Source organism: Kribbella sp. VKM Ac-2566 (assembly GCF_004366005.1).
Taxonomy (GTDB): domain Bacteria; phylum Actinomycetota; class Actinomycetes; order Propionibacteriales; family Kribbellaceae; genus Kribbella; species Kribbella pratensis.
Genome location: NZ_SODT01000012.1, coordinates 509671 through 567341 on the forward strand (window position 1 = coordinate 509671; position 57671 = coordinate 567341).

At 68.8% G+C, this 57671-nt stretch carries 53 protein-coding genes and 1 pseudogene (2 of these 54 only partly in view); 37 read left to right on the plus strand and 17 right to left on the minus strand.

Annotated features, from left to right (window positions below; translation table 11 throughout):
* The 3 genes from EV647_RS29565 to EV647_RS29575 all read right to left on the minus strand — a co-directional run.
* On the minus strand, positions 1-619 hold the 5' portion of the coding sequence (locus EV647_RS29565) for an ABC transporter permease (RefSeq protein WP_133789372.1). The gene continues 371 nt to the left of window position 1, outside the view; only the first 619 of its 990 coding nucleotides appear in the window; its start codon is at positions 617-619; its stop codon lies off the left edge, out of view.
* Between the two features lie 13 nt (positions 620-632).
* Positions 633-2327, minus strand: coding sequence for an ABC transporter substrate-binding protein (locus EV647_RS29570; protein WP_134008644.1), 1695 nt, complete (start codon positions 2325-2327; stop codon positions 633-635).
* Between the two features lie 136 nt (positions 2328-2463).
* Positions 2464-3672, minus strand: coding sequence for an ROK family transcriptional regulator (locus EV647_RS29575; protein ID WP_134008647.1), 1209 nt, complete (start codon positions 3670-3672; stop codon positions 2464-2466).
* A 73-nt stretch (positions 3673-3745) separates the two neighbouring features.
* Between EV647_RS29575 and EV647_RS29580 the strand changes: the two genes are divergently transcribed.
* Entirely contained in the window at positions 3746-4615 is an 870-nt protein-coding gene (locus tag EV647_RS29580; protein WP_134008650.1) for a LacI family DNA-binding transcriptional regulator, read from the plus strand.
* A 226-nt stretch (positions 4616-4841) separates the two neighbouring features.
* Positions 4842-5675, plus strand: coding sequence for an HTH-type transcriptional activator IlvY (gene ilvY, locus EV647_RS29585; RefSeq protein WP_134008653.1), 834 nt, complete (start codon positions 4842-4844; stop codon positions 5673-5675).
* On the opposite strand, the gene EV647_RS29590 is transcribed toward ilvY, so the two are convergent.
* Entirely contained in the window at positions 5599-6663 is a 1065-nt protein-coding gene (locus EV647_RS29590; RefSeq protein ID WP_134008656.1) for a LacI family DNA-binding transcriptional regulator, read from the minus strand. The genes ilvY and EV647_RS29590 overlap by 77 nt on opposite strands.
* A 148-nt stretch (positions 6664-6811) precedes the next feature.
* Between EV647_RS29590 and EV647_RS29595 the strand changes: the two genes are divergently transcribed.
* The 7 genes from EV647_RS29595 (at position 6812) to EV647_RS29625 (ending at position 14372) form a co-directional block, all read left to right on the plus strand.
* Positions 6812-8041, plus strand: a complete 1230-nt coding sequence (locus EV647_RS29595; protein ID WP_134008658.1) for an ABC transporter substrate-binding protein — start codon at positions 6812-6814, stop codon at positions 8039-8041.
* A gap of 4 nt (positions 8042-8045) precedes the next feature.
* Positions 8046-8984, plus strand: coding sequence for a carbohydrate ABC transporter permease (locus tag EV647_RS29600; RefSeq protein ID WP_134008661.1), 939 nt, complete (start codon positions 8046-8048; stop codon positions 8982-8984).
* A 10-nt stretch (positions 8985-8994) separates the two neighbouring features.
* Positions 8995-9798 carry a carbohydrate ABC transporter permease gene (locus tag EV647_RS29605; RefSeq protein ID WP_134008664.1) on the plus strand — a complete coding sequence of 268 codons (804 nt, stop codon included), beginning with the start codon at positions 8995-8997 and terminating at the stop codon, positions 9796-9798.
* Positions 9799-9821: 23 nt separating this feature from the next.
* A complete protein-coding gene (locus tag EV647_RS29610) occupies positions 9822-10592 on the plus strand; it encodes a ThuA domain-containing protein (RefSeq protein ID WP_134008668.1) in 771 nt (256 codons plus the stop codon).
* Positions 10585-11676: a Gfo/Idh/MocA family protein gene (locus tag EV647_RS29615; protein ID WP_134008671.1), complete on the plus strand. Its 1092-nt coding sequence runs from the start codon at positions 10585-10587 to the stop codon at positions 11674-11676. Before EV647_RS29610 ends, EV647_RS29615 begins: the two co-directional genes overlap by 8 nt.
* 76 nt (positions 11677-11752) lie before the next feature.
* The gene (locus tag EV647_RS29620; RefSeq protein ID WP_134008674.1) at positions 11753-13198 is read left to right on the plus strand and encodes a ketol-acid reductoisomerase; all 1446 of its coding nucleotides are present in this window, start codon (positions 11753-11755) and stop codon (positions 13196-13198) included.
* Positions 13199-13208: 10 nt separating this feature from the next.
* A complete protein-coding gene (locus tag EV647_RS29625) occupies positions 13209-14372 on the plus strand; it encodes a low temperature requirement protein A (protein WP_202871191.1) in 1164 nt (387 codons plus the stop codon).
* Here EV647_RS29625 and murQ read toward each other — a convergent pair.
* The 6 genes from murQ to EV647_RS29655 all read right to left on the minus strand — a co-directional run bounded on the left by murQ (position 14364) and on the right by EV647_RS29655 (position 22470).
* A complete protein-coding gene (gene murQ / locus EV647_RS29630) occupies positions 14364-15248 on the minus strand; it encodes an N-acetylmuramic acid 6-phosphate etherase (RefSeq protein WP_134008677.1) in 885 nt (294 codons plus the stop codon). The genes EV647_RS29625 and murQ overlap by 9 nt on opposite strands.
* A 66-nt stretch (positions 15249-15314) precedes the next feature.
* Positions 15315-16202: a MurR/RpiR family transcriptional regulator gene (locus EV647_RS29635; RefSeq protein WP_131335130.1), complete on the minus strand. Its 888-nt coding sequence runs from the start codon at positions 16200-16202 to the stop codon at positions 15315-15317.
* Between the two features lie 36 nt (positions 16203-16238).
* Entirely contained in the window at positions 16239-17963 is a 1725-nt protein-coding gene (locus EV647_RS29640) for a serine hydrolase domain-containing protein (RefSeq protein WP_134008680.1), read from the minus strand.
* Entirely contained in the window at positions 17960-19243 is a 1284-nt protein-coding gene (locus EV647_RS29645; RefSeq protein ID WP_134008683.1) for an exo-beta-N-acetylmuramidase NamZ domain-containing protein, read from the minus strand. The genes EV647_RS29640 and EV647_RS29645 overlap by 4 nt, the downstream gene beginning before the upstream one ends.
* 11 nt (positions 19244-19254) lie before the next feature.
* On the minus strand, positions 19255-21828 hold the full coding sequence (locus EV647_RS29650) for a glycoside hydrolase family 3 N-terminal domain-containing protein (protein ID WP_134008686.1): 2574 nt from the start codon (positions 21826-21828) through the stop codon (positions 19255-19257).
* An 81-nt stretch (positions 21829-21909) separates the two neighbouring features.
* Positions 21910-22470, minus strand: a complete 561-nt coding sequence (locus EV647_RS29655; RefSeq protein WP_202876352.1) for a 4'-phosphopantetheinyl transferase superfamily protein — start codon at positions 22468-22470, stop codon at positions 21910-21912.
* A 186-nt stretch (positions 22471-22656) separates the two neighbouring features.
* On the opposite strand from EV647_RS29655, the gene EV647_RS29660 reads away from it, so the two are divergent.
* Entirely contained in the window at positions 22657-23760 is a 1104-nt protein-coding gene (locus EV647_RS29660; RefSeq protein WP_255517914.1) for an MFS transporter, read from the plus strand.
* Here EV647_RS29660 and coaA read toward each other — a convergent pair.
* On the minus strand, positions 23741-24694 hold the full coding sequence (coaA, locus tag EV647_RS29665) for a type I pantothenate kinase (RefSeq protein WP_166680041.1): 954 nt from the start codon (positions 24692-24694) through the stop codon (positions 23741-23743). The genes EV647_RS29660 and coaA overlap by 20 nt on opposite strands.
* A 172-nt stretch (positions 24695-24866) precedes the next feature.
* On the opposite strand from coaA, the gene EV647_RS29670 reads away from it, so the two are divergent.
* The 6 genes and pseudogenes from EV647_RS29670 (at position 24867) to EV647_RS43175 (ending at position 32635) form a co-directional block, all read left to right on the plus strand.
* Positions 24867-26705, plus strand: coding sequence for an alpha-glucuronidase (locus tag EV647_RS29670; protein ID WP_134008693.1), 1839 nt, complete (start codon positions 24867-24869; stop codon positions 26703-26705).
* Positions 26706-26736: 31 nt separating this feature from the next.
* Positions 26737-27741: a LacI family DNA-binding transcriptional regulator gene (locus EV647_RS29675; RefSeq protein WP_238177452.1), complete on the plus strand. Its 1005-nt coding sequence runs from the start codon at positions 26737-26739 to the stop codon at positions 27739-27741.
* An 87-nt stretch (positions 27742-27828) separates the two neighbouring features.
* Positions 27829-28179 carry a holo-ACP synthase gene (locus EV647_RS29680; protein ID WP_130384581.1) on the plus strand — a complete coding sequence of 117 codons (351 nt, stop codon included), beginning with the start codon at positions 27829-27831 and terminating at the stop codon, positions 28177-28179.
* A 2-nt stretch (positions 28180-28181) separates the two neighbouring features.
* Positions 28182-29612: an NAD(P)H-hydrate dehydratase gene (locus EV647_RS29685; RefSeq protein WP_134008699.1), complete on the plus strand. Its 1431-nt coding sequence runs from the start codon at positions 28182-28184 to the stop codon at positions 29610-29612.
* Positions 29613-29825: 213 nt separating this feature from the next.
* Positions 29826-30170, plus strand: a pseudogene (locus EV647_RS43170) (PIG-L family deacetylase); the annotation flags it as partial.
* A gap of 1283 nt (positions 30171-31453) precedes the next feature.
* Positions 31454-32635 (plus strand): sugar-binding protein, encoded by a 1182-nt coding sequence (locus tag EV647_RS43175; protein WP_238177474.1) that lies wholly within the window; start codon positions 31454-31456, stop codon positions 32633-32635.
* Between the two features lie 11 nt (positions 32636-32646).
* On the opposite strand, the gene EV647_RS29695 is transcribed toward EV647_RS43175, so the two are convergent.
* Positions 32647-33429 carry an META domain-containing protein gene (locus tag EV647_RS29695; protein ID WP_238177453.1) on the minus strand — a complete coding sequence of 261 codons (783 nt, stop codon included), beginning with the start codon at positions 33427-33429 and terminating at the stop codon, positions 32647-32649.
* 241 nt (positions 33430-33670) lie between these two features.
* Between EV647_RS29695 and EV647_RS29700 the strand changes: the two genes are divergently transcribed.
* The 10 genes from EV647_RS29700 (at position 33671) to EV647_RS29750 (ending at position 42307) form a co-directional block, all read left to right on the plus strand.
* Positions 33671-34915 (plus strand): hypothetical protein, encoded by a 1245-nt coding sequence (locus EV647_RS29700; protein ID WP_134008702.1) that lies wholly within the window; start codon positions 33671-33673, stop codon positions 34913-34915.
* A gap of 65 nt (positions 34916-34980) precedes the next feature.
* A complete protein-coding gene (locus EV647_RS29705) occupies positions 34981-35622 on the plus strand; it encodes an HAD family phosphatase (RefSeq protein WP_134008705.1) in 642 nt (213 codons plus the stop codon).
* Between the two features lie 15 nt (positions 35623-35637).
* Positions 35638-36783, plus strand: a complete 1146-nt coding sequence (gene alr / locus EV647_RS29710) for an alanine racemase (protein WP_134008708.1) — start codon at positions 35638-35640, stop codon at positions 36781-36783.
* 6 nt (positions 36784-36789) lie between these two features.
* Positions 36790-37908, plus strand: coding sequence for an alpha/beta fold hydrolase (locus EV647_RS29715; protein ID WP_134008711.1), 1119 nt, complete (start codon positions 36790-36792; stop codon positions 37906-37908).
* 166 nt (positions 37909-38074) lie between these two features.
* The gene (gene tsaE, locus EV647_RS29725; protein WP_134008714.1) at positions 38075-39001 is read left to right on the plus strand and encodes a tRNA (adenosine(37)-N6)-threonylcarbamoyltransferase complex ATPase subunit type 1 TsaE; all 927 of its coding nucleotides are present in this window, start codon (positions 38075-38077) and stop codon (positions 38999-39001) included.
* A gap of 1 nt (position 39002) precedes the next feature.
* A complete protein-coding gene (gene tsaB / locus EV647_RS29730; protein WP_134008717.1) occupies positions 39003-39662 on the plus strand; it encodes a tRNA (adenosine(37)-N6)-threonylcarbamoyltransferase complex dimerization subunit type 1 TsaB in 660 nt (219 codons plus the stop codon).
* A complete protein-coding gene (locus EV647_RS29735) occupies positions 39659-40108 on the plus strand; it encodes a GNAT family N-acetyltransferase (protein ID WP_134008720.1) in 450 nt (149 codons plus the stop codon). The genes tsaB and EV647_RS29735 overlap by 4 nt, the downstream gene beginning before the upstream one ends.
* Entirely contained in the window at positions 40105-41157 is a 1053-nt protein-coding gene (tsaD, locus tag EV647_RS29740) for a tRNA (adenosine(37)-N6)-threonylcarbamoyltransferase complex transferase subunit TsaD (RefSeq protein ID WP_134008723.1), read from the plus strand. Before EV647_RS29735 ends, tsaD begins: the two co-directional genes overlap by 4 nt.
* Complete coding sequence (locus tag EV647_RS29745) at positions 41154-41600, plus strand: GNAT family N-acetyltransferase (protein ID WP_134008726.1); 447 nt, start codon at positions 41154-41156, stop codon at positions 41598-41600. The genes tsaD and EV647_RS29745 overlap by 4 nt, the downstream gene beginning before the upstream one ends.
* Complete coding sequence (locus EV647_RS29750) at positions 41597-42307, plus strand: dienelactone hydrolase family protein (RefSeq protein WP_134008729.1); 711 nt, start codon at positions 41597-41599, stop codon at positions 42305-42307. Before EV647_RS29745 ends, EV647_RS29750 begins: the two co-directional genes overlap by 4 nt.
* Positions 42308-42390: 83 nt before the next feature.
* On the opposite strand, the gene EV647_RS29755 is transcribed toward EV647_RS29750, so the two are convergent.
* Positions 42391-43179: an AraC family transcriptional regulator gene (locus tag EV647_RS29755; protein WP_134008732.1), complete on the minus strand. Its 789-nt coding sequence runs from the start codon at positions 43177-43179 to the stop codon at positions 42391-42393.
* A 54-nt stretch (positions 43180-43233) separates the two neighbouring features.
* Here EV647_RS29755 and EV647_RS29760 point away from each other — a divergent pair, with 54 nt between their 5' ends.
* Positions 43234-44211, plus strand: a complete 978-nt coding sequence (locus EV647_RS29760; RefSeq protein WP_134008734.1) for a zinc-binding dehydrogenase — start codon at positions 43234-43236, stop codon at positions 44209-44211.
* Here EV647_RS29760 and EV647_RS29765 read toward each other — a convergent pair.
* Positions 44169-45338, minus strand: coding sequence for a methyltransferase domain-containing protein (locus tag EV647_RS29765; protein WP_134008737.1), 1170 nt, complete (start codon positions 45336-45338; stop codon positions 44169-44171). The genes EV647_RS29760 and EV647_RS29765 overlap by 43 nt on opposite strands.
* A 9-nt stretch (positions 45339-45347) precedes the next feature.
* Positions 45348-45962, minus strand: a complete 615-nt coding sequence (locus tag EV647_RS29770) for a peptidoglycan-binding protein (RefSeq protein WP_134008740.1) — start codon at positions 45960-45962, stop codon at positions 45348-45350.
* Positions 45963-46226: 264 nt separating this feature from the next.
* Between EV647_RS29770 and groES the strand changes: the two genes are divergently transcribed.
* The 9 genes from groES to EV647_RS29815 all read left to right on the plus strand — a co-directional run bounded on the left by groES (position 46227) and on the right by EV647_RS29815 (position 54724).
* On the plus strand, positions 46227-46523 hold the full coding sequence (gene groES / locus EV647_RS29775; protein ID WP_133782216.1) for a co-chaperone GroES: 297 nt from the start codon (positions 46227-46229) through the stop codon (positions 46521-46523).
* A 122-nt stretch (positions 46524-46645) separates the two neighbouring features.
* Positions 46646-48265, plus strand: coding sequence for a chaperonin GroEL (groL, locus tag EV647_RS29780; protein ID WP_134008743.1), 1620 nt, complete (start codon positions 46646-46648; stop codon positions 48263-48265).
* 83 nt (positions 48266-48348) lie between these two features.
* The gene (locus tag EV647_RS29785; protein WP_166680460.1) at positions 48349-48603 is read left to right on the plus strand and encodes a GNAT family N-acetyltransferase; all 255 of its coding nucleotides are present in this window, start codon (positions 48349-48351) and stop codon (positions 48601-48603) included.
* Positions 48604-48715: 112 nt separating this feature from the next.
* The gene (gene shbA / locus EV647_RS29790; protein ID WP_134008749.1) at positions 48716-49339 is read left to right on the plus strand and encodes an RNA polymerase sigma factor ShbA; all 624 of its coding nucleotides are present in this window, start codon (positions 48716-48718) and stop codon (positions 49337-49339) included.
* Positions 49332-50777: a hypothetical protein gene (locus tag EV647_RS29795; RefSeq protein WP_134008752.1), complete on the plus strand. Its 1446-nt coding sequence runs from the start codon at positions 49332-49334 to the stop codon at positions 50775-50777. The genes shbA and EV647_RS29795 overlap by 8 nt, the downstream gene beginning before the upstream one ends.
* 141 nt (positions 50778-50918) lie before the next feature.
* Positions 50919-52433, plus strand: a complete 1515-nt coding sequence (gene guaB / locus EV647_RS29800) for an IMP dehydrogenase (protein ID WP_133782225.1) — start codon at positions 50919-50921, stop codon at positions 52431-52433.
* Positions 52434-52459: 26 nt separating this feature from the next.
* Entirely contained in the window at positions 52460-53566 is a 1107-nt protein-coding gene (locus EV647_RS29805; RefSeq protein WP_130384561.1) for a GuaB3 family IMP dehydrogenase-related protein, read from the plus strand.
* The gene (locus tag EV647_RS29810) at positions 53563-54273 is read left to right on the plus strand and encodes an acyl-CoA thioester hydrolase/BAAT C-terminal domain-containing protein (protein ID WP_166680461.1); all 711 of its coding nucleotides are present in this window, start codon (positions 53563-53565) and stop codon (positions 54271-54273) included. Before EV647_RS29805 ends, EV647_RS29810 begins: the two co-directional genes overlap by 4 nt.
* A gap of 52 nt (positions 54274-54325) precedes the next feature.
* The gene (locus EV647_RS29815; RefSeq protein WP_134008758.1) at positions 54326-54724 is read left to right on the plus strand and encodes a hypothetical protein; all 399 of its coding nucleotides are present in this window, start codon (positions 54326-54328) and stop codon (positions 54722-54724) included.
* 1 nt (position 54725) lies between these two features.
* Here the strand turns inward: EV647_RS29815 and EV647_RS29820 are convergent, their stop codons facing one another.
* Positions 54726-55634, minus strand: coding sequence for a TIGR03086 family metal-binding protein (locus tag EV647_RS29820; protein WP_134008761.1), 909 nt, complete (start codon positions 55632-55634; stop codon positions 54726-54728).
* Positions 55635-55680: 46 nt separating this feature from the next.
* Positions 55681-57129 carry a hypothetical protein gene (locus tag EV647_RS29825; RefSeq protein ID WP_134008764.1) on the minus strand — a complete coding sequence of 483 codons (1449 nt, stop codon included), beginning with the start codon at positions 57127-57129 and terminating at the stop codon, positions 55681-55683.
* A gap of 91 nt (positions 57130-57220) precedes the next feature.
* Between EV647_RS29825 and EV647_RS29830 the strand changes: the two genes are divergently transcribed.
* Positions 57221-57671, plus strand: partial view of a succinic semialdehyde dehydrogenase gene (locus EV647_RS29830; RefSeq protein ID WP_134008767.1) — the start only. 1142 nt of this gene lie beyond the right edge of the window; the window shows 451 of its 1593 coding nt (coding positions 1-451); the start codon lies at positions 57221-57223; its stop codon lies beyond the right edge, outside the window.

Genomic DNA, 57671 nt, shown 5'->3' on the forward strand with positions numbered 1-57671 from the left:
CCGACGAGATGACGATCGTCAACGCCGGCAGGGCTCCGTGGTACAGCACGGACTGCGCGAACGGCAGGCTCCAGCCCGGCGTCACGGAGTACACGTCGTACCCGCCGCTCAGTGGGAAGACCGGCCAGGTGCTGCCGAGCAGGAAGAGCAGCAGCAGTGCGAGCCAGAAGTACGGCACCGACTGCAGCATCGTGGTGACCGGGATCAGGTTGTCGACCCAGGAACCGCGCCGCCAGCCGGCGGCGCGTCCCAGCAGGATTCCGATCGCGAACGAGATCACCGTCGCGAGACCGATCAGGCCTACGGTCCAGGGCAGTGTCTGGCCGATGACCTGGGACACCGGCGCCGGGAAGTACGCGATCGACGTACCGAGGTCGCCGGTGACCAGGTGGTGCAGGTAGGTCCAGTACTGGTTCCACAGCGACGAATGAGTGTCCGTGCCGAGCAGAGCCTCGATCGCGTTCCGGGTGGTCGGCGTGACCGGGCCCTTGGTCGCGAGCTTGGACAGCATCAGGTCGACCGGGTTCCCCGGCATCAGCCGGGGAACCAGGAAGTTCAGCGTCAGGGCCGCCCAGAGGGCGACCACGTAGAAGGCGAGTTTCCGCAGCAGATAGCGCACAGACGCCCCGCGCTCAGCTGGCGGGCTTGATCGTCTTGAGGACGATGCCGGCGTCCCACGCCTTCCAGGCCGCGGGCAGGACGTACATGTTGTCCTTGGTCGGCCAGCCGGTCGCGCGCGAGGTGTTGAACTCGGTGAGCATCGAGTTCACGTAGACCGGGATGTAGGGCAGCTGGTCGGCGATGATCGACTGGATCTTCGCGTACTCCGCCTTCTGCGCGGCCTGGTCCGTCGTACCGGCGGCCGTCTTGAGCGCGGCGTCCACGGCCGGGTTCGAGAACCGGGACTGGTTGCCGGCCGATGCGGACTTGCCGACCGGGGCGGTGTTCGTCGTGGCGAGCTTGCTGTCGTAGGTGAAGTACGGGTTCGTGGACGCGCCGAGGCCGACAGAGTCGAGCGACAGCTGGAACTTGCCGTTGGTCTGGGCGGCGTTCCACTCGTTCCAGGACACCTGGCTCGGCTTGAGCTCGATGCCGACCGCGGCCAGCTGCTGCTTGAGGGTGTCGTTGATCAGGATGTAGTCGCTCCACCCGGTGACGGTCTGGACGGTCAGCGACAGCCGCTTGCCGTCCTTGGCCCGTACGCCGTCACTGCCCTTCGTCCACCCGGCCGCGTCGAGGAGCTTGCCGGCCTCGTCCGCGTTCGCGCTCTGCGGCAGTTTCGCCGTACCGGCGTCCGCGATCCAGTTGTCGTCGCGGCCCGGGAGCAGCATGGTCGGCGAGCCGACACCCGCGACGCCACCGCCGGCCAGCTTCGCGAGCTGCTCGCGGTTCATCGCCAGGTAGATCGCCTTGCGCACGGCCGGATCGGTCTGCGGCCCGGTGCACCCGAGGGCCGCGTTGGAACACGTCACGACGACGGTCGTCATCACCGGCGTGTTCACGTAGGTGAGGTTCTTGCCGGACTTCATGATGTTGTCGATGCCGGGCAGGTAGGCACTGGCCCAGTCGACCTTGCCCGCGACGAGTGCGGCGCTGGCTGCGTCCGCGGACGTCACCGGGAGGTAGCGCACCTCCTTGATGGTGGGCTTGCCCGCCTCCCAGTACTGCTCGTTCTTCGTCAGCACGAAGCTCTGCGGCGTGTACGACTTCACCTTGAACGGACCGGTGCCGACCGGGTTCTTGTTGAGGTTCGTCGTCGGATCCTTGATGTCCTTCCAGATGTGCTCGGGAACGATCGCCTGGTTGGCGAGCACGGCCGGCTCCTGCATCAAGGACTTCGTCTTGAAGGTCAGTACGGCGGTGTCGTCCGACGTCGCCTTCGCGGTCGCGGCGAGGCCGGACGGGTTCAGCGCCGGTGTCTTCGCGACCAGGTTGAACGTGAAAGCGACATCCTTCGCCGTGAACGGCTGGCCGTCGTTCCACTTCACATCGTGCCGGAGCTTGATGGTGAGCTCGGTCCCGGCGGCGTTCCACGAGAAGCCGGTGGCGAGCACTGGCGTCGGGTCGGACTGCTTCGCGAAGTTGTACCAGTAGAGCGGCTCGTAGATGACGCCCAGCGTCGGCTGCAGCGCGGTGCTGCTGAACGGGTTGAAGTTCTCGGTGGTGATGTCGCCGGCCGCGACGGTGATCGAGGCGTCCTTGTTGGCGGTCTGGTTGCCGGCCGCGGCGCCCTCACAGGCGGCGAGCAGGAGCGCCGTGGCGGTCGCAGCGGCTGCGGCGCTCACCAGGCGCCGCACCCGTGGGCGGTTCGTCGGGTTCCGGAGCATTGATCGATTCCTTTCCAACGCGGTCGTCGAACGCGTGCCCCGGCACCCGCCAGGGAAGCTGGCCGTAACTTAGTTCGCCTAATAAACAAGGCGCAAGGGTTAGACCAGTAACGGTTCGACAGCGAAGGGTGTGGAATCAGGCCGAGATCGCGCGCTCGGACCGCAGCATCATCAGTGCCGCGCCGATCGCGGCGGCGTCGTGACCGCGCTCGTCGAGCACCACTTCGGTGTCCACGGCACGCCCGAACGCAGAGCTCAGGATCCGCTCCTGGATGATCGGCAGGTAGATCGTCCCGGCGACGGCGAACGCCGGCCCGGTCAGCACCAGCAGCTGGACGTCGTACATGTTGGTGATCGTCTGCGCGCCGAGCGCGAGCCAGGACGCGGAGTCCCGCAGGATCGCCTCGGCCCGGGAGTCGCCGGTCAGCGCCAGCCGGGCGATGGCGGCGAAGGCCGCGACCCCGGTACGCCGTGGTGATCCGAGATCGAGCCCCGCCGCGCGCGCCTTGGCGACGACCGTGGCCGGACCGGCGATCGCCTCCAGACAGCCGGTGCTCCCGCACCAGCACTGCGGACCGCCGATCTGGACGCAGATGTGCCCGACCTCGCCGGCGTTGCCGTGGGCACCCTGGTAGACGTTGCCGTTCAGCCGCAGGCCGGACCCGATGCCCTCGCTCATGAACAGCGCGGCCATCACCGAGACGTCGTGGCTGGTGGTGAGCCGGGTGCCCGCGGCGGCCGCGGTCGCGTCGTTCTCGAGCAGCGCGGGCAGGCCGAGCCGTTCCTCCAGCCGCCGATGGATCGGGAAGCCGACCCAGTGCGTCATCGACGGCGGCGCGGACGTGACGCCGCGGTTGCGGATCAGCGGCCCGGGACACACGAAGCCGAGTCCGAGGACGAGCGAGGGGTCGATGCCCGAGCGCTCGATCAGCTCGGTGGTCTCGGTCGCGATCCGCTCCACGACCTGCTCCGGATCGCTGTCCTCGCCCGGCCCGGCGCGCCGCCAGCGGGCCACGACCGCGCCGGCGTAGTCGACCAGCACGTACGTCAGGCTGTCGGCGCTCAGATGGACGCCGACGACGTACCGGGCTGCTGCCCTGATCCGCAGCATCGTGCGAGGCTTGCCACCGGTGGACGAGCCGCGACCGGCCTCGTCGACCAGCCCGTCGTCGATCAGGCGCCGCACCAGCGTGGTGACCGAGGGGGCGGTGAGGCCGGTGATCTGGGTGAGTTCCACCCGGCTGACCGTGCCCGCGGAGCGGATGCTGTCCACAATGAGGGCACGGCTGTTCGTCGGCGCCGGGTCGTAACCCGGTGACCGCGAAGCGTCGCTGACCTGCTGCATCGGGACATCCGCTCTCTGCCGAGTTTGTTAGGTCTGTGAATATAGTGGCTCAGATGGCCTTGGAGGGCAGTGTATGCAGCAGGTGACGCGGGAGCGGATCGCCGGGCTGGTGCTGGCGCGTCCCGGGCGGTTGCTCGGGATGGAGCCGTTCATGGCCGACGTCGTCCAGGGGATCGAGGAGGTCTTCGACGGGCGGCGGGTGAGTCTGCTGATCGAGTTCGCGGCCGATATCGCCGACGAGATCGCGACCTGGCAGCGCTGGGTGGCGAACGACCACGTGGACGGCATCGTCATGGTCGACCTCCGGGCGAACGACGCGCGGCTCGCCGAACTCGAGCGGCTGGGGGTGCCGGCGGTGCTGCTCGGCGGGCCGGAACTGCAGGCGCCGATCACGAACGTGCTCGTCGACAACGCCGAGGGCGCCCGGGCGGCCGTTCGCGCGCTCGCGGATCTCGGGCATCGCGACATCGCCCGGGTGAGCGGTCCGCGGGACATGCTGCACTGCCAGGCGCGTGACGACGCGTTCATGGAGACGTGCGCGGAGCAGGACGTGCAGGGCCGGGTCATCGAAGGCGACTACTCCGAGGACGCGGGCCGGGAGGCGACCAGACGGCTGCTGACCGGCAGCCAGGTCCCGACGGCCGTTGTGTACGACAACGACCTGATGGCGATCGGCGGTCTCGCCGCGGCCAAGGACCTGGGCGTCCGCATCCCCGATCAGTTGTCCGTGATCGCGTGGGACGACACGGCCGTCGCCCGGTTGGCGCATCCGCCGTTGAGCGTCGTCACCGTCGACGTCCACGGCCTCGGCACGATCGTCGGCGAGGCGATCCTCACGGTCATGGAGGGCGGCGAGGTCACGACGTACCAGGTCCCGAAACCGACGATCCGACTTGCTCAGTCAACCGCGGAGCCGGGGACACGACTCCCGGCAGATGCGTGACGGCTTGGTCGTGCTCGTCGCGGGTTGTGTGATGTGCACGGTCGACAGGTGATGCTCCGGTGAGACGGCCGGATAACCCCCGAGCCTTGATCGGCCTGATCACCACCCACACATCGGACAGGAGAGCCGGATCCCCTCGTGTTCGGTGCGATCTGGGTGGCTGCGACGATGCTGGTGCGCGTGTCGGCAGGACCGCGTGAAGGTCGAGGCCAGAGGTGACCCTGACGTGAGTGCAGAGCATCGTGAGTTGGAGTTGTTTCTGCATCTGGCTCGGACGCTCAACTACGGGCGGACCAGTCTGGAGTGTCATGTCAGTGCGGCGACGCTGACTCGGACGATCCAGCGGTTGGAGACCCGGGTCGGTGCGCAGTTGCTCGATCGCGGGCCGCGGGGTGTCGTGCTGACCGCGGAGGGGCGACGCTTCACGGCGTACGCCGAGCAAGCGCTGGAGCTGTGGGCGGACTACCGATCCGGCTCCGCCGAACCGACCGGTCTCAGCGGCGAGCTCCGGATCTTCGCCACTGTCACCGCCTGTCAGACCCTGTTGCCGGACCTGCTGGCGCCGCTGCGTGAAGAACATCCGCAGATTCGTCTCGACATCCGCACCGGTGATGCGGCCGCCGCCCTTGCCCGCCTGGACGAAGGTGAGGTGGATGCCGCGGTCGCGGGCATTCCCAAGCGCCTCCCGCAAACCCTGGTGAGCCGGCCCGTCGCAGTCACCGACCTCGTCCTGGTGAAAGCCCGGGAGAGCCCGTCCGACGGGCCGTACGTCGTACCTGCTCGAGGGCTGGTTCGCGAAGCTGCGTTCCGCTGGTTCCGGAAGACTGGCGTGAAGCCGGTGATCGCGGCTGAGCCGGACGGGCACGAGGCGCTGCTCGCGCTGGTGGCGTTGGGTTGCGGAACCGGGGTGGTTCCGAGGCTGGTGCTCGAGTCGTCCGCCGTACGCGATCAGCTGACCGAACTGCCGGCCGACCTGGAACCACTCACGATCGGGCTTTGCGCGCGCCGCGCCGACCTGCACCGCCCTTTGATCGCGGCGCTCTGGGACCTGCGACCGTAGCGCCGGGGCAGAGCTTGGCGGGGACGAGTTGCGGCGGGAGCAGGTCGTCGCCTTCGAGCTGGCGGAGGAGGGCCTGCGTGCCCAGCTGGCCGAGTTCGGGACCGGGGGTGCGCATCATGGTGAGTTCGGGATCGGCCATCGCGGCGGTTTCGGGGACCGTCAGCAGGGACAGGACGGAGAAATCGCGGGGGATGTCGTGACCGGTGTGCTTGAGGCCGGCGACGACCCCCAGGGCGGCGTACTCGTTGAGGACCAGGATCGCCGTGGCCTCCGGGTACTCGGTCAGCACTCGCGCGGCGGCGGCCTTGCCGGCCTGGGTGGTGTCGGAGCAGGGGATGATCCTGATCGGCAGGTCGTACGACGCGACCACGCGGCGGTACGCCTCCTCGGTGCGGACCCACGGGCCGTAGTCGTGGAACCGCGGATCGTCCAGATCGCCGGAGATCAGCACGAGCTCGTGATGCCCGTGCTCGCGCAGGTGCCTGACCGCGTCCTCGACCGTGGTGTCGAAGTCGATGTCCACGTGCGACAACCCTTCGAGCTCCGTCGTACGCCCGATCAGCGCGAACGGCGTGCCGGCCTGTTGCAGTACGTCGATCCGTGGGTCGTCCAACTGGACTTCCATCAGTACGACGCCGTCCACCAGGCCCTGCCCCAGCAGTTCGCGTAGCTCGACGCCGTCGTTGCCGACCGGCCACAGCACCAGGTGGTAGTCGTCCTTGCGCGCCGCCTCGGCCGCACTGGTGAAGAACTCCGAGGTCGACATCCCGAACCGGTGCTCGAGCGCCGGGTAGGCCATCGCGATGATGTGGGTCCGCCGGCTGGCCAGCGCGCGGGCGACCATGTTGCGGCGGTACCCGAGGTCGAGCATCGCCTGCTCGATCCGCGCCCGGGTCGCCGCCGTCACCGGTTTGGTGTCGTTGAGCAGGAACGAGACGGTCGCGATCGAGACCCCGGCCCGCTGAGCGACGTCTTTCATCGTGACCATCGATCGACCCCCTCCGAACTCTTGACAGCGGTGTGACGTACGGAACATAGTCCTTCAACGCCTCAGTTAAGCGGTTTACCGCACAATCCACAAGCTTCTCTGCAGTCCGCACGTTCCTCGGTCAAACGCTTTGAAGGAGTCCGATGTCATGATCAGCAAGCGGATCGCCGCCGCGCTGGCGGGTGCGACGACGGTGTCGCTCCTGCTGGTCGCCTGCGGTGACAACGGCGGCCAGTCGCCCGCCTCGTCCGGCGACAGCGTCAAGAGCCTCACGATCCTGGACTACTACAACAACGACCCGGACAAGTCCCTTGTGCAGAAGGGACTCGACTCCTGCGCGTCGAAGCTCGGCATCACGATCCAGCGGGAGACGGTGCCTGGTGACACCTTGATCCAGAAGGTGCTGCAGCAGGCGTCGTCCAAGACGCTTCCCGACGTGCTCATGCTCGACAATCCCGACGTACAGCAGATCGCCGCGACCGGTGCGCTCGCGCCCCTGAACGACATGGGTCTGAACGCCGACGGCGTCATTCAGGGCATGGTCGACGCGACGTCGTACCAGGGCAAGCTCTACGGACTCGCGCCGGTGACGAACACGATCGCGCTGTTCTACAACAAGGACATGCTCGCCGAGGCCGGCGTCCAGCCGCCGAAGACCTGGGACGAGCTGAAGGCCACGGCGAAGAAGCTCACCAAGCCCGGCCGGTACGGGATCGCGTTCAACGCCAACGCGACGTACGAAGGTTCCTGGCAGTTCCTGCCGGCGATGTGGACCAACGGCGGTGACGAGACCGATCTGACCAGCCCGCAGGTGGCGGAAGCCCTGCAACTGTGGGTGGATCTGGTGAAGTCGGGGTCGGCGTCGAAGAGCGTCATCAACTGGACGCAAGGCGACGCGAAGGACCAGTTCGCGGCGGGTAAGGCCGCGATGATGGTGAACGGCCCGTGGCAGATCCCGGCGCTGGAGAAGGTCCCGAACGTCAAGTGGGACGTGGTCACGTTCCCGCTGAACAAGCCGGACCAGACGCCGGTCGCGCCGCTCGGCGGTGAGGCCTGGACGGTCCCGCTGAACAAGGACCAGGCCAAGCAGCAGAAGGCCGCGGACTTCGTGAAGTGCCTGAACTCGGACGAGAACGAGCTGGCCTGGGCGAAGGCCCGGTTCACCCTCCCGACCAAGACGGCGCTGCTGGACCAGTACGCCAAGGAGGTGCCGTCGATGAAGGCGTTCGCCGAGCAGGTGAAGACGGCCCGGGCCCGGACCGGCAAGCTGGGTGACAAGTGGCCGGACGCCGCGAAGGTGATCTACCAGGCGATCCAGCTGGCGCTGACCGGTAAGGCCTCGGCCCAGGACGCCTTCAAGCAGGCCTCCGGCGGCTGACGGCATGGTGACGCTCACACGTACGACGGTGGCCGGCCGCGCGAAGACGCGCGGCCGGCGCCACCGGGGCGAGACCCTCACCAAGGTCCTGTTCGTCCTGCCGGCCGTGGTGGCGATGGTGGCGCTGTTCGGCTACCCGGTGGTGAAGAACCTGTTGATGAGCCTGCAGGACTACGGGCTGAAGACCTTCTTCACCGGGGTCGCGCCGTGGGTCGGGCTGAAGAACTACAGCACGGTCGTGACGGACAAGCTGTTCTCGGACGCGATGGTGAACACCGCGCTGTTCACCATCGGGTCGATCGCCTTCCAGTTCGTGATCGGGCTGGGGCTGGCGCTGTTCTTCCACAAGAAGTTCCCGTTGGGCGGTCTGCTGCGTTCGCTGCTCCTGCTGCCGTGGCTGCTGCCCCTGATCGTGTCGAGCGCGACCTGGCGGTCGATCCTCGAACAGGACAGCGGCATCCTGAACCGCACGCTGCTGAAGCTGCACCTGATCGGCGATCCGGTGCCCTGGCTGAACTCGCCGTCGGTCGCGCTGATCGCGGTGATCGGCGTGAACATCTGGATCGGCATCCCGTTCAACGTGACCCTGCTGTACTCCGGTCTCGCGGAGATCCCCGACGAGCTCTACGAGGCCGGCCAGCTCGACGGCGCCACCGGCCGGCGCGCGTTCTTCCACATCACCTGGCCGAACCTGCGGTCGGTCGCGAGCGTGGTGCTGATGCTCGGCGTCGTCTACACGATCAAGGTCCTGGACATCATCCTCGGTCTGACCGGCGGTGGACCGGCGAACGCGACCCAGACGCTGGCGACCCAGTCGTACGAGAAGTCCTTCGTCGACTTCAAGTTCGGCCAGGGTGCGGCGCTGTCCAACATCCTGATCGCGATCTCGTTCGTGTTCGCGATCTTCTACCTGCGCGGCACCCGTCGTGCCGTCGACGAGTAGGGGGAAGAGCATGATGCGACGTACGGCGTACACCGTGATCGGCGTACTGATCCTGTGCGTGATGCTGTTCCCGGTCTACTGGATGCTGAACGCCTCGCTGCAGCCGTCCGGAAACACGCTCACTGCTGGATTCCTGCCGCTGCATCCGACGTTTTCCGGGTACAAACGCGCTCTCGACGAGCAGGGCGGAAACCTCGTCACAAGCCTGATCATCGCGGCCGGGACCGTCGTGCTGAGTCTGGCGATCGCGACCCCGTGCGCGTACGCGTTGTCGCAGTTCCGGTCCCGCTGGGTGTCGGTCGGGCTGCTCGCGATCCTGATCTCACAGATGATTCCGGGCATCGTGATCGCGAACGCGCTGTACACGGCGTACGAACGGATCGGCCTGCTGAACTCGATCCCGGGGCTGATCGTCGCCAACTGCAGCAACGGGATCCCGTTCGCGATCCTGATCCTGCGGTCGTTCATGCTCTCGCTGCCGCCGTCGCTGGTGGAGGCAGCGCGGGTCGACGGCGCCGGGTTGTTCCGGGCGTTCGTCGCGATCGTGCTGCCGATCAGCAAGAACTCGCTGATCACGGCCGGGTTGTTCAGTTTCCTGTTTTCCTGGAGCGATTTCCTGTTCGCGCTGACGCTGACCACGAAGGGCGGCGTCCGGCCGGTCACGCTGGGGATCTACCAGTACCTCGGCACGCAGGTGCAGAACTGGAACGCGGTGATGGCCACCGCGGTCCTCTCGGCGGTCCCGGCCATCGTGCTGCTGATCGCCGCGCAGAAGTACATCGCCGCCGGTGCCATCGGCGGAGCCGTCAAATAACCCTTTACACACAAGGAAGAACTATGACGATTCGCGTACTCGTCTGGGGCGAGAACCGGCACGAGCAGGTGGAACCGCATGTCCGGGAGATCTATCCCGACGGCATGCACGAGACCATCGCCGCCGGGATCCGCGAGAACCTCGAGGCGACTGTCACCACGACCACCCTCGACGAGCCCGAGCACGGTCTGACCGAGGAGGTGCTGGCGGAAACCGACGTACTGGTCTGGTGGGGCCACGCCGCGCACGGCGAGGTCGAGGACAAGGTCGTCGACCGCGTGTACCAGCACGTGCTGGCCGGGATGGGCCTGATCGTGCTGCACTCCGGGCACTGGTCGAAGATCTTCGGCAAGCTGATGGGTACGACGTGCACCCTGCGCTGGCGCAGCGAACGGGACCGCGAACTGGTCTGGACGGTCGCCCCGACCCATCCGATCGCGCAGGGCGTCCCGCATCCGATCGTGATCGACCAGCAGGAGATGTACGGCGAGTTTTTCGACATCCCGGTCCCGGACGAACTGGTCTTCGTGTCGTCGTTCTCCGGCGGTGAGGTGTTCCGCTCCGGCTGCACGTTCCGCCGCGGGCACGGGAAGATCTTCTACTTCTCGCCCGGTGACCAGGACTACCCGGTTTATCACCACAAGGACGTGCGTAAGGTGATTGCGAACGGCGTCGCCTGGGCCCGTTCCGACCGGCCCGAGCGCGCGGTGCCGACGCTGCTGCGCTACGAGACCGGCGACTTCTTCAACGGACATGGGTACACCGGACCCATCGAGGAGCCTGCCGATGCCTGAACCCTTGCGACTGCTGCAGGTCGGCGCCGGCGGGATGGGGCGCGCCTGGCTGCGCACCATCGCCGCCAACCCGGACGTCGTCCTCGCGGGACTCGTCGACCTCGACGTCGACGTGGCCCGGGCCGCGGCCGACGAGCACGGGTTCGGCGACGTACCGGTGGCCGCCTCGCTCGGCGAGCTGGCCGACCGGGCGGATGCGGTCATCGACGTGACAGTTCCGCTCGCGCATCCGAAGGTCAGCGTGGACGCCTTGCTGCGTGGGCTTCCGGTGCTCTGCGAGAAACCGCTGGCCGAGACGGTGCGCGAGTGTCTGCAGATGGTCGCGGCGTCGGAGGTGAGCGGCAAGCTGCTGATGGTCTCGCAGTCCCGCCGGTACTTCCGGGCCGTCGCGGCGTTCCAGCGTCAGCTCGCCGAGCTCGGCCCGATCGGGACGCTGTCGTGCGAGTTCTACAAGGCTCCGCACTTCGGCGGGTTCCGGGAGCGGATGGCCGAGCCGCTCCTGGTCGACATGGCGATCCACCAGTTCGACCTGTCCCGCAAGCTGATCGGGTCGGAGCCGGTGTCGGTGTACTGCGAGTCGTACAACCCGTCCTGGAGCTGGTTCGACGGCAACGCGGCCGCGTCCGCGATCTTCAGGTACGCCGACGGCACCCGCTTCTCCTTCACCGGCAGCTGGTGCGCGGCGGGACTGGAGACATCGTGGAACGGCCGCTGGCGCGCGAGCACCCCCGGCGGTACGGCGACCTGGGACGGGGACAACGGACCGGTCGCCGAACTGGCGTCCGGCGAGGCACTGCCCGCGGTGATGGCCGACGAACCACAGGAGATCGCCGGTTCGTTGGTCGAGTTCGTCGACGCGGTCCGCAGCTCGACGATCCCGCAGTCCGAGGTGCACTCCAACGTCGTCAGCATCGCCATGGTCGAGGCCGCCGTACTCTCGGCCAACACCGGCGTACCCGTCCGTATCGCTGACGTCATCGCCGCCGCCTACACCGAAGCCCTGGCAACCACCCAGGACGCAGCGCTGCACGCGGCGCTCACGGCGTGGCCCAATCCGCTGAAGGCCGTCGGCCTGGAACCCTGATCTTTCAGTTCCTGCAACGGGGCGGTGCGGACATTGCGCTTGCTGCAATGTGCGCGCCGCCCTTTGACTGGTGGGCATGAAGAGTTCGGTGTTTCGGGTTGAGCAGATGCAGGTGCCGGGCGGGTCCGAGGACATCGTGCGGGGCGGGCGGGACCTGTTCGGTCTGCTGCCTGCGGCGTTGCACGATGTGGAGCGGATCGGCGTCCTCGGCTGGGGACCGCAAGGACGCGCGCAGGCGCTGAATCTGCGGGACTCGCTGGAAGGGACCGGTCTGGTCGTGTCGGTCGGTCTGCGGCCGGGGTCGGCATCGGCGGAGGACGCACGGAGGCATGGGTTCAGCGAGGACGACGGGACGCTGGGGGACTGGCTCGAGGTGGCCGCGGCCTCGGACCTGGTGATCCTGCTGATCGCGGACGCGGCGCTGGCGGCGCATCACGAGGAGATCTTCGCGGTCCTGAAGCCCGGGGCGACCATTGGCCTGTCCCACGGTTTCCTGCTGGGTCATCTGACCTCGATCGGCAGCGCCTTCCCTGACGGGCATCCGGTCGTCGCGGTGTGCCCGAAGGGAATGGGGGACTCGGTACGGCGCCTGTACCAGCAGGGCGCCACTGTCAACGGGGCCGGGATCAACGCGAGTATCGCCGTACATGCGGATCCGGACGGGCACGCGTGGGACCGGGCGCTCGCGTGGTCGATCGGGCTCGGGTCGCCGTACACGTTCGCGACCACGTTGCGGTCCGAGTACCTGTCGGACATCGTCGGTGAGCGGGCGATCCTGCTCGGAGCGGTGCACGGTCTGGTGGAGGCGCTGTACCGGTACTTCCGGATCGAGGGCGCGGACCCGGTGACGGCGTACGAGCGGTCCACCGAGGCGATCACCGGGCCGATCGCGCGGACCATCTCGACCGAAGGTCTCGCGGCCGTGCGGGCGGCAAGCGGGGACGAGGAGCTGTTCGACCGGGCGTACTCCGCGGCGTACGGACCGGCCCGTGACCTGGTCGCCGAGGTGTACGACGAGGTTGCCGACGGCACCGAACTGCGCAGCGTGATCCTCGCCGAACGCCGACTCGCCACCCGTCCGATGACCGAGATCGGCGGCAGTCCGATGTGGTCGCACAGCGCCGAGGCCCACGCCCGCCGCGGTACTGCGCCGGCCCGCATCGATCCACTGACCGCCGGGTTGTTCGTGGCGACGATGACGGCGCAGGTGGACGAGTTCGCGGCCCGCGGTCACGCGTGGTCCGAGATCGTCAACGAGTCGGTCATCGAGGCCGTCGACTCGCTCCTCCCGTACATGCACGCCCGCGACGTCGCCTACATGGTCGACAACTGCTCCCGCACCGCCCGCCTCGGCACCCGCCGCTGGGGGCCCCGTTTCCAGGCGGCGTACGAACAGCTCACCCTCCCGAACCTCGACCACCCCGCCGATCCTGAGCTCATGAAGGGTTTCCTGGAGAATCCCGCCCACGAAGCGCTCGCCGCGGCGGCCGAGCTCCGCCCATCCGTGGACATCTCCGTTTAGCCTAGGCGCCATGACGCCCTCTACGACGCGGTTGCGGCTGGTTCCGATGCGGCCTCGGGATCCGCAGGAGCCTGGACGGACCGCGTCGTCGCTGGAGTTGTTCTTCGATCTGGTGTTCGTGGTCGCGGTGAGTGTTGCCGCGGCGCAGCTCCATCACGCGCTGTCCGAGAAGCACATCGCCGAGGGCCTGCTGTCCTACGGGATGGTGTTCTTCGCGATCTGGTGGGCGTGGATGAACTTCACCTGGTTCGCCACGTCCTTCGCGACCGACGACTGGCTGTACCGGGTCCTCACGATCGTGCAGATGAGCGGTGTCCTGGTGCTCGCCGCCGGGATCGAGCCGGTCTTCACCGACCGCGACTTCACCGTGGTGGTGTTCGGCTACATCGTGATGCGGGTCGCGATGATCGCCCAGTGGCTGCGGGCCTCCCACACGGCAGGGGAGAGCCGGCAGGCGACCCTCCGGTACGCCGCCGGGATCGCGATCGTGCAGGTGCTGTGGCTGACCACGCTGGTGATGTCCGAGAAGATCGTCGTCGTCGCCTGGTTCGTGTTCGTGCTGGCCGAGCTGTCCGTACCGGTGGTGGCGGAGCGACGCTGGACGACACCCTGGCACCCGCACCACATCACCGAGCGGTACGGCCTGTTCACGCTCATCCTGCTCGGCGAGAGCCTGCTCGCCTCGGCGAACGCGATCTTCGACGCCGTCCATGAGCACGAGCACCTCGGCGAGCTGATCGCGCTGTCGGTGCTCATGCTGGTGGTCACCGCCGCGCTCTGGTGGATCTACTTCTGGCCGCCGCACCACACCGCGATCACGTCGTTCGCCCGCTCGATCCGCTATGGGTACGTGCACTACTTCGTGTTCGCCGCGGCCGGCGCGTTCTCGGCGGGGATCGAGGTGGAGATCGACAGCATCACCCACCACACCGAGCTGAGTGAGCTCGCCGCGTCCTACACGGTGACGATCCCGATCGCGATCTTCGTCCTCGGCATCTGGTGGATCGCCCTGCGCGACAACGCGGACCGCGTGGTCAACATCGTCGTACCCGTGGGCGCCGTACTCGTGCTGCTGGACCCGCTGATCCCGGTCCCGTTCGCGCTGACCGCAGTCTTCATGGCCCTGATCGTCGTCACCCTGGTCCTGCGACCACCGGTGGAGCGGTCAGCCTAGTTCGGCGAGGGCGGTCGCTACTCGGCCGTGAGCTGCCTCCAGGGCGGCTCGGGCGGCGGGGATGGGAGTGCCGGTCAGGAGGTGGACGAGGGCGGGTTTCAGTTCGCCGTCGGCTTCGGCCAGGGCGGCTTCGCAGGCGGCGTCGTCGGCGCCGGTGGCCTCGGCGAGGATGCGGAGCATCCGGCCGCGGAGCTTCTTGTTGGTGGCGACCAGGTCGACCATCAGGTTGGACCAGGTGCGGCCGAGCTTGATCATCAGCGTCGTCGAGAACGCGTTCAGGATCATCTTCTGCGCGGTGCCGGCCTTCAGCCGGGTCGAGCCGGCGATCACCTCGGGGCCGGTGTCCGCGGCGATCACGACATCGGCCAGCGGCGCCAGCGGGGCGTCCGGGTTGGACGTGACCAGCACGGTGGTCGCCCCGGCCGCGCGGGCGGCCTTCAGGGCACCGGCGACGTACGGCGTGCTCCCGGAAGCAGCGAGGCCGACGACGAGGTCCTGACCGGTGACGGCGGCCGCGTCCCGGGCGCCGCCCTCCTCGGAGTCCTCGACGTTCTCGACCGCGCGGAGCAACGCCTCCGTGCCGCCGGCGTGGTGGGCGACCACCAGCCCGTCCGGGACGTGGAACGTGGGCAGCAGTTCGGCGGCGTCCAGGGTCGCCAGGCGTCCCGACGTACCGGCGCCGAAGTAGTGCACCCGGCCACCGCCACGGACCGCCTCGACGGCGGCGTCCACGGCCTTGGTCAGCTCCGGGATCACCGCGCTGACGGCCCCGGCGACCAGGGCGTCCTCGTTGTTCAGCAACTGGAGGATCTCGGACGTGCCCACCGCATCGATGGCCAGCGTTCTCGGGTTGCGCTGCTCGGTCGGTGAGGTCACGAGATTATGTTAGTTTTCTACTGAAGGTTTTTCAATTCCGTTCATCGTTGACGGAACTGATCGACCTCAGTCGGATCCCTTGAGCCGGTGCCCGCGGACCGCGCTGGCGGTCTCCTCGAGGGCCTTCCGCGCGTCCGGCAGCACCTGCTGCGCGACTCCGATGAACAGGCAGTCGATCACCGTCAGTTGCGCGATCCGGCTGGCCATCGCGCCCGATCGGTACGTCGTCTCGCGCGCGGCCGTGGTGAGGACGAGGTCCGCCGTACGGGCCAGCGGCGAGCGTGGGAAGTTCGTCACCGCGACCGTGGTGGCGCCGTGCTTGGCCGCCTCCTCGAGCGCTTCGACGACCTCGACCGTGGTGCCGGTGTGCGAGATGCCGATCGCGACGTCGCCCTCGCCGAGCAGCGCGGCACTCGTCAGCGCGATGTGCACGTCCGACCAGGCGAACGCCACCCGGCGGATCCGGTGCAGTTTCTGCTGCAGGTCAAGGGCTACGAACGCGCTCGCGGCGAAACCGTAGAGGTCGACCCGGGAAGCGTTCACCACCGCGTCGACGACCTTGGCCAGCGCGTCCACGTCGACCTGCTGCGCGGTCTCGCGGACCGCGCGCTCGTCGGCGAACGCGACCTTGCTGACCACGTCGGCCAGCGAGTCGCCCGGCTCGATGTCCCCGCCGACCTCCGGCCGGATGCTCTCCTGCGCCGACTGGGCCGCCAGTTGCAGGCGGAGCTGCGGATAGCCGGGGACGCCGATCTGCTTGCAGAACCGGATGACCGTGGTCTCCGAGGTGGACGCCACCTCGGCCAGTTCGGAGATCGTCATCGCCGCCACTCCGCCCGGGTCCGCGAGGACCGCGTTCGCAACCCGCTGCTCGGCCGGCGCCAGCGCGGGCATCACCGCGCGGACCCGGACCAGCAGCGGCCCCGTGGGTTCTGGAGAGGTTGTTGAATTCATGGCAGCCACGGTACGGCGACTATGCACGAGATGGGGTCATCGACGCGAAAGTCTCCAACCTGTTGCGGTAAATGATTCCGGCGATCGTTCACCGTCGAGAAGTTGACCAGCCCCGCTCGTGATCTTCACACCGTCGACGTACACCCCGCGGCCCTGGTACAGCGGGTCGGAGGTGTACCGCCAGCGAACGGTCTGCTCGCCGGCTTGGAGCTCGGCGGTGACCTGGTGCCAGTGCCGGTCACCGGAGCCGCTGATCGAGCCGTCGGTGTCGATCACCGAGCCCCGGTCGCGCACCGAGAACGGAACCTTCGTCCAGGTCGTTCCGTCCGTGGAGGTCTCCAGGTACAGCAGATCGGAGACCTCGGTGTCGACGAACAGGTCGAACGCGAGCTTCGCGCCTTCGGCCGGTACGGCGACCTTCGCGTCGAGCGTGCTGGTCGCGTTGTCCGTCGTACCGGAGAACCAGGCGTCCTTGCCATGCCGCGGGCCGACGCCGAGGGCGAGTGCGAGGCCCTGGGCAACCGCACGGCGGGCCGGGTTGTTGCTGCCCCAGTTGCGGCTCGGGTGCACGCGGTTGCTGAGCAGGATCGCGAACGAGCGGGAGTCGAAGTCGATCACCAGTGACGTACCGGTGTAGCCGGTGTGGCCGGCCGTGCGGGGTCCGGACAGGCCGCCCATGTACCAGCGCTGGTTCAGCTCGAAGCCGAGGCCGTGGTCGTTGCCGGGGAAGCCCTGGTTGAAGTTCGTGATCATCGCGGTCACCGAGGATTCCTTGAGGATCCGGGCGCCGCGGTAGCTCCCGCCGTTCAGGAACGTCTGCGCCAGCACGGCCATGTCGTCGGCCGTGCTGAACACGCCCGCGTGGCCGGCGACACCGCCGAGGGACCAGGCGTTCTCGTCGTGCACCTCGCCCCAGACCATGCCGCGCGGCGGCGAGGCCTGGTACTCCGTGGCGGCGATCCGCTGCTTCTTCTTCGGGTCGGGGTTGTAGCCGGTGTCGCGCATCTGCAGCGGTTTGGTGATCCCGTCGGCGACCAGCTTGTCCAGCGTTTTCCCGGTCACCCGGTGCGCCAGCTCACCGAGCGCGATCAGGTTCAGGTCGCTGTAGAGGTACGTCGAACCCGGCGGGTTCTGCAGTTTCGCGGTCAGCGCCATGTGCAGTCTGGACGCGGGATCCGGCTGGGCGCTCCACAGCGGGAGCCAGGACGGAAATCCACTCGTGTGCGTGAGTGCTTGCCGCACGGTCACGGTTTCCTTGCCGTTTTCCGCGAACTCCGGGATGTAGGTCGCGATCGGCGCGTCCAGGTCGACCTTGCCCTTCTCGACCAGCTGCAGCACGACGATCGACGTGAACAGCTTGGACACCGAGGCCATGTCGAAGATCGTGTCGGTGCGCATCGGGATCTGCTGGTCCGGCGGCAGCTCGGTACCCTGCCCGTCGGCGTACTTCAGCGCCAGGCCGGTCGCCGTCCGGGTGACGATCTTCCCGTTGTGGCCGAGCAGCGTGACGGCGCCGGCGTACAGCGGTTTCGTCGCTCCGCTCGGCTGGGTCCAGGCCGCGACCTGGGCCAGCGCAGCGTCGATCGGCGCGGGGTCCAGGCCGGCTTTCGCGGGGGTCGCGTCGCGCAGCAGCGTGGTCTTCGGCGCATAGCCGTCGTACGGCTGGTCGAACCGGCCGGAGTTGTTGCCGCTAGCAACAGCAGGGGAAGCCATCGTGAGTATCACCGCAGACGTCGTCGTGACCGCAGCCCACCGCTTCATCGGTGCGCTCCCTTGTAGAGAAGGTACTTCGCCCGCCGGGCCGTCCAGGCGTCGGTCTCGGACCTCCAGGCGGCGACGATCTCCTCCGCGGTCGCGTCGGCCAGCAGCATGGTGCGGAACCGATCGGACCCGGTGAGCAGGTCGATCCACCGGCCGGGTGGGGTCTCCGCCCGCCAGGTGAATGCGGGGTAGAGCTTACGGGCCTCGACGATCATGTGCGTCGCCACGGTGATCGCCTCGACCTGGTGCGGGTCGAGGATCTGCACCTGGAGGCCGGCACACAGGACGTTGGCGTTCTTGCTGATCGTCGGCGTGAAGTACGCCTCGCGGAACGCCACGCCCGGAATGTTCCGGGCCTGCAGCGCCTCCGCCCAGCGGTGGTCGACGTACGGCGCGCCGATCAGCTCGAACGGCCGCGTCGTACCGCGGCCCTCGGACATGTTGGTCGCCTCGAACAGGCACAGGCCCGGGTACAGCAGCGCGGTGTCCGGGGTGGGCATGTTCGGGCTCGGCATCACCCAGGTGAGGCCGGTGTCGTCGTACAGCTGGTCGCGCTTCCAGTTCTTGGTCTCGATGACGGTCAGTTCTTTCAGCCGGCCGCCGTTCGGTTCCAGCGGCAGGTACTCGGCGTCGAACATCCGGGCCAGCTCGCCGACCGTCATGCCGTGCTGCTGGAGGATCTCCTTCTTGCCGACGCCCGAGGTGTAGCCGGGTTTCAGCATCGGGCCGCGCGCGTACCCGCCGACCGGGTTCGGGCGGTCGAGGACCACGAAGCGGGCGCCGGTGCGGACCGCGGCGAGCATCGCCTCGAACATCGTCCAGATGTAGGTGTAGAACCGGGCGCCGACGTCCTGGATGTCGAACACAACGGTTTCCACACCGGACTGGGTGTAGAGCTTCACCAGTTTGTCGGCGTTCGCGCCGTACGCGTCGTACACCATGATCCCGGTGCGCGGGTCGACGTGGTCGCCCTCCGAACCGCCGGCCTGCGCGCTGCCGCGGAAACCGTGTTCTGGACCGAACACCGCGACGATGTTCACCTTCCCGGATGCGTGCATGGTGTCCACGATGTGCGTGAAGTCCGGCAGGATCCCGGTCGGGTTGCTGATCACGCCGACCTTCTGGCCGGCCAGGGCGCCCCAGCCGTCGTTCGCGAGTACCTCGGCGCCGGTCATCACCTTTCGGCTGGTCACGGCCTGCCCAGCGTGTGCCTGGGGTATGTCGATCAGCGGGGCGGCGGCGACTGCACCGGCGCCGGCAAGCAAACTGCGTCGCTTCATGAGAGGTCTCCTCAGGGACGGAACGAGAGGTCGGCGATCATCGGACGGTGGTCACTGGCTGCCTCGGCGACCGGGACCTCGGCGGGTACTTCGGCACTCCGTACGGTCAGGCGTTTGCCGACGGTGACGAAGTCGATCCGCTTGTTCGCGGCGACCGCCGGGTAGGTGTTCGGTCCGCCGCTCGTCTTACCGGCAGCGGTCCACGAGTCCGTCAGCCGGGTCCAGAGCCCGGCGAGCTCCGGCGCGGTGGCCTCGGCGTTGAAGTCACCGACCAGGACCTGCAGGTCGCGACGGCTGTCGGCGGCGAGGATCTTCAGGGTGTCGTCGACCTGGGCCCGCCGGACCGACGGGTCGGCGCGATAGTCGAGGTGGGTGCAGTACACGTGCAGCCGGCGGCCGCGGACATCGACCTCCGCCTCGAGGAAACCGGGTGCCGGCGCGGGGACCGGGTTCGGGTCCTGGGTGGAGAGCCGAGTGATCGGATGGTTCTCGAAGCGCACCACCGGGAACCGCGAGAGCACGCCGACGCCGTACTGGCGCCGCGGTTGACCGGCTGCAGGCGGGTCGAGGTCGTAGATCGGTGCGAACGCCGGGTACATCCCGAGCTTGCCGGCCAGCTCGGCGAGCGTGTCCAGCCACTGGCTGCGGTCGCCCCAGTGCACGTCGACCTCCTGCAGCCCGATGATGTCCGCGTCCAGCGCCTTGATCGCCTGCGCGGTCCGGTCGAGGTCGAATACGTTGTCCTCGCCGGCGCCGGCATGAATGTTGTACGAGGCAACGGTCAGCCGGGTGACCTCGGGGTCGAAGGTGAGCCCGTGGCCGAACGGGTACAGCGTGGGAGCCGGACCGGGACGGTTCGGATCCGGCTTGGCCGGGATCTCCACCGGAAGCTTTCCGGCCGGCGCGATCTCGCCGTACAGGACCTTGGCGACGGCCTCCATCGACACGGCCGCGTTGCCGTACGTGACGAGCGACGTCGCCGGTTCGGTCTGGAAGTACGCGACGTCGTACGGGTCGCGGACCGGGACCACGATCACCGGACGGCCGGTGGCGAGCAGCGTGTTGACGAGCTTCTGCTGTTTCGCCAGCTTGTCGGTGACCGTGGTGTCCCAGGCCTTGTTGGTGAGGACGACGGTCAGGTCGGCGTTCGCGGCGGCGGCCACCGCGTCGGCGATCTTGGCATCGGTCGGCGTCGTGCCGGTGTCCTTCACGATCGCGGTCGCGCCCCGGCTCTGCAGTGCGGTCGCCAGCGTCTTGGGGCTGTATCCCGCGACGACGATCGTGCGGGGCGCGGGGGAGAGCGGGAGCAGGTCCGCGTCGTTGCGCAGCAGCGTGATACTGCGGTCCGCGATCCGCTGGGCCTCGGCGTAGTTGGCCGGCGTACCGACGACGGTGGCGATCCGGGACAGGTCGACGTACGGCGCGTCGACGACGCCGGTGGCGCGCTTGAGCCAGAGGATGCGCGCGACGCTCTCGTCGATGCGGGCCTCGCTGATCCGGCCGCCGCGGACGGCGTTCAGGACCGAGTTGTACGCCAGCCCCGGATCGACCGGCATCAGGAGCTGGTCGACACCGGCCTCGATCGCCCGGAGCGGGATCTCCGCGTCGCCGTACTTGTCGCGGACCCCCTTCATCCCCAGCGAGTCCGTGATCACCACGCCGTCGAACCCGAGCTGCTGCCGCAGGATCCCGGTCAGGATCGGCTTGCTCAGCGTCGCCGGGTCACCGGACGGGTCGAGTGCCGGTACGACGATGTGCGCGGTCATGATGGAGTGGATCCCGGCCCGGATCGCGGCCTGGAACGGCGGCAGGTCGATCCGGGTCCACTCCTCGCGGGTGTGGTGGATCTCCGGGATGCCGACGTGGCTGTCGGTGTCGGTGTCGCCGTGCCCGGGGAAGTGCTTCGCGGTCGAGACGATCCCGCCGTCGCGCTGGTAGCCCTTGACCTGGGCAGCGACGAGTTCGGCGACCAGCGCCGGGTCGGACGAGATCGAGCGGACCCCGATGACCGGGTTCAGCGGGTTCACGTTGACGTCGGCGTCCGGTGCGAAGTCGGTGGTGATGCCGACCGACTTCATCTCCCGGCCGCCGATCCGCCCCGCGGATCGCGCAAAGGCCGCCGACCGGGTCGCGCCGAGCGCCATCCCGCCGGGGAACTGGGTCGCGGGCGGTCCGAAACGGAAGACGACGCCGTACTCCTGGTCGGTGCTGATCTGCAGCGGGACGCCGCTGGCGGCGAGCGAGGCGGCCTGCAGTCCGTTCGACAGCCGGCCGATCTGGTCCGGGTCGCGGACCGAATCGGTCCAGGCGAAGTAGATGACGCCGCCGAGGTTGAACTTCGCCACCACCTCGGCCGGCGTGGCCACGCCGTACAGGCTGGTGTTGCGGGCGTCGGCTGTGTCGGCGGTCGGTCCGTAGGCGTAGCAGACGAACAACTGGCCGACCTTCTGCTCCAGTGTCAGCCGGCTCAGCGTGTCGCGGACCCAGGGGTCGCGCTGGGCGTTTGCGGTCATGGTGCCTGCGACCGTCGATCCAGCGACGGCGGCCGCCGCTAGTCCGAGGGTTTGGCGTCGGGTCAGTTCCATCGGTGTCCCCAACTCAGTCCGGGCGGGCGTGGGCGAGCGCCAAGGTAATTGAATTACAGATATTCCCCCGCGACGCGAAAGTTACCCACGCGCGCACGGTGGGTCAAGAGTCGGTGACCGCCGGCTGACCTCCACCTCGCCCGCCGGCGCCGCGACGGCGAGCACCGCATCCGGCCACCCCAGGTGCGTCACCACCAGCCCAGGCACGGACTCGACCGCACCACCCCCGAGCGGCATCTCCCGCCGCAACCCCGCCTCCCCAAGCCCAACCCCGAGCGCCTTCCCCACAGCCTCCTTACCCGTCCACAACTGAAGAAACGCGACCAACTCGTCGTCCTGCCGCCCCATCCACTCCAACTCCCGCGGGGCAAACCACCGCCCAGCAAGCCCCGCGACATCCCTCGCCCGGACCTCCTCAACATCCACCCCAACCGGCCCGCCGTACGACGCAGCAACAGCGATGAGGTGGCGGGAGTACGAGATGCTCACCGCCAACCCGGGGATGAGTGGTCGGCCGCTCTGGTCATGACGGAGGGTCGGGTTGTCGACGAGCGTGCTCCCGAGCGTGCGCAGCAGGTTGTGGGCTGCGAGCCGCGGCTCAGCACCGACCGGCGCCAGCCACACCTGGACGGGACGTCCCACGAGAAGAGCGTATCTGAGCGTCATGTCGACAAAGTGATGTGGTAACTGGTCCTGTCTGGTGGTGGGGAACTGGATCTGTGGGGCGTACCGGTTTGGCTTTAGCTTCTTGGTATGGCCACCGTGTGCGAGGTTCCTGCAGTCAGTGTTAGCCCGCTTCTGAGTAGGCAGTTCGTGCGGTTGTTGGTGATGGTGTTTGGGTCGGGGCTGAGCATGTATCTGCTGACCTCGGTGGTGCCGATGTATCTGGCGGCCAACGGGTCTGGGGGTGTGGGGGCTGGGCTGTCTACTGCGGCGATGATGTTTGCTGCGGTGGGGGTTGAGTTGGTGGTGCCGCGGATGTTGGCGCGGTGGGGTTATCAGGTTGTGTTGGGGTTGGGGCTGGTTCTGCTGGGGGCGCCTTCGCTTGTGCTGCTGGGGTCTGCGTCGCTTCCGGTTGTGCTGGCTGTGTGCATCGTGCGTGGTGCGGGGCTGGCGATTCTGGTGGTTGGGGCGGTTGCGCTGGTTGCCGACCTGACGCCGCCGGCTCGGCGGGGTGAGGCGCTTGGGGTGTACGGCGTGGCCGTTGGTGTGCCTGCGGTGATCGGGCTGCCGCTCGGGGTTTACCTCATCGACGTGATCGGGTTCGGTGCGCTGTTCGTGCTGGCGGCCGTCGCTTCGCTCGCCGGGCTGGTCATGCTGGTCGGTCTGCCGGCGCGGATCGCTGTCGAAGAGCAGCACGTGAAGGTGCTGGGCGGCGTACGGCGGAGTGGGCTGTTGATGCCGACTCTCGTGTTTGCCGCGGTGACTGTCGCGGCTGGGATCAGCGTCACGTTCCTGCCGCTGGCCGTTGCCGGGGACAGGCAGTCGATGGTCGCGTCGGCCCTTCTGCTGCAGGCGATCGCGGCGCCGGCCGCGCGTTGGTTGGCCGGTCGGTACGCCGACCGCATCGGTCCCGCGAAGCTCCTCGCACCTGCTCTCCTGCTCGCCGCAGTCGGTGCCGGATCGCTGATCTTCCTGCCCAGCCCGATCGCGATCCTGATCGGCTCCACCTGCTTCGGGGCGGGCTTCGGCGCCGCGCAGAACCTGACGTTGACCCTGATGTACAACCGCGTCGACCGCTCCCGCTACGGCCAGGTCAGCGCCCTCTGGAACCTCGCGTACGACGGCGGCTGGGGCCTCGGCGCACTGGCCTTCGGCGCGATCGTCGGCGGCACCGGCTATCCCGTCGCGTTCGCCTTGACCGCCGCGGTCGTAGCACTGGCCGTCGTACCCGCCGTCAGAGCTTCCGTAGTCAGAGCTTCCGTAGTCTGACCCAGCGGACGGCGTGGTCGGGGCCTTTGCGGAGGACGAGGGTGGCGCGGGAGCGGGTGGGGAGGATGTTCTCGCGCAGGTTCGGGCCGTTGATGCCGTCCCAGAGCGACTCGGCTTTCTTGATTGCTTCCTCGCGGCTGAGTTCGCCGTACCGGACGAAGTACGACTCGGGGTTGCGGAACGCCGTTTCCCAGAGTTTGAGGAAGCGGGCCACGTACCAGGAGCGGACGTCGTCGGCGGCCGCGTCGACGTACACCGAGAAGTCGAAGAAGTCGCTGACCGCGAGACCGCTCTTGCCGTCCGCGTGCCGGGGCGCCGGCTGCAGGACGTTCAGGCCCTCGAGCAGCAGGATGTCCGGTTGCTCGACGGTTGTCCGTACGCCTTCCATCCGGTCGTAGTGCAGGTGGGAGTAGACCGGCGCCTCGACCGTGTCCATCCCGGACTTCACCTCGACCACGAAACGCAGCAGGGCTTTGCGGTCGTACGACTCCGGGAAGCCCTTGCGCTGCATCAGGTTGCGGCGTTCGAGTTCGGCGTTCGGCCAGAGGAACCCGTCGGTGGTGACGAGCGCGACCCGCGGGTGCTCGGGCCAGCGAGCCAGCAGTTCGCGCAGCAGTCGCGCGGTCGTGGACTTGCCGACGGCAACCGATCCGCCGATCCCGATCACGAACGGGGTGCGGGTCTCCACCTGTTTGCCGAGGAAGCTCTCGGTGTCGGCGTGCAGCGCGCGGGCGTGCCGGACGTACAGCGAGAGGATCCGCGACAGCGGCAGGTACACCTCGCGGACCTCGTCCATGTCGATCTCGTCCCCGAGACCGCGCAACCGCTCGACCTCGTCCGCCGTCAGCGGGGAGACGGTGGTCTCGGCCAGTTGCGCCCAGGTGGCCCGGTCGAGCTCGGTGTAGGGAGTCACCTCCCGCGACGGCTGCAGCATGTGGCCCATTCTTCCCATCGGCGCCGGATGCACCCACATCGGGAGGGCGTGGCCTTGGTCTCAGAGTGTCTCGGAGTGTCCCGGTGTGTCTCGGTGTGTCTCAGCTACGGTACGGTCTCGAAACTTTCGGTCACCAGGTCGTGACCGTGTGGTGTGTAAGTATCACCCTTCGATGACCGCCGATTCCGCCTGGCTTGGTACGCAACGCCTGCCTGAGGTGACCGTGCATGCCTCGGGCGTGCTCGCGCAGACGATCCGCGCCGAGGTCCGGCAGATCCGTCGTTTCCGCACCGACGTACAGATCGCAGTGTGCACGTTGACCCGGGTCCGGGAGACGGCTCTCTGGCAGGAGGTCGAGGCCGCGGTTCCCGAGCACGGGCTGGGCGTCGAGGGGTTCGTGGTGGTGCGACGGGGCAACGATCTCGTGGTGGCGGCCGAGGGCGGGCACGGCTTGCTGTACGGGTACTTCTACGTGCTGCGGTACTTCGAGTGGATGAGCGGCGACTTCACCGTCGTCGAGCAGCCCGCCGTACCGATTCGGATGCTGGACCACTGGGACGAGCTGTCCGGTGTCGTACGGCGCGGATACGCGGGCGGATCGATCTTTTTCCGCGACGGTGCGGTGGTACCTGACCTCACACGGGTTCGGGCGTACGCGCGGTTGCTGGCGTCGATCGGGATCAACGCGGTCGCGCTCGCCACCGCCGAACTGCCCGACGTGGCGCGGTTGGCCGGCGCTTTCCGTGAGTACGGGATCGCGCTGAGCCTCGCGGTCGACTTCATCGACGACCCGCGCGACGAGCGGGTCGCGCGCTGGTGGGACGCCACGATCGCCCGGGTGTACGACGTCGTACCGGATCTCGGCGGTCTCGTCGTGCGGACGGCCCGTGATCCCGAGGGCGCGAACCTGCTGGCGCGGGCAGTGGCGCCGTACGGCGGAAGCGTTTTCTGGCGATGTTCCGGCGCGGAGCCCGAACAGGACTGGCGGGATCGGCGGGCGGATCGGGCGCGAGCGGCGTACGACTCGTTCATCGCGCTGGACGGGCGGTTCGAGGAAAACGTTGTCTTGCAGGTCAAACACGGGCCGTTGGACTTCCAGGTCCGGGAGCCGGTCGCCCCGCTGCTCGGGGAACTCCAGGAAACCGTTTTCGGTGTCGAGCTGCAGGTCACGCAGGAGTACTCCGGCCAGCAGCAGGACCTCTGCTACCTGGGGCCCTGGTGGCGGGAGATCCTGCAGTTCGACACGACCGGTGGCGGGGGCGTGACCGTTGCCGACCGCATCGGTGCGATCGTTGCCGTGTCGAACGTCGGCGACGACCCCAACTGGACCGGGCACAAGCTTGCGCAGAGCAACCTCTACGCGTTCGGCCGGTTGGCGTGGGACCCGGCCGCGGACCCGATCAGCCTGCTGCACGAGTGGGCGGCCGCGACCTTCGCGATGGACGACCGGACCCGAAGCGAGCTGGTGACCATCCTGTCCGGGTCGTGGCAGACGTACGAGCGGTATACCGCACCGCTCGGCGTCGGGTTCATGGTGACGCCGGGAACGCATTACGGGCCGAGCGTGAACGGGTACGAGTTCTCGGGCGCGGGGACGTACCACTTCGCGGATCGGTACGGCGTCGGCGTGGATCGGACGGTCAAGACGGGCTCGGGGTTCACCGGGCAGTACCCGGAACCCCTCGCGAGTCTGTACGAGGACGTGTACACCTGCCCCGACGAGCTGCTGCTGTTCTTCCACCACGTGCCCTACGACCACGTGCTGCAGAGCGGAAGCACCGTGCTGCAACACATCTACGACACCCACTTCCAGGGGTACGCCGAGGTAGAGGCGATGGTCGCGCGCTGGCAGGTGATCGCCGAGCGCTTCGAGCCGGCCATCCGCGCGAACATCACCGCCCGCTTCGAGACCCAACTGTCGAACGCCCGCGAGTGGCGCGACCAGGTCAACACGTTCTTCTACCGGCTTTCCGGCGTACCGGATGCCCACGGCCGCACGATCCATAGGTAGGCTGTTCGAAAGTTTCGGATCGGGAGGCGTCGTGGCCGAGCGGCCGACCATTGCGAAAATTGCGGAGCAGGCCGGGGTATCGGTGCCGACCGTCTCCAAGGTGCTGAACGGGCGCGCGGACGTGGCGGCGGCGACCCGGGCCCGGATCGAGAGCCTGATCCAGGAGCACGGGTACCGGCGGCGGAGCTCGAGTACATCTGCCGGCCCGATGATCGACCTGGTGTTCAACCAGCTCGGCGGCGAGTGGGCGATGGAGCTGATCCGCGGCGTCGAGGAGGTCGTACGTTCCGAGGGCGTCGAGCTCGTGCTGTCCGAGTGCGGCGGGACGCTCCGGCCGCGGCAGGAATGGATCGAGTCGGTGCTGAACCGGCGGCCGCTCGGCGTGATCATGGTGTTCTCGGACCTGGACGCCGACCAGCGTGCGCAGCTGGAGGCGCGGCGGATCCCGTTCGTGGTCGTAGATCCGGTCGGCGACGTGGGCGACGACGTACCGTCGATCGGCTCTGCGAACTGGAACGGCGGCCGGCTCGCGACGACACATCTGCGGACGCTCGGTCACACCCGGATCGGGATGATCGGCGGTCCGATCGAGACGCTGTGCTCGCGGCAACGCGTCGACGGGTACACCGATGCGCTGCGGTCGACCGGTGTCGATGTGGATCCGGGGCTGATCCGGTGGGCCGACTTCGAGGTCGGCGGCGCCCATCGCGAGGCGCTCGCCCTGCTTCGGCTCCCCGACCGGCCCACCGCGATCTTCGCCGGCAGCGACATGCAGGCTTTGGGCGTCTACCAGGCTGCCCGTGAACTCGGGCTGGAGGTCCCGCGAGACCTGTCGGTCGTCGGGTACGACGACCTTCCGGTGGCGCAATGGGTGACTCCGACCCTCACCACGGTCCACCAGCCCCTGCAGCAGATGGCCGAACTCGCGACCCGCGTCGTACTCGATCTCTCCCGAGGCCGCACCCCCACCGCCCTCCGCCTGGACCTGGCGGTCGACCTGCGAATCCGCCAGTCCACAGCGTCTCCCTCTAGCTAGGTTGGGGAGAGTTTTGTGCCGAATCGGGCGGGAAACCCTCCCCAACCCGGAAGGTGCGGGGCGAAGGGGGCGGTTAGGGTGGGCGGCATGATCGTCGGCGTGGGTATTGATGTGGTCGACGTGGATCGGTTCATGCGGACGCTGGAGCGTACGCCGGGGTTGCGGGATCGGGTGTTCACCGCCGTGGAGGCGGTGAAGCCGCCGGCGTCGCTGGCGGCACGGTTCGCTGCCAAGGAGGCGTTGGCGAAGGCGCTCGGGGCGCCCGCGGGTATGCACTGGCACGACGCCGAGGTGCAGACCGACGAGACCGGCCGGCCGTGGCTGGAGATCACCGGCACCGTCGCGGCGCAGGCAGCCAAACTCGGCGTACAGAGCCTGCACCTCTCGTTGAGCCACGACGCCGGCATCGCTTCCGCGGTAGTCGTCCTGGAGGGCTGACCATGCGTAGCGCACACACCGTTGAGCAGGTTCGGGCGGCTGAGGCGGCGTTGATGGCGCGGCTCCCGGAGGGCACGCTGATGCAGCGGGCGGCGACCGGGCTGGCGGTTGCCATCAGCAACTTCCTCGGCGGCACGTACGGCGCCCGCGTGGTTCTCCTGATCGGTTCCGGCGACAACGGCGGCGACGCCCTGTACGCCGGCGCGTACCTTGCCCGCCGCGGCGCCCAGGTCACCGCCGTCCTGCTGTCGGACAAGCCGCACGCAGCAGGCCTCGCCGCCCTCGAAACAGCGGGCGGCCAAGCGATCCCCGCCACCGCGTCCTCCGCCTCCGACGGCACCACGGCCGCCCAGAGTGCTGTTGCCGGGGCCGACGTTGTGGTGGATGGGATTGTGGGGATCGGTGGGCGGCCCGGGCTTCGGCCTGAGGCGCTTGCCGTGGTGCAGGTTGCCGAGCGGTACGGCGTACCGATCGTGGCTGTTGACACGCCGTCCGGTGTCGACGTGGACACCGGTGAGACGCCCGAGTCGCACGTGAACGCCGCGCTCACCGTGACGTTCGGCACGCACAAGATCTGCCATCTCGTCGACCCAGCCGCCACGGCCTGCGGCCCGGTTCACCTCGTCGACATCGGACTCGACCTCCCACCCGCGCAAGTGCAGGCGCTCCAAGCCGCGGACATCAAAGCGCTCTATCCCGTCCCGCACGGCGAGTCGGACAAGTACTCCCGCGGCGTACTCGGCCTGATGGTCGGCTCCGCTCAGTACCCAGGCGCTGCGGTGATCGCCACCGCGGGCGCTCTCGCCGGCCCCGTCGGCATGGTGCGGTACGTCGGTCCGGACGCGGTGGCGAGCGCCGTCCGTGAAGCTCACCCGGAGGTCGTCGGCGACGGCCGGGTGCAGGCGTGGACCATCGGCTCCGGACTCGGCGACGAGCTCGACGTCCCCTGGATCCGCGAGCTGCTCGACGCCGAGGAGCCCGTTGTCCTGGACGCGGACGGTCTGAAAGCGCTCGACGACTCCGGCGACCACGTCGACGTACTGATCACACCGCATGCCGGCGAGCTTTCTCGTCTGCTCGGGGTCGATCGCGCGACCGTCGAGGCCGAGCGGCTGAAGTACGCGCGGCTCGCGGCCGAGACCTTCGACGTGACTGTCCTGCTCAAGGGCTCCACCACCGTGATCGCCGGTCCGGACGGCGAGGTCCGGGTGAACACGAACGCCACTCCATGGCTGGCGACGGCCGGTGCCGGCGACGTGCTCGCCGGACTCTGCGGCGCTCTCCTCGCCGGCGGTCTGACCGCCCTCGACGCGGCGAGCGTCGGCGCGTACCTGCATGCCGCCGCGGCCAACCTCGCATCCGACGGCGGACCGATCACCGCCATCACCGTCGCCCAAGCCCTCCCGGAAGCAACCCGCCGCCTCCTGAGCTGAACCCAGCAGAGGGACGCGCGGTAAGCGGTTGCGCGGCTCTGTGGTGCGGACGTAGGACTGGAGCGTTGCCTCCGCCGCCTTGGGAGTGTGCACGTGAAGCGATTCGCCGGGTTCGTGATTCTTGTCCTGCTCGCCGCGCTGCCGGTGCCGGCCGTGGCCACATCCCAGACGACCCAGCCGTACGTGGCTGATCGGCAGACGAAGATCGACGTGATGGGGGAGTGGGCCCATCCGGACGACGACACCAGCATCATCGGGCCGTGCGGTGTCTGGCATCAGCAGTACGGCGTCAAGTGCGGCGTGATCATGGTGACCCGAGGTGAAGGCGGCGGCAACGCGACCGGCCCCGAACTCGGGCCCGAGCTCGGTCTGCGGCGCGAGAACGAGGACCGCGTCGCGCACTACCGCTCCGGCACGGTCGACATCTTCAACCTGGACCGGATCGACTTCTTCTACAACCAGAGCGCGCCGCTGACGCAGTACTTCTGGGACGAGCAGGAGACGCTCCGGCGGGTCACGCGGGTGATCCGCGAGACGCAGCCGGAGATCTACATCGGCTTCACCCCGACCCTCGCGGCCGGCCACGGAAACCATCAGCAGGCCGGCCGGCTGATCTGGGAAGGCGTACTCGCGGCCGCCGACCCGAACATGTTCCCCGAGCAACTCAAGGGTCCGGACGCGCTCAGCACCTGGCAGGTGAAGAAGGTCTTCTCCGGCGGAGCCACCGCAGGTACCGGCGGTACGACGACCTCGGCCAATTGCACCACCGGATTCACCCCGACCGGCCTGGATACCGTCGCGGGCGTGTGGACCGGCTACAACTCGCCGTACACCTGGCCGGCCGGTAACACGCAAGGGCAGACCGCTGGTACGCCGAAGATCTGGCAGCAGGTCGCGGACGAGGGTCGCGCGGCATACCCGACCCAGAGCCGCGTGATGTACAAGGGCACGTCGGTTCCCGCCTGTCCGCGGTTCGGCATGACCGAGTCGTTCGTGCCGTTCCAGCCGAACAGCAACGCGGCAGCGGGCCGCGACGACGCGATCCTGTTCGGAGCGACCAAACCCGATCCGGGCGGGCTGCCGCTCGGGACGCTCGAGTACCTGACCTTCGAAAGGTTCTACAACGTCGCCGGTGAACCCTTCGAGGCCACCGTGCACCTCCGCGGAAAGCTTGCCAAGGGCAACGTCGCGCTGACGGTGCCGGCGGGCTGGTCGACCGACGGCCCGAAACCGGTCAGCAAGGGATCGAGCGCCGACATCACCTTCACGGTCACCCCTGCCGCTACCGCGACCGTCGACCAGAACGCGAAGGTTTCCGCGCTCTACACCACCATCGACCACGCGACCGGCTACACGGAAAACGTTGTACGGATCGTTTCCGCGGCCGAAGGGCGCTTCCAGCGCTGGGGGAACTGGCAGGAGTACGACGAGTGGCTGCAGAACACCGCACCGCAGGCGAACCGTCTCGGCCGCTCGCAGGCGATCCAGTCGATGGGCATCGGCCAGACCATCGACGTACCGGTCGTCGTCCACAACTGGTCCGCCGAGCAGCAGACCGGCGCCGTGTCCCTCGATCTCCCGGCCAACTTCACCGTCGACGCGCAGGCCAGGCCGTACGACCTCGCACCCGGCGCTGACGCAACCGTCACATTCAAGCTGACCAACACCGATACGACCTTGCCCGCCCAGCAGAACGTCAGCATTCCCATTCGGACGGCGACCGGGAGTGAAACGCTGACCCTCACGCTCGTTCCGACGACGGTGATCCCGCAGGCGACGCCGGTCGTCGACGGCAAGCGAACCCGGGCGAGTACCCGGGCCCGACGCTCGACCTCGGCCGGATCTGGCAGGGCGCGAGCACCTGCAGCGGCGTCGACGACTGTGGCGTTTCGTCAACAGGAGAAGGCAATACGGCCAAGGTCAGCTGGTCCGGCGACGCGCTCTACTTCTTCATCCACGTCCGCGACGACTACCAGTCGTACGCCGTGACGCCTGCCGAATGCGTCGGTCACTGGCAGGCCGACTCGGTCGAGATCCTGCTCGACCCGCGCGGCACCGCGTCCCAGGACCTGAAAGACACCGCGAACACGTTCAAGCTCGGCATCTTCCCGTTCAGCCAGAGCGGCGGCCCGTGCTGGGAACGCGACGCGGACAACCACCAGGGCTACTCGAGCGGCGCCCTCGACACCGGCAACGCGCCCGGCGTGCAGGTTGCGTCGACCGCGCAGTGGGTCGGCAGCAACCAGACCACGGTCCCGCACGCGTACGCCGGCGGAGGCTACGACCTCGAGGTGAAGATCCCGCTCGCCGACCTCCCGTCCGCCGTCGACCCGGCACGGCTCGGGCTGAACATCACGCCGTACGACAACGACGACACCTCGGCTGCCGGTACGACGACGTTGCGGCATATCGACATGAGTACGCGACTCGGGTGGTCGGCGCTCGGCTCCGTGCAGTCCGACCCGTACCGCTGGGGGCTCGCCACGCTGCCCGGGTACACACCGCCGGCGGACCGCCCGACCACGCCGGCGCCGCCGGACGTGTCGAACCCGAACCTCAACGGCGCCCTGTCGCCGCAAACGATTGCGCAGTCCGCGCGCAACGGCGTACCGATCTCCGGCCGGGTGCCGACCGACGACCTCGAGATCCTGTCCTCCGCCGTGCGTGGCGACGCCGTACACCTCGTCACGTCGTCGAAGGGAAACGGCACTGCTCGCGCTTTCCTGACCAGTGGTGAGCTCGGCGCGATCCCGGTGTGGACGACGTCGTGCACGACCGACCCGCCTCCGGACTACGGGTTCACACCGTGTGCGATCACCGACGGCGCGACGCCGCCGTGGTCACCGGACATGAGTGGTCACCTGGTGAAGCAGGCGACGCGGCAGGTCACCCGCGGCGTGCAGCACTGGACGATCCCGTTGACCGCGGCCCAACAGCAGCAACTGAAGGACCGCGGCCACCTGCTCATCTCCTACGAGACAGCGAAGAACGAGGTCCAAGCCTTCGACATCCGCATCGCGTAGCCGGTCGACTGTCAGCGGGCCGCGGTGAAGTCCAGGCCGCCGGCGGTGGAGCGCAGCTGTAGTGTCGAGCTGTCGATCTGGTAGGTCAGCTCGCCCTTCAATCCCTTCAGGACAAGGGATTCCATCGTAGCGGCGTCCCCGGCGCACGCCCGGCGTGTGGTGGCCAGTTCGCCGAAGGTGACCTTGCCGGTGGCGCGTGCGACCACGCCTTGGAAGTCGTTGCAACCGGTCGATCCGGTGACGCGTTCGCCGTTCAGCGTCAGCCAGACCTTCTCCAAGCCGGCGGGGAACGACGCTGACTGGCCGGACACGATCGAGGTGAGCTTCCACTTCGTTCCGTCGAGAGCGAGGTCCGGCTCCGCGGTCTCCTTGTCGAGCAGCGAGATCGTCGTGGTCTCGGTGCTGAGTACGAGCTTGTCGCCGTCCAGCTTCCAGGTCGGCTTCGACAGGAGAACCCTGCCGATCCAGGTGTCCTGGTTCTGCAGAGCACCCATGCAGCCCATCGCCGTCGACGTGATCTCCTTGCCGAGGCTCAGCCGGCCGTCGGACGCCGACACCGTGGTGTCCGACGAATTGCAGCCGGAGTTCCACGAGATCCGGCCGCTGGTGAACTGCAGCCGGACCCGGGTATTCGCGGCGAGCGGTCGCGGCTTCCCGTTCTCGGTGACCGACGTGGACAGGAACGTCCGCCCGGTCAACGACGCGCCCGAGTCGGGCCGGGCCGCGGACTCGTTGCCGCAGGCGGTCAGGGCCAGCAGAACCGTCGCGGCAAGCGCGATCATCCGTTTGTTCACAACTACAGGACGCGGCCTGGGACGCTAACGTTGCAGGTGAAGGGTTCGTTAATTCAGGGGCCGGAGTTGGCAGATCTGATCACGGTTCGATAACGTCACCGCCGTACGCGAGAGCGAACAGCACGACAAGGCCAGTCGAACTGGCCCTTCTGGGGATCCGTCCAATCGATCAGTTGAGGGCCGCGCTGGAGTTCTGGGGCATGCAGCGCGACCCGTCGAGCACACAAAGGAAACTTTTCGCATGCCCCTCACCCGAACTGCCCGGAGTCGCGCGATTCTGCCTGCGGCCCTCGTCGCTGTCGCCGGTCTGGTCGCCGTACCGATCGTCGTACACGCGTCCAAGGACTCGCCGGTCGCGACCGCGAACGCCGCGGACAGCACGGTGACAGCCCTGCCCAACGTCGGACGCGTGGAGACCTGCGTCCTCGATGCCTATTCCGGGTGCACCGTCCTGCACGGCTTCGGACAGAAGCCGGTCGCGATCACCGCGACCGCCTCCGGCCCCGCCATGTTGTCGATCGACCCGCGCCGCACCACCGATCAGAGTTACCGGCTGCGCGCGCTCCGCTACGACGGCCAGAGGTACCAGGCCGGCACCAAGCTGAGCTACACCGTCCACTACGACTTCGCCGCCGTAGCGGGTCAGCCGACCATCCCGGCCCCGACCACAGCGCCGACCAGTGCGCCGACGACAAGCACCCCGAAGCCGTCGCCGACGCCGACCAGCACGACAACCAGCACCAAGCCTCCGACCACCACGACGCCGACGACGTCCGCCCCGACGACCACGGCGCCGACGACAACCGCCCCGCCGGCGGCCGGAACCTGCAAGAACCCGGTCTGGTCGTCCTCGGACGCCTTCGGGACCTGGAACACCAGCGGCTACCTGGTCAACAACAACAAGTGGAACGAAGGCGAGGCCGGGCCGCAGAGCATCCACGCCTGCGGGTTCAACAGCTGGTACGTCACCTCGGACCAGAAGGAGCTGGCGAGCAACCCGGGATCGGTCAAGACCTACCCGGACACCCAGAAGAACTTCCCCGACAAGGCCATCAGCTCGTTCGGGAGCATCAAGAGCACGTACGCGAACTCCCAGTCCGCCCCGTCGTCCGGCGAGTACAACTGGTCCTACGACATCTGGCTGAACGGACTCGGCAACGAAGAGCTGATGATCTGGACGAACTACCGGTACCCCGGCTCGTTGCCGCCTGGTGACGCGCAGGACAAGGCGACCGCGACCATCGGCGGCCACACGTTCACCGCCTGGAAGCGCGGCGCCGTCGGCAGCAGGTACATCGCGCTCGCGATGACCGACCAGAAGGCCGTGAGCTCCGTCGACCTGAAGGCGGTCTTCGACTGGCTGGTCTCGAAGGGCTGGCTGTCCGGCACGGACAAGGTCAGCGCGATCGAGTACGGCGTGGAGATCTCCTCCACCAACGGCCCGCAGACCTTCCGGCTGGACGACTACTCGCTCACCACGTCCTGACCCAGCTCGCTCTCGCAGACCCCGGCGGCCACCGCGTTCACGCGGTGGCCGCTTAGGGTTTCGGTGTGACGGGACTCGTGATCTTCGACAACGACGGTGTGCTGGTGGACTCCGAGCGGCTGGCCAACACGATTCTGGCCGAGCTGCTCACGGAGGCCGGGCTGCCGTACACCTTCGAGGAGGCGGTGCGGGACTTCATGGGCGGGTCCATGGCGTCGATGCGCCAGAAGGCGGAGGCTCAGCTCGGGCGGCCGCTGCCGGCGGATCTCGAGGACCGGTACCACCAGCGGCTGTTCGACGGCTTTGCGAACCTGCAGGCGATCGAGGGGGTCGAGGCCGTTCTCGACCACCTGGACGAGCACGGCGTCAGGTACTGCCTCGCCTCCTCGGGCACCCATCGAAGGATCCGTACGGCGTTGACCGCGGTCGGCTTCCTGCACCGTTTCGAGGGCCGGATCTTCAGCGCCGAGGACGTCGCGCACGGCAAGCCCGCCCCGGATCTCTTCCTGCACGCGGCCGCCTCGATGGGCGTGAAACCGGCCGACTGCCTGGTCGTCGAGGACAGCCCGCTGGGCGTCGCCGCCGCGGTCGCCGCCGGCATGAAGGTCTTCGGGTACGCCGGCATGACCGACCCCGCGAAACTCTCCGAAGCCGACACGGTTTTCCACAACATGACGGCCCTCGCGGCCCTGATCGACGGAGCCTGAGACACTGGAATGACCATGTCTACTCCTGAGTCACGTCCGGTCCGTGCTGAGGCCGTGGTCGATCTGGCTGCGATTCGTCACAACGTCGGCACGCTGCGTGCCCGTGCCGAGGGTGCGCAGCTGATGACTGTGGTCAAGGCCGACGGGTACGGGCACGGGATGGTCCCGGTCGCCCGGGCTGCCCGCGAGGCCGGTGCGGACTGGATCGGCGCCGCGGTCCTCGAGGAGGCGCTCGGACTGCGCGCGGCCGGTGACACCGGGCCGATCTTCTGCTGGCTGACCACCCCGGGCGAGCCGCTGGCCGACGCGATCGAGGCCGGGATCGACCTCTCCGCGGGTGCGCCCTGGGAGGTCGACGAGGTCGTCGCCGGGGTGCGGGACCGCCCGGCGCGGGTGCACCTCAAGATCGACACCGGGATGTCCCGCGGTGGCGCGGTACCGGAGGAGTGGCCGGCGCTGATCCGCGCCGCCGTCCGCGCGCAGGCGACCGGGCAGATCGAGATCAAGGGCATCTGGTCGCACCTGGCCTCCTCGGACGAGCCGAAGAGCCCGGCGAACGAGTCCCAGCTGGCGACCTTCACCGAGGCGATCGAGGTCGCCGAGTCGTTCGGTATCGACGCCGAGTTCAAGCACCTCGCGAACTCGGGTGCCACGCTGGCGTTGCCGGAGACCCATTTCAACCTGGTCCGTCCGGGCGTCGCGACGTACGGGCTGTCGCCGTTCGGGCCTGCGCTGCCGTCGTCCGAGCTCGGGCTTCGGCCGGCGATGACGCTCAAGGCGCGGCTGGCGATGGTGAAGCGGGTGCCGGCCGGCGCCGGCGTCTCGTACGGGCTGACCTGGACCGCGCCGCGGCCGTCGACGCTCGGCCTGATCCCGCTCGGGTACGGCGACGGGCTGCCGCGGCACGCCTCGAACGGCGGACCGGTCCAGGCGTACGGCGCGCGGCGTGCGATCGTCGGCCGGATCTGTATGGACCAGTGCGTCGTGAACCTCGAGGACGACCAGGCCGCGGCGGGCGACGAGGTCGTGCTGTTCGGCCCGGGGACGTCGGGCGAGCCGACCGCGGACGACTGGGCCGACGCGGCCGGGACCATCAACTACGAGATCGTCACTCGCCTGGGCGTCCGGATCCCACGCAGGTACATCGACAGCGAAAGGTAGACCGGCATGTCCAAAGCAGGGCGGACTGCTGGTCTGATCGGGGCCGCGGTCGGAGTGCTGGCCGCGGGAGCCGCGGCCGGGGTCGCGGTCGAGCGCCAGGTGATCGGCCGGCGCTCAGGGCAACGCAAACAGCTCGAGGCCGAGCCGTTCGGGTCCCAGCGCGGGACGCCGTACATCTTCACCGCCGACGACGGTGTCGAGCTGTATGTCGAAGTGGACGAGCTGAAGCGCTCACGGCGACCCGCACCACCGCCGAAGCGCCGGCTCGGCCGGAAGCTGCCGTTGCCGCCCGAGGACCTGACCGTGATCTTCGCGCACGGCTACGGCCTGAACATGGACGCCTGGCACTTCGAGCGCCGTGACCTGGCCGGCATCGGGACGATGGTGTTCTACGACCAGCGCTCGCACGGACGCTCCGGCCGGTCCGCGAAGGCGAACGTCAGCATCGAGCAGCTCGGCCGGGACCTGTACGGGATCATCGAGCGGTTCGCGCCGACCGGGCCGGTGATCCTGATCGGTCACTCGATGGGCGGTATGACGATCATGGCGCTCGCCGAGCAGCATCCCGAGCTGTTCGGCGACCGGGTGATCGGTGTCGGCCTGTGCTCGACCAGCGCCGGCGGGCTGGACCAGGTGCCGATCGTGTTCCCGGGCAAGGTCGGAATGCTCGCGCGGGCGCTCGCGACGCCGACGGTCGCCGCGCTGGCCCGGATCCCGGACGTGGTCGAGCGCAGCCGGAAGGCCGGCACGGACATCAGCTACCTGCTGACCCGGAAGTACTCGTTCGGGTCCGAGGTGCCGCCGGCGTTCACCGAGTTCGTCAACGAGATGATCGCGGCGACGCCGATCGAGGTGATCGCGGAGTTCTACCCGATCTTCGCGCTGCACGACAAGTACGACTCCCTGGAGCCGCTGCAGAAGGTGGAGTGCGTGGTCGTCGGCGGCGACAAGGACCATCTGACACCGTTCGCCCACGCCGAGGAGATCGTCCGGCGGGTCCCCGGCGCCGAGCTGGTCGAGGTGCAGAACTGCGGTCACCTGGGCCTGATCGAGCACCACCGTGAATTCACCGCGGCCCTGCTTGGGATGATCGAGCGAGCCGAACAATCGTTAGGGGGTGTCTGATGGTTCCCCGCCTACTGCGGGGCACTCGGCACGGCACCTCGCCGCACGGGTGCAAAGGCCACGATGCTCCGCATCGAGACCTTCGCCCCCGCACGCCGATGCACCGCACCGAGCACCTCCTCGCAACGGCGTGGAACCATCAGACACCCCCTTTAGGACCCTCCTGATGACAGATCTGCACGTCGTCGACGCCACCCAGGAACACGTCGACGACATCGTCAATGTGATCCACCACGCCTTCTCCGCGCGCCGGGTTCTCGATCCGCCGGCGACGGCGTTGTCCGAGAACGCGACGACCGTGGCCGCGGCGATCGCCGAGCACGGCGGGTTGCTGGTGCTGAGCGACGGCGTTCCGCTCGGGGCAGTGCTGTTCGAGCAGGTCGGTGACGTCCTGAACCTGCGCCGGGTGTCCGTCGACCCCCGGTACCAAGCCCGTGGCGTCGCCTCGGCGATGGTCGGTTGCGCGGAGGAGGTCGCCGTACGTCGGGGGCTCAGCCGGGTGAACCTGATCGCGCGGGTCGAACTGCCGGACACCGTGGAGTTCTGGAGGCGGCGGGGGTACTCCGTCGTCGACCAGCAGGCGCACAACCTGACCTTCGCCAAGGCGATGCCGATCGAGTTGACCGTGCCGACCGCCGACGAGATGCAGGCGATCGGCGAGGAGCTGGCCGGTCAGCTGCGGGCGGGCGACGTACTCGTGCTGTCCGGAGACCTGGGCGCGGGCAAGACCACGTTCACGCAAGGGCTCGGCGTCGGGCTGAAGGTGCGCGGGGCGATCACGTCGCCGACGTTCGTGATCTCGCGCGTGCACCCGTCGCTGTCCGGCGGCCCCGCGTTGGTGCACGTCGACGCGTATCGCATCGGCGGCTTTGCGGAGCTCGACGATCTCGACCTGGATGCGAGCCTGGAGGACGCGGTCACAGTGGTCGAATGGGGTCATGGGCTGGCCGAGGCGCTGGCGCCCGATCGGTTGGACATCGTGGTGACCCGTGGGGACGACGACACCGACGAGACGCGGTCGCTGCGGATCACTCCGGTGGGTCCGCGATGGGCCGCATCCGGCGTCCAGGTATCCGTACTGGAGAAGAACTGACATGTTGCTTGCCTTCGACACCTCGAGTGCCGCTGTCACCGTCGCACTGGCCACGCCGGCCGGCGAGGTCGTCGCCTCGTCGACGACCGTCGACGCCTTGCGCCACGGGGAACTCCTCGCGCCCGCGATCGCAGCGGCGCTGGAAACGGCAGGAGTCACGCCGCGCGACCTGACCGGGATCGCGGTCGGCGTCGGCCCGGGTCCGTTCACCGGGCTGCGGGTCGGACTCGTGACGGCCCGGACGATGGGCGAAGTGCTGGGGATCGAGGTCTCCGGCGTGTGCAGCCTCGACATCATCGCGCGGCAGTCGACGCTGACGTTGCCCGTCGCGGTCGCGACGGACGCGCGGCGCAAGGAGATCTACTGGGCGCTGTACGACGGCCCGGCCGCGGACGGCAGCCGTCGGCGGCTCGAGGGACCTGCGGTCGACAAGCCTGCCGAGGTCGCCCACGTGCTGTCCGGGCTGCCCGTGATCGGCCGCGGCGCGGTGCTGTACGCCGAGGCGCTGGGCGTGACCGCTGTCGAGGTCCCGGAGTACCCGTCGGCCAATGTGCTGGCGACGGGCGTGGCAACCGGGACGCTCGAGGTCGTCGCGCCGGATCCGCTGTACCTGCGCCGGCCGGACGTGACCATGTCCAGCGGGCCGAAGAGCGTGCTGTGAGACCTGCGATCAGAGCGGCGCGTCCGGACGACCAGGCTGAACTGGTCGCGTTGGACGAGCTGTGCTTCGGCCCGGCTGCCTGGAGCGCGGGCGCCTGGGCGGACGAGTTCGACCGGCTGAGCGAGGACCGGGTCGTCCTGGTCGCGGACGAGGGCGCGCTGGTCGGGTACGTCGTCCTGCTGCTGCCTCCGGTCGCGCTTGATGTGGTCGAGGTGCTGCGGATCGCGGTGACCCCGGCAGAGCGCCGTACCGGGATCGGCGGGCAGTTGCTGACGGCGGCGCTGGACCGGTGTGCCGGCCGGACGGTGTTGCTGGAAGTTGCTGCGAGCAACGAATCGGCGATCGGGTTGTACCGGGGCTTCGGCTTCGAGGAGATCAGCCGGCGCAGCGGGTACTACGGCGCCGGCGAGGATGCGGTGATCATGCGGTGGCGGGAGGAACAGTGACTACAGAGCCCCTGATTCTGGGGATCGAGACGTCGTGTGACGAGACCGGGGTCGGGATCGTGCGCGGGCAGACGCTGCTCGCCGACGCGATCGCGTCCAGCGTCGAGGAGCACGCACGGTTCGGCGGGGTCGTCCCCGAGGTGGCCAGCCGGGCGCACCTCGAGGCGATGGTGCCGACGATCCGGCGCGCCTGCGAGACGGCCGGTGTCAAACCGACCGACGTCGACGCAGTCGCGGTGACCAGCGGGCCTGGCCTGGCCGGCGCCTTGCTCGTCGGTGTCGCAGCGGCCAAGGGGCTGGCGTTGTCGCTGGACAAGCCGATCTACGGCGTGAACCATCTCGCGGCGCATGTCGCGGTGGACACCCTGGAGCACGGCGATCTGCCGAAGGGCTGCGTCGCGATGCTGGTGTCCGGTGGGCACTCGTCGCTGCTCGCGGTCGAAGACATCACCGACGGCGTCGTACCGATGGGCAGCACCATCGACGACGCGGCCGGTGAGGCGTTCGACAAGGTGGCGCGGGTGCTCGGGCTGCCGTTCCCGGGCGGGCCGTGGATCGACAAGGCGGCGCGCGACGGCGGGGACCGGCTGTATGTGACGTTCCCGCGCGGGCTGACGTCGCAGCGGGACCTCGAGCGGCACCGGTTCGACTTCTCGTTCTCCGGGTTGAAGACCGCGGTCGCGCGCTGGGTCGAGGCTCGGCGGCGGGACGGCGAGGACGTGCCGGTGAACCATGTCGCGGCGGCGTTCCAGGAAGCGGTCTGCGACGTACTGACCCGCAAGGCGATCGACGCGTGCAAGGACCGCGGTTTCGAGCACCTGCTGATCGGCGGCGGTGTCGCGGCGAACTCGCGGCTCCGGGCGATGGCCGAGGAGCGTGCGTCCGCGGCGGGTATCGCCGTACGGGTGCCGCGGCCCGGCCTGTGTACCGACAACGGCGCGATGGTCGCCGCGCTCGGCTCGGAGCTGGTCCGGTCCGGGAAGGCCCCGTCGCCCCTCGATCTTCCCGCCGACTCGTCCATGCCGATCACGGAGGTACTGAACAAATGAGGTGGACCGGCCCGGACGGCTTCGAGGCGGACGACGACGCCGAGCGGATCGACGTCGAGGTGGTGCAGGGCTTCCTGAGTACGTCGTACTGGGCCGAGGGGATCCCACGGGAGGTGGTGGACCGAGCGATCGCCGGTTCGCTGAACCTCGGCGTGTACGGCGCGGACGGTGCGATGGTCGCGTACGCGCGGATGGTGACGGACCGGGCCACGTTCGCCTGGCTGGCCGACGTGTTCGTGCTGGAATCGCACCGTGGGCACGGCCTCGGGAGGTTCGTCGTGTCGACCTTGCTCGAGCATCCGGACTTGAAGGGCCTGCGGCAGATCCTGCTGGCGACCGCCGACGCGCACGAGCTCTACCGGTCGTACGGCTTCAGCGAAACGCCGCCTGGACGGATGATGGCGATCCGCAGGGAACCGGCCGAGTTGTACGTGCGGCCGTGAGGCGTCCGGGTGTCGATCTCGTCCGGCACCCGGCGGGAGCGACCGAGCTGGTGCTGCTCGCGCACGGCGGCGAGGAGCACTCGCTCGCCGACCCGCACCTGTGGCGCCCCGCGGTGCTGCGGTTGTGGCCGTTCGCGCGGGCCGCGCTGTCGGTCGCGCCGAACGCCGCCATCGGGTTCCTCCGGTATCGCTTCCGCGGCTGGAACGACGCCGGCGACGCGGCGACCGATCTGCGGACCGTCCTGGACGAGCTGCCGCCGGTGATCTCGCGCGTGCTACTGATCGGGCACTCGATGGGCGGGCGAGCCGTAGTCGCCGGCGGCGATCATCCGCGGGTGGCGGGCGTCCTGGCGCTGGCGCCGTGGCTGCCGCGCGACGAGCCGCTCGTCGCACTTCGCCCGCCCGTCACGTTCGTGCACGGGACCGACGACACGATCACGTCTCCCGAGGGCACGACGGCGTACGTGCAGAGGTTGCGTGCGGCCGGGACAGCGGTGACGACGTATTCGCTCGCCGGGGAAGGGCACGCGATGCTGCGGCGGCCGAAGGACTGGAACCGGCTGGTGGCCGAGTTCGTCGCGGGGATCCCTGCCGGTGGTGGCGACGAGCACTTGCCGACGGTGCGCGATCAGACGGCGTCGGCGATCGGCGAGATCGCGATCGCTCGATTCCGGATGGCCGTGAAGGAACGGTTCCGGGCAGGTTAGTGGCGGGTCTCCGGGGAGTTGCGGCAGCGGACGCAGCACCTCGCCCGCCGGCTTGTCGCCCGGAGACCCGCTCGCGAGATCGATCATATGTTCGAATGTGCGGCGAACGCAAGTCCTGATTGTTGGGCGCGATGGCGGCCGGGTGTGGTGCCGACGACAGCGGCGAAGGCTGCGATGAAGCCGCTCGGGTTCGCCCATCCGCAGGCGTGTGCGACGTACGTGGTGTCGTGACCGTCCGCGAGCAGGACGAGAGCGTGGTAGATCCGGAGCTGCGTGCGCCATTCGTAGTACGTCATGCCGAGCTCGTTGCGGATCAGGCGGCTGAGGGTGCGGGCGCCGGCTCCGGCCGTGCGTCCCAGTTCGGCGAGGGGCGTGTTGTCCGCGGGGTTCTCGCGGAGGAGTTCGGCGATGCTGCGCAGGCGGTCGTCGCGCGGTTCCGGTAGCTGCAGTGGCTGCTCGGTCGCCTCGTGGAGTTCGTCGACGAGAACCTGCTGGAGGCGGATGCGGGCGGCGGGCTCGAGGTGGCGGCCCGTCAGGGCGAGAACGACCTCGCGGGCGAGACCGGACGCCAAGAACACTGCCGGATGGTCCGGGATGCTTTCGGCCAGTGGTGCGGGGAGGAACACGATCCGCATGTCGGTCTCGCCGTGGGCGCGGTGCTGGTGGGTGAACCCGGCCGGCGTCCAGGCGATCCGGTTGGCGGGCACGATCGACGTACCCCGATCGGTTTGCACGGCCAGGACGCCGCGGGCGGCGTACACCAGGTGTCCCTCGTCGTGCGTCTGCACCGAGCTGGTGCCGCCCGAGGCCCAGTGGTGGGCGCCGGCGGACGGGAAGAGCTCCGAGCGGAGAGGTTGGCGGCCGACGGGCATAGCTTGGCATTCTATCGGTGGTCGGCCATGCCGCTCTGCGGCGAGAGTGAAGGCATGAGTGCGACGATGCGTGCCGCGGTGTGTATCCAGGCGGGTGGTCCCGAAGTACTGGAGCTTCGCGAGCTACCGGTGCCGGCGGTTCGGGACGGCTGGAGTCTGGTGCGGGTACACGGAGCCGGTCTGAACCGGTCGGAGCTGCGGACCCGGCAGGGGCATTCGCCGTCGGTGCGGTTCCCGCGGGTCCTCGGGATCGAATGTGTCGGCGTTGTGGCTGCCTCGACCGATCCCGCCGTACCGGAAGGGACGACGGTCGCGGCGGTGATGGGGGAGATGGGCCGCGCGTACGACGGCGGCTATGCGGAGTACGCATTGTTGCCGAACGCAACGTTGATGCCGGTGGCCACGACGCTGCCGTGGGACGTGCTGGCCGCGCTGCCCGAGACGTACCTGACGGCGCAGGGCGCGTTGGACGCGTTGGGGATCGAGCGCGGCGGCCGGTTGCTGATTCGCGGCGGTACGTCGTCGGTGGGGATGGCTGCCGCGGCGATCGCGGCCGGGTCCGGGGTCGAGACCGCGGTGACGACGCGGCAGGCGAGCAAGGTCGATGCGCTGACCGCAGACCATGTGGTGGTCGACGCCGGTGAATCGCTGGGCGGATCGCTGCGGGAGATCTGGCCTGACGGACCGGAGTACGTTCTGGACCTGGTCGGCGCGCGTACGGCTGTGGACTCGCTGCGGCTCGTCCGTCGCGGCGGCACGGTGTGCGTGGCGGGTTCACTCAGTGGGTGGTTGATCCAGGACTTCGAGCCGATCGCGATGATCCCGTCCGGGACTCGGCTGACCGCGTTCCACAGCGAGACGATGAAGGGTCGCGCGGACGTGCTGCAGCGGATTGTGAGCGAGGTCGAGAGCGGCGTCTACCGGCCGAACGTCGACCGTGTCTTCGAGCTGGACGAGATCGTCGCGGCGCACCGGTACATGGAGGACGATCAGGCGACCGGGAAGCTGGTCGTCACCCTGCGGCACGAGTAGGCGACGGCGTCGCGGCCGATGCGCGTGATGACGAGGGTCGCCGATGCCGATCCCTTCGGTGCGAGCTTCTTGCGTAGCTGGGCCGGGTCGAGGTCGATGCCGCGCTTCTTGATCTCCAGGGTCCCGATGCCCTGGGTGCGGACCCAGGAGCGCAACGCCTTCTCCTTGTAGGGCAGCTCTTCCAGCACCTCGTACGCCGAGGCCAGCGCCGTCGGGACGTACGTCGACGCCGTGACGTAGGCGATGCGGGGATCCAGCAGCCAACCGTCGACCGCTGCGGCGACGGCGGTGACCAGACCAGCTCGGACAACTGCACCGTCGGGCTCGTAGATGTACTTGCCGACCGGGCCGCTGTCGGCTTCCGGTGCGTCGCTGACGCTCGCACCGCCGGGGAGCAGCGTGGCCCGCCGGGACGTGCCTGGGGAGAGCTGCCCCGACCAGAGGGCCGCCTCCTTGACCTCACCGGAGTCGCTGATCCATTCGGCTTCCACACCTTCGGGGATCGCGTCGTGCGGGATGCCGGGCGCGACCTTCACGCACGCAGTCCGCTGCAGGAGCTGGGTGACGAAGGACCATGGCGGTGAGTACGCGTTGTGGTCGAACACCCGCCGTCCATCGGCCCGGCGCGCGGGGTCTGCGAAAACCACGTCGTACGGCGTGAGGTCGGTGGACTCGGCTTCGCCTACCAGTACCTCGCCGGACAGCCCCAGTGCGGACAGGTTGGCGCGGGCGGTGGCTGCCGTCTCTGGATCGCGTTCGACTCCGGTGACGTGCAGTCCGGCGCGTGCGGCGCTGATGAGGTCGCCGCCAATTCCGCATCCCAGATCGACCACGCGGGCGCCGGGCAGGGTGGCTGCGAGGCGTGCGGCTCGGTGGGTGCTGACCGTGGTGCGGGTGGCTTGCTCAAGGCCGTCTGGGGTGAAGTACATGCGTTCTGCGTCCGGTCCGAACTTGGCGACGGCGCGGTGGCGTAGTGAGGCTTGGGTGACCGCAGTCGTGACAAGCGGTGCGTCGTACCGGCGTCTGAGCTTCTCGACGAGCTGGAGCTCGTTGCCAGGGCGGTACTCGGCGCAGGCAGCAGCCAGTACCTCAGCGCCCGGACCCTCGAGCAGCGCGGTGACACTCACCCCGCAACTTTAGAGGGGGCTCGAACAGCTCCTGCTCCAGCTGCGGGTTGCCATCGAGTACAGCCGCCAGTTCATCGCGGAGCGGGTCTTCGGGCCGTAGATGCCGTCCACTACCAGGTGGTGCTTGCGCTGGACGGTCTTGACGACCGCGCGGGTGTTGCTGCCGTAGATGCCGTCGACGGCGAGCTTGGAGCCGTAGCAGAAGTTCAGGTTGCGCTGGAGGACCTGGATCGCGGTCTCCGGGTCACCTGTCCGGCTGGTGCCGCGGTACGGGTCGTCGCCGTACATCAGGTTGCAGGTGGTGCTGGTGCTGCCCAGGATCGACGGCATCGGGATGCCCCAGCTGCGGTTCACCGGCACGAGGCGCGCGGACCTGCACTGCGGCAGAGCGGCTGCTGCTTTCAGCTCGGCGGCCGCCGCGTCGTGGGCGACAGGCTGGTCGGCCGGCGCCTTGGCCGCCGGCGCTTCGGAGACCGGCGCTGTGGACACCGGCGCTGCGGCGGGTGGTGACGGGTCCTTCGACGCGTTGGCGGCGACGGCGCCAACGGCGACCGCGCCGATGGCGGCCAGTAGCGCGATCGTCCGTCCGGACGGCTTCGGCAGCGCCGGTAACTTGAACGCCATGGCCCCTCCTCTGATCGCTCTGAGAGAACGGTCGCACGTGCCGGCGGGTCCGGCCCAGCGTTCGGCCACATTCCGTACCCGCCCGATCACCGGGTTGCCGAGATTGTTTGGCACTCGAGTTGACCGAGTGCTAATCGCGGCCTAGATTCGGTGTTGGCACTCTCGGTGTGAGTGTGCCAACGGTCCGGCCTCCTGACCCCCGCGACGGCAGGGGAGCGCGACCACATGTCACAGACAAGCGAATTCGACCGTGGAGGTCAGCAAGTGTCGGTCACGATCAAGCCGCTCGAGGACCGTGTCCTCGTCGCGCCGCTCGAAGCCGAGCAGACCACGAAGTCCGGCCTGGTGATCCCGGACACCGCCAAGGAGAAGCCGCAGGAGGGCGAGATCCTCGCCGTCGGCCCGGGCCGGATCGACGACAACGGCAACCGCGTCCCGCTGGACGTCAGCGTCGGCGACAAGGTCATCTACTCCAAGTACGGCGGCACCGAGGTCAAGTACGACGGTCAGGACTACCTGATCCTGGGCGCCCGCGACATCCTCGCAGTCGTCAGCAAGTGACGAACGCCCGCTGTTCCTGACTGACACCGCCCCGGAGCCTCTGGCGCCGGGGCGGAGTGGGTCCGGGACAGCGGGCCTCGCTCCTGCAACGAGAGACATACGGAAAAGGACTGGTTTTCTTCATGCCGAAGATCCTCGAGTTCGACGAGAACGCGCGGCGCGCGCTGGAGCGTGGCGTCGACAAGCTCGCGAACACGGTGAAGGTGACGCTGGGCCCGAAGGGCCGCTACGTCGTCCTGGACAAGAAGTGGGGCGCCCCGACCATCACCAACGACGGTGTGACCGTCGCCCGTGAGGTCGAGCTGGACGACCCGTTCGAGAACCTTGGTGCGCAGCTGACCAAGGAGGTCGCCACCAAGACCAACGACATCGCCGGTGACGGCACCACCACCGCGACGGTGCTGGCGCAGGCTCTGGTGCACGAGGGCCTGCGGGCGGTCGCCGCCGGCGCCAACCCGATGGGCCTCAAGCGCGGTATCGAGGCGGCCGTCGAGGCCGTGTCGGCCAAGCTGGTCGAGACCGCGCGGCCGGTGGACGACAAGGGCGACATGGCCCACGTCGCCACCATCTCCGCCCGGGACGCCGAGATCGGCGGCCTGATCGCGGACGCGTTCGACAAGGTGGGCAAGGACGGTGTGATCACCGTCGAGGAGTCGAACACCTTCGGGACCGAGCTCGAGTTCACCGAGGGTATGCAGTTCGACAAGGGCTACATCTCGCCGTACTTCATCACCGACGCCGAGGCCGGCGAAGCGGTGCTGGAGGACCCGTACATCCTGATCCACCAGGGCAAGATCTCCGCGATCGCGGACCTGCTGCCGCTGCTGGAGAAGGTCGTGCAGTCCGGCAAGGCGCTGCTGATCATCGCCGAGGACGTCGAGGCCGAGGCGCTGTCGACCCTGGTGGTCAACAAGATCCGCGGCAACTTCACCTCGGTCGCCGTCAAGGCGCCGGGCTTCGGTGACCGCCGCAAGGCGATGCTGGAGGACCTGGCCGCGCTCACCGGCGCGCAGGTCGTCGCCCCCGAGGTCGGGCTGAAGCTCGACCAGGTCGGCCTCGAGGTGCTCGGTTCGGCACGCCGGATCGTGGTCTCGAAGGACAACACGACCGTCGTCGAGGGCACCGGCAAGGCCGAGGACATCGAGGGCCGGGTCAGCCAGATCAAGTCCGAGATCGAGCGCACCGACTCCGACTGGGACCGCGAGAAGCTGCAGGAGCGGCTGGCCAAGCTGGCCGGCGGCGTCTGCGTCATCAAGGTCGGCGCGGCCACCGAGGTCGAGCTGAAGGAGAAGAAGCACCGGATCGAGGACGCGGTGTCCGCGACCCGGGCCGCGATCGAGGAGGGCATCGTCGCGGGTGGCGGTTCCGCACTCGTGCACGCGTCCACCGTGCTGGACAAGGACCTCGAGCTCGACGGTGACGAGGCCACCGGTGTCCGGATCGTCCGCAAGGCGGTCGTCGAGCCGCTGCGCTGGATCGCGGAGAACGGCGGCTACGAGGGCTACGTCGTGACGGCGAAGGTTGCCGAGCTCGAGTCCGGCAGCGGCTTCAACGCCGCCACCGGTGAGTACGGTGACCTGCTGGCGCAGGGCGTCCTGGACCCGGTCAAGGTGACCCGGTCCGCGCTCGCCAACGCCGGCTCGATCGCCGCCCTGCTGCTGACCACCGAAACCCTGGTGGTCGACAAGCCCGAGGAAGAAGAGCCCGCCGCAGCCGGTCACGGCCACGGCCACGGCCACTGATCCCTCAACACCAAAGCACCGCCCGGCAGACTCTGCCGGGCGGTGCTCTGTTGTACGGCGAGACATGTGGGCATGGTGTTTGCGTGGAGCTGTTGCGGGCTGTGCACGAGCAGGCGGCGTACCCGATCAACTGGCCTGCCGACCCCCGAACTTGGCTGACGCCGGAGAACAGCCTGGGTTGCTGGGTCGCGGTGAGTGGTGCGCGGGTCGTGGGGCATGTGGTGCTGACGGCGGTGGGTGGTGGTGCCGAGGTGGAGCGGTTGTTCGTGGATCCGCGGGCGACCCGGCAGGGGATCGGGCGGCAGCTGCTCGACCGCGTAGGTCGAACTGGTCAGTAGTGACAGATTGTGATCATTTGGGGGGCTTGATCACGAATTGCCACTATGCAATGAGAGTTGAGCGCCGTACCATCTTTCACGGCTGACCGGTCCGAACACGAGGGGGCAAGGGGTGACAGAGGTCCGAGTACCTGACACCCACGACCGGGTCGAGCTCAGGGATCTTGCCGCGCTGGCCGGCGACGGGGACCGTACAGCTCTCAATGACCTGCTCACCAGGGTGCGCGCAGTAGCGCACCGTTACGTACGGTCCCGTTTGTGGACCTATCCCGGCGGCGCCGACATGGTCGACGACGTCGCACAAGAAGTATGTGTCGCGGTGTTCGGCGCGCTGGGCCGGTATCGTGACGAGGGGAGGCCTTTCGAGGCTTTCGTCTACGGCATCGCGGCCCGCAAGGTCGCCGATGCCCAGCGTGCGTTCGCGGTCGCCGACGTCTCGACGCCGGACCTGCCGGACGGCGCGGACGAGTCACCGACGCCGGAGGAGCGCGCGGTTCGGCACTCAGAGGTCCAGCACATCATGGGCCTGCTGGACAAGTTGCCGGAGAAACTGCGGGAGATTTTGCGCCTTCGCGTCGTTGCGGGGATGTCAGCCGAGGAGACCGGCCGGGCACTGGGGATGACACCGGGGGCGGTGAGGGTCGCACAGCATCGGGCGTTGAACACGCTCAGGGGGTTTGTGGGGCATGAAGCAGAGCTGGAACGAGGAAGAGCAGGGGAGGGGCATCATGGCTGACCGTTTCGACCTGGACGCGATCGAGGCCGATGACGCGCTGCTCGATCTGCTCGCCGCCGGTGGGGAGTCCGCCCGAGCGGCGGGCGAGCACGACCCGGCCGTCGCACTGCTGGCCGATCTACGGCTGGCGGTCGAGGTCGAGGACGAGCTCCCGGTGGAGACCATCGACGATCCGGAGAGCTTCCTGGCGCGGTGCGCGGCGCTCAACCCGGTCACCGACCCGTTCGCCCGTAAGGTGGCGACCCGCGGTCTGGCGTTCGGTGTTGCCGCGGTGGCGGCGCTGTCGGTCTCCGGGGTGGCCGCGGCGGTCACCGGTGACCCGTTGTCGCCGTACGAGAAGGTCATCGAGAAGATGGTCGATGCGGTCCGCCCGCAGACCAGCTTCCCGAAGGAGGACCTCGACGGACTGCCGGTCGTGGACCGGAGCAAGATCGTCAAGGTCGGCAAGGACTTCAAGGAGAAGGCGAAGGCCGAGCACGCCGCCGAGAACGCCGGCAAGACCAACGTGGCCGGCGACGGCGAACTGTCGCAGGACGGCACCGAGAAGCCGGACGCGCTCGGACTGCCGGCGGACGACAAGCCGTTCGCGATCCGCGACAAGGACGCCTTCCCGGTCAAGCCGGAGCCGACCGAGGACCCGGTCAAGCCGACGACCGAGGTGACGCCGACGCCGACCGACGACACCAAGACGACGGAGCCGACCGACACCAAGACCACCGAGCCGACGGACACGAAGACGACGGAGACGCCGCCGGACACCCCGACGACGACCCCGACCGACGAGCCGCCCGGCACCACCACGCCGACTCCGACGCCGACGGAGACGACCACCACGACGCCGCCGACGAACGTCGACACCGGTACGGGCGACACGGGCACGGGCGACAACAACACGTCGACCGGTGAGCCGACGTCGACGCCGAGCGCCGGCTCCGGAGAGGGTCAGACGAGCGACGGGGAGACCACGCCGGGCTCGGACAGCACCACCGCTCCCGCCGGTACCAGCGGTTCGGACACGTCGGGCACCGACACCTCCGGCGCCGGTGAGACGCCGGGTAGCGATGTCACGCAGGTCCCGGACCAGGTCAAGGAAATCGCGGACGTGGTCGAGACGATCGTGGCGCCGGTCCTGCCGACGCCGAGCGGTGAGCCGGTCGCGAACGAAACCACCGAGCGGTTCTTCGGCACACCCGACGCGACGGCGAAGTCCGTCACGACGAGCAAGGCGACGGCGAAGAAGGCGGCGGCCAAGGCGACCGGGAAGCACGCGCGCGGGACGGTCAGCACGGGCTCGGTCCGCAAGGCCTACCCGAAGGGCAAGCATTCCAGCGGTGCGTACGCCGAGGGCAAGCACGCCGCGATCGCCCGGACGTACGGCTCGACCACCGACGCCAGCCTGCTGCAGATCCTGGACGTCGTGAACGCGCCCATCAAGTAACCGTTCGACCACCGACCGCCCGCCGCGAACCGTGGCGGGCGGTTGCTTGTGGTGGCCTGTGGACGGCGGATTCGGGGCCTGGTGGCGGCGCGGATAGGATGGGGTTCCGTTGTCGCCGTACAAAAGGTGCTCGCTTTCCCCATGGACATCACCCCCGCTGGAGTTCCCGACAAGTTCGCCGTCCTCGGCCTCACCTTCGACGACGTACTGCTGCAGCCGAACGAGTCCGACGTCATCCCGTCCGAGGCCGTCACGCGGTCCCGGCTGAGTCGTAACGTCGAGGTGAACATCCCGCTGGTGTCCAGCGCGATGGACACCGTCACCGAGGCCCGGATGGCGATCGCCATGGCGCGCCAGGGCGGTCTCGGCGTGCTGCACCGCAACCTTTCGATCGAGGACCAGGCCCAGCAGGTCGACCTGGTCAAGCGCTCCGAGTCCGGCATGATCGCGCAGCCGATCACGATCGGCCCGGACGCCACCATCGGCGAGGCCGACGCGCTCTGCGGGCAGTACCGGATCTCCGGCGTCCCGGTGGTGGACGACGCGGGTGTCCTGGTCGGCATCGTCACCAACCGCGACATGCGCTTCGAGACCGACCTGTCCCGGCCGGTCCGCGAGGTGATGACCAAGCAGCCACTGATCACCGGTCGGCAGGGCATCGCCGCCGACGACGCGATGGCCCTGCTCAGCAAGCACAAGGTGGAGAAGCTGCCGCTGGTCGACGACGCCGGCAAGCTCACCGGGCTGATCACGCTGAAGGACTTCGTCAAGCGCGACAAGTTCCCGCTGTCCACCAAGGACGGCTCCGGCCGGCTGATGGTCGGCGCGGCGATCGGCTTCTTCGGCGAGGCCTACAAGCGGGCCATGACGCTGGTCGAGGCCGGTGTCGACGTGCTCGTGGTGGACACCGCGCACGGTCACTCCCGGGCCCAGATCGAGATCATCCGCAAGCTCAAGGCCGACCCGGCCACCCGCGGCGTGGACGTCGTCGGCGGCAACGTCGGCACCCGCGCGGGCGCGCAGGCGCTGGTCGAGGCGGGCGCGGACGGCGTCAAGGTCGGCGTCGGCCCCGGTTCGATCTGTACGACGCGGGTCGTGTCCGGCGTCGGCGTGCCGCAGGTGACCGCGATCTACGAGGCGTCGCTGGCCTGCAAGCCGGCCGGTGTCCCGGTGATCGGCGACGGCGGCCTGCAGTACTCCGGTGACATCGCCAAGGCGCTCGTCGCGGGTGCGGACACGGTCATGCTGGGCTCGCTGCTCGCCGGGTGCGAGGAGTCGCCGGGCGACCTGGTGTTCATCAACGGCAAGCAGTTCAAGGCGTACCGCGGGATGGGCTCGCTCGGCGCGATGTCGTCGGCCGGCGGCTTGCGCAAGTCGTACTCGAAGGACCGCTACTTCCAGCACGACGGCGGCTCCGACGAGAAGCTGATCGCCGAGGGCGTCGAGGGCCAGGTGCCGTACCGGGGCCCGCTGTCGGCGGTCGCGCACCAGCTGATCGGCGGCCTGCGGCAGTCGATGTGGTACACGGGCGCCCGGACCGTGCCGGAGTTGCAGGAGAAGGGCCGCTTCGTGCGGATCACCTCCGCCGGCCTGCAGGAGTCCCACCCGCACGACATCCAGATGACGGTCGAAGCCCCGAACTACTCGGGCCGCTGACCGCCTGCTACCTGTAAGGACACCAGATGACCGAGATCGAGATCGGCCGCGCGAAGCGGGGTCGGCAGGCGTACGCGTTCGACGACATCGCGATCGTGCCGTCGCGCCGCACGCGGGACCCCGAGGAGGTCTCGGTCGCCTGGCAGATCGACGCGTACCGGTTCGAGCTGCCGATCCTGGCCGCGCCGATGGACTCGGTGATGTCGCCGGCCACCGCGATCGCGATCGGCAAGGCCGGCGGTCTCGGCGTCCTGAACCTCGAAGGTCTCTGGACGCGGTACGAGGACCCGACCAGCCTGCTCGAGGAGATCACCAGCCTCGAGACGCAGCAGGCCACGCACCGGTTGCAGGAGATCTACGCGGCGCCGATCAAGCCCGAGCTGCTCTCGCAGCGGGTGCAGGAGATTCGCGACTCCGGTGTGACGGTGGCCGGTGCGCTGTCGCCGCAGCGCACCAAGCAGTTCGCCAAGCACGTCGTGGACGCGGGGGTCGACCTGTTCGTCATCCGCGGTACGACGGTGTCCGCCGAGCACGTGTCGGGCCAGGCGGAGCCGCTGAACCTGAAGCAGTTCATCTACGACCTCGACGTACCCGTGATCGTCGGCGGCTGCGCGACGCATCAGGCGGCGTTGCACCTGATGCGGACCGGTGCGGCCGGCGTACTCGTCGGCTTCGGCGGCGGTGCGGCGCACACCACGCGGAAGGTGCTCGGGGTGGCGGTGCCGATGGCGAGTGCGGTGGCCGACGTGGCGGCGGCGCGGCGGGACTACATGGACGAGTCCGGCGGCCGGTACGTGCATGTCATCGCGGACGGCTCGGTCGGACGGTCCGGTGACGTGGCGAAGGCGATCGCCTGCGGCGCGGACGCCGTGATGGTCGGTTCGCCGCTGGCCCGCGCGAGCGACGCTCCGGGCGGCGGGTACCACTGGGGCGCCGAGGCCTGGCACCAGGACCTGCCCCGCGGTGAGCGGGTCGAGGTCGGCGTCACCGGCACGATGGAGCAGATCCTGTTCGGCCCGTCCTGGGTCCCGGACGGCACGATGAACCTGGTCGGCGCCCTCAAACGCGCGATGGCCACCACCGGCTACACGGAACTCAAGGAGTTCCAGCGAGTCGAGGTCGTCGTAGGTTGAGTACCGGCGTACTGCTCCTGCATGGTTCGAGTGGTACGCCGGACTTGGATCGGGCTCGTCTGCTCGAGGCCGAGGGGTACGACGTACTCGCGCCGCGATGGAACGTGACGCATGAGGTTCCGTTGGAGTCGTTCCCGCTGGCTGAGTTGGCGCACCACGATCGGCTGGTTGTGATGGGCAGTTCCTGGGGTGCCGAGGCCGCGTTGCTGCTGGGTGCGCTCGACGAGCGGGTCGACGCGGTGGTCGCGTTCGCACCGAGCGCTTACGTGTGGGGCCGGAACCTGGAGGACGGCAGCCAGCGGTCGGCCTGGACCTGGCAGGTAGAGCCCCTCCCGTTCGTACCGCTCGACCTGGACTGGAAGTCCGAGGACGATCCGCCGAGCTACACCGGCCTGTATCGCCAGAGCCTGCGGCGTGCTCCGGAGCAGGCGCGGATCCCGGTGGAGCGGATCAACCAGGTGCTTCTCATCGCCGGCGGTGACGACAAGGTGTGGCCGGCGGTCGAGTTCGCGGAGGAGATCGCCCGGCGTCGTGCCGAGCAGGCGACCCGGATCGTGATGGTCCCGGACGCCGGGCATCGTGCGGTGCTGCCGGGGGAGGAGCCGAAGACCGCGGGACAGCGGATGGCGCGCGGCGGGACCGAGGCAGCCGACCGCAAGTTGGGCACCCGAGCGTGGCCCGAGATCCTGGAATTGCTCGGAGCTTGAGCCGACTTGCGTCGAGTTCACCCGGTTTGACGGGTTCTGGAAGGATTGCCGCATGGGATTGTTCAGCCGTCGGAGCAGCCAGGACACGGACAATGTTGCCCTCGCCGCAGCGCGAGGCCGACTGTCCCCGGACGACGTCGATCAGGTGCGGTTCCTGATCACCACGAAGAAGGCGGTGCACGCGGTCAAGTTGATCCGGGACCGCACCGGCCTCGACCTCAGGCAGTCCAAGGAGTTGGTCGACGACATCCGCCTCGGGCGGTACGTGCCGCCGACGACCGGTACGCCGTTGGTCCGCCGCCCGGGCACCAACCTGGCCGAGCGCACCCGCGCCCTCAAGGCCGCGGGCGAACTCCACCAGGCGACCGCCCTCGTCGTCAGCGAGACCGGCATGACCGAGGCCGAAGCGGGCCTGTTCGTCGGCGCCCTCCGCCCCGACCTGCAGGACTGATTCAGCCTTTGACGTAGGACAGCTTCTCAGCGATTTTGCCGTCTCGTAGTCGCAGTACGTCGACACCGCGGACCTGGCCTCGGTTGCCGGACGGCTCGCGCCAGGAGTACCGCCACCGTACGACGGCCCGATCGCCGAGCAGCACGGTCTCCTCGGTCTCGAAGTGCGGGTCGGCGGTGTCCGCGAACAGCGTCGCCCACACCGCCCGGACCGCGTCCGCGCCCTCGAAGCGCCCGCCGTCCGGCGCCGGCGACGTGGACTCGAACACGATGTCGTCGGTGACCAGCGACATCGCCGTCTCCAGGTCGCCCTCGTCGAAGGCGGTCCCGAACCGCTCGAGCACCGGAGTCGCCGGCGTCCACCGGGCATCCCGCCCGAACGCGGCGAGCAGGGCCTCGGCCGGATCGGTGAAGCCTTCCAGATGCTTGCCGATGATTCCGGTCGACCGGTAGAGGTCCTCGCGCTTGGCGAACCAGTCCGCGACCTCGTCCACGAGCTCGGGGTCCATCCGCGGCAGTGCACCGATCGCGACGGCCAGATCCCAGCCGTGGATCAGGTGGTCCGCCGCGAGCTGTCGCAGGTACTCGTGCGGATCCTCGTCGCCGTACGACAGGTGCACCTTGTCGATCGACCAGGTTGCGGCGACCTCCGCCTCGCGCGCGGCGTACGAGGCCGCGGCGGCCGGATCGTCCTCGAGCAGGTCACCGTCGAGGGTGTCCCCGACCTCGGCGATCGTCTTGCCCGCCATCAGCGGCACGGTCCAGCGCTCCTCGCCGACGACATGGTTGACCAGCGCCCGGACGTCCCAGTCCGAGCACGGTGTCGGCGCCGACCACTGATCGGCCGGCACCTCCGAGACCAGGTCCGCGAAGTTGGCGACCGTGCGATTGTGCAGTTCCACAACGTCCATGACATCCCCCTCCCAGCGTCAGCGTGGGCCGGAGGAGGCCGGGACGTCAACGGCCGAGCTGGAGTTGCTCCGCGGCCTCGTGGGCGTGATGGGACGCGGCCAGGTCACCGGTGGCGGCCAGGAGGTTGCCGTGGTGCCGGTAGCAGGCGCCGGCCAGGTCCTTCATCAGCGCGTTGTCGTCGGCGTACGGGATCAGGGCGGTCGCGACCTCCGCGCACCAGCCCCCGAGATCGAGCGCGAGGTCGGTCCGCCCGGCCTGGAAGTATGCCTCGGAGATGTCGAGCAGCAGTTGCGCCCAGATCGGTACGTACATCTCGGTCTGGAACCGCATCCGGTGCGACTCCCGCTCGGACGAGATCGCGAACAGGTAGTGCGCCTCCATGCCCAGCGTGAGCGCGGCGTTGCCGTCCTGCGAAAGCAGCGGCTTCACCAACTCCGCGAGCTCGGTCGCGCGTTGCGCCGCCGACTCCGGATCGGTCCGGCCCGACACGGTCGCCAGCGTCATCCCGGGCGCGGGCTCACTCAGTGCCACCAGCCGGTGGTACTGCTCGAACGGCCCGAGCTTGATCTCCGCGTTCTCCAGCGCCGCGACCAGCGTCAGCGGCAACCCGCGGTCGAGCTCCTCGACCACCCGGGCCGCCGTCTCGGCATCGGTGTCGTACGCCGTCCGCAAGCAGGCCTCGCCCTCCAACCGGCCGACGATGCCGAGGTGCTTGCCCTTCCTGACCAGGGCGGCGACCAGCGTGCGCATGTCGGTCGCCGAGTCCGAGTCGGCGAGTGTGTCGGCTGTCGTCAGTCCGATCTCGTCCGCCTCGAGCGCAAGGTCCAGCCGGCCTTCGGCAGCGTGGACGTCGGCCGACACCGCGGTCGCCGTGCAGAGATAGCGCGCGTAGGACAGTGACTGGGGGCTCTCGTTGATCTGGTCCGCGAGCTGCAGGAACAGCTGGGTCGCCGCGTCCGCGGACGCGACCGCCAGCGCGGGGTCGCCGTACCGCCGCAGGATCAGCGCGTTCATCGCGAGCACCCGGGCGAAGTCCGGCTGGTGCTTGAGACCGTCCTCGCCGCCGACGAGCTGGCCGTACGCGATCACCGCGCCGTCCATCTCCAGTACGGCGGTGGCGCCGTGACCCCGGTGTGCCTGGGTCATCGCGCGCCGGGCGCGGACGTCGGCCAGGAAGCAGGTCGCGTCGAGTACGCCGGCATCCTGGAGCTCGGTGTACCCGAGTTGCGCCTCGTGCAGCGCGGCGAGGGCCTCCTCGTGGCGGCCGGATGCGTTCAGTGATCCGGCCAGCTCGTACTGGGTCGCGGCCATCAGGTGCTTGGCCTCGTAGTGGTTCGGGTGCCCTTCGGCGCGCTCCCTGGCCAGCTCGATGACCCGCTGCTGGTACGGCCCTGCCTCGTCGGCGCGGCCCTCCTCGATCAGCACCTGAGCTGTCTGCAGTGCCTCACCGAGCTCGTCCTCAGGAGGCGTCCAAAGCCCCCCGCTGTCCACCATCTGTACGTTCCACCCCTTCGCAGGTTCAGCCGCTCAGCTTAACGGTCTCTTGATACTGACAGCCGCTATTACTGGCAGGTAGCCTTCGGGTATGAGCGAGCAGACTTCGATTCCTGCGGATCCGGAGCTCGACCCGACCGCGTCGTACGCGACCGATCAGTCGGTCATCCGCCGGTTGTCGGGGCTGCTGCGCGCCACGGCCGGCACGCGTACGTCGTACGCGCCGGCCACCGGGCAGCCGATCGCGGACCTGCCGGTGTCGAGTGACGACGACGTGGTCGCGGCCGTCCGGGCCGCTCGGAGGACCCAGCAGACCTGGCGGCGGGTGCCGCTCGCGGAGCGCGCGGCGATCCTGCTGCGATACCACGATCTCGTTCTCGATCACCGGCACGAGCTGGTCGACCTGATCATCCGCGAGTCCGGCAAGGCGCGGAAGCAGGCGTTCGAGGAGCTCGCGCACGTCGCGCTGACGGCGCGGTACTACGGCCGCAAGGCGTTCGAGCTGCTCGAGCCGCAGCGCAAGCTCGGCATCTTCCCGCTGC

Excerpts from the sequence above, each read along its gene's own strand:
- EV647_RS29570 (WP_134008644.1), bottom strand. The coding sequence starts at position 2,327 with ATGCTCCGGAACCCGACGAACCGCCCACGGGTGCGGCGCCTGGTGAGC.
- EV647_RS29575 (WP_134008647.1), bottom strand. The coding sequence starts at position 3,672 with ATGCAGCAGGTCAGCGACGCTTCGCGGTCACCGGGTTACGACCCGGCG.
- EV647_RS29580 (WP_134008650.1), top strand. The coding sequence starts at position 3,746 with ATGCAGCAGGTGACGCGGGAGCGGATCGCCGGGCTGGTGCTGGCGCGT.
- EV647_RS29590 (WP_134008656.1), bottom strand. The coding sequence starts at position 6,663 with ATGGTCACGATGAAAGACGTCGCTCAGCGGGCCGGGGTCTCGATCGCG.
- EV647_RS29595 (WP_134008658.1), top strand. The coding sequence starts at position 6,812 with ATGATCAGCAAGCGGATCGCCGCCGCGCTGGCGGGTGCGACGACGGTG.
- EV647_RS29600 (WP_134008661.1), top strand. The coding sequence starts at position 8,046 with ATGGTGACGCTCACACGTACGACGGTGGCCGGCCGCGCGAAGACGCGC.
- EV647_RS29605 (WP_134008664.1), top strand. The coding sequence starts at position 8,995 with ATGATGCGACGTACGGCGTACACCGTGATCGGCGTACTGATCCTGTGC.
- EV647_RS29610 (WP_134008668.1), top strand. The coding sequence starts at position 9,822 with ATGACGATTCGCGTACTCGTCTGGGGCGAGAACCGGCACGAGCAGGTG.
- EV647_RS29615 (WP_134008671.1), top strand. The coding sequence starts at position 10,585 with ATGCCTGAACCCTTGCGACTGCTGCAGGTCGGCGCCGGCGGGATGGGG.
- EV647_RS29620 (WP_134008674.1), top strand. The coding sequence starts at position 11,753 with ATGAAGAGTTCGGTGTTTCGGGTTGAGCAGATGCAGGTGCCGGGCGGG.
- EV647_RS29625 (WP_202871191.1), top strand. The coding sequence starts at position 13,209 with ATGACGCCCTCTACGACGCGGTTGCGGCTGGTTCCGATGCGGCCTCGG.
- EV647_RS29635 (WP_131335130.1), bottom strand. The coding sequence starts at position 16,202 with ATGAATTCAACAACCTCTCCAGAACCCACGGGGCCGCTGCTGGTCCGG.
- EV647_RS29640 (WP_134008680.1), bottom strand. The coding sequence starts at position 17,963 with ATGAAGCGGTGGGCTGCGGTCACGACGACGTCTGCGGTGATACTCACG.
- EV647_RS29645 (WP_134008683.1), bottom strand. The coding sequence starts at position 19,243 with ATGAAGCGACGCAGTTTGCTTGCCGGCGCCGGTGCAGTCGCCGCCGCC.
- EV647_RS29650 (WP_134008686.1), bottom strand. The coding sequence starts at position 21,828 with ATGGAACTGACCCGACGCCAAACCCTCGGACTAGCGGCGGCCGCCGTC.
- EV647_RS29660 (WP_255517914.1), top strand. The coding sequence starts at position 22,657 with ATGGTGTTTGGGTCGGGGCTGAGCATGTATCTGCTGACCTCGGTGGTG.
- coaA (WP_166680041.1), bottom strand. The coding sequence starts at position 24,694 with ATGCTGCAGCCGTCGCGGGAGGTGACTCCCTACACCGAGCTCGACCGG.
- EV647_RS29670 (WP_134008693.1), top strand. The coding sequence starts at position 24,867 with ATGACCGCCGATTCCGCCTGGCTTGGTACGCAACGCCTGCCTGAGGTG.
- EV647_RS29680 (WP_130384581.1), top strand. The coding sequence starts at position 27,829 with ATGATCGTCGGCGTGGGTATTGATGTGGTCGACGTGGATCGGTTCATG.
- EV647_RS29685 (WP_134008699.1), top strand. The coding sequence starts at position 28,182 with ATGCGTAGCGCACACACCGTTGAGCAGGTTCGGGCGGCTGAGGCGGCG.
- EV647_RS29700 (WP_134008702.1), top strand. The coding sequence starts at position 33,671 with ATGCCCCTCACCCGAACTGCCCGGAGTCGCGCGATTCTGCCTGCGGCC.
- alr (WP_134008708.1), top strand. The coding sequence starts at position 35,638 with ATGTCTACTCCTGAGTCACGTCCGGTCCGTGCTGAGGCCGTGGTCGAT.
- EV647_RS29715 (WP_134008711.1), top strand. The coding sequence starts at position 36,790 with ATGTCCAAAGCAGGGCGGACTGCTGGTCTGATCGGGGCCGCGGTCGGA.
- tsaE (WP_134008714.1), top strand. The coding sequence starts at position 38,075 with ATGACAGATCTGCACGTCGTCGACGCCACCCAGGAACACGTCGACGAC.
- tsaB (WP_134008717.1), top strand. The coding sequence starts at position 39,003 with ATGTTGCTTGCCTTCGACACCTCGAGTGCCGCTGTCACCGTCGCACTG.
- EV647_RS29745 (WP_134008726.1), top strand. The coding sequence starts at position 41,154 with ATGAGGTGGACCGGCCCGGACGGCTTCGAGGCGGACGACGACGCCGAG.
- EV647_RS29755 (WP_134008732.1), bottom strand. The coding sequence starts at position 43,179 with ATGCCCGTCGGCCGCCAACCTCTCCGCTCGGAGCTCTTCCCGTCCGCC.
- EV647_RS29760 (WP_134008734.1), top strand. The coding sequence starts at position 43,234 with ATGAGTGCGACGATGCGTGCCGCGGTGTGTATCCAGGCGGGTGGTCCC.
- EV647_RS29770 (WP_134008740.1), bottom strand. The coding sequence starts at position 45,962 with ATGGCGTTCAAGTTACCGGCGCTGCCGAAGCCGTCCGGACGGACGATC.
- groL (WP_134008743.1), top strand. The coding sequence starts at position 46,646 with ATGCCGAAGATCCTCGAGTTCGACGAGAACGCGCGGCGCGCGCTGGAG.
- EV647_RS29795 (WP_134008752.1), top strand. The coding sequence starts at position 49,332 with ATGGCTGACCGTTTCGACCTGGACGCGATCGAGGCCGATGACGCGCTG.
- guaB (WP_133782225.1), top strand. The coding sequence starts at position 50,919 with ATGGACATCACCCCCGCTGGAGTTCCCGACAAGTTCGCCGTCCTCGGC.
- EV647_RS29805 (WP_130384561.1), top strand. The coding sequence starts at position 52,460 with ATGACCGAGATCGAGATCGGCCGCGCGAAGCGGGGTCGGCAGGCGTAC.
- EV647_RS29815 (WP_134008758.1), top strand. The coding sequence starts at position 54,326 with ATGGGATTGTTCAGCCGTCGGAGCAGCCAGGACACGGACAATGTTGCC.
- EV647_RS29820 (WP_134008761.1), bottom strand. The coding sequence starts at position 55,634 with ATGGACGTTGTGGAACTGCACAATCGCACGGTCGCCAACTTCGCGGAC.
- EV647_RS29825 (WP_134008764.1), bottom strand. The coding sequence starts at position 57,129 with ATGGTGGACAGCGGGGGGCTTTGGACGCCTCCTGAGGACGAGCTCGGT.